Genomic DNA, 56846 nt, shown 5'->3' with positions numbered 1-56846 from the left:
CGAGGTGGTGGAAATCGCCTTGCTCTGCGACCTGCCGTGGTGGATCACAGACCAGCACCGGCCAGCCCAGGCCACGCAGCACCTCGGCCAGGCGCCCCCCGACCTGGCCGGCACCGACGATGCCGTAGGTACGCCGCGCCAGGTCGGCGCTCGCACCGTCGGCCAGGGCCAGCAAGGCGCCGAGCACCCAGTCCACCACGCCCTGGGCATTGCAACCGGGGGCGTTGCTCCAGCGGATGCCGCTGCGTTCGAGATAGTCGAGATCGAGGTGATCGGTGCCTATGGTGCAGGTGCCGACGAAGCGTACCGGCGAATCCTTCAGCAGAGCCTCGTCCACCGGCGTGATGGAGCGGACCAGCAGGGCATCGGCGCGGCTCACGGCGGCGTGATCGAAGGCCCTGCCCGGCAGGCGCTCCAGCGTTGCATGGGGAGCGAAGAAGGCGTCCAGCAATGGAATGTTTTCGTCGGCGAGGATGTGCATGCCTGGGCACTCGGGGTCGGGGGACCGGCACTTTAGCAGGCCAATCACGGCAGGCAACGATCGCCGCGAGGGTTGCCAGGATAGCCATGAGGACTAGACTAGCGGCCCCGAAGCTGACCGAACGATCAAGTGACTGCCTCCCTGCCCCGCATCAGACGTGAATTCGGCGCCCTGCTGTCCCTGGCGGCGCCCATCGTCATCGCCCAGCTCTCCCATTCGGCCATGGGCTTCGTCGACGCCGTCATGGCCGGTCGCGTCGGACCGCTGGACCTAGCCGCCGTCGCCCTGGGCAACTCGGTGTGGATTCCGGTGTTCCTGCTGATGACCGGTATCCTGCTGGCCACCACGCCCAAGGTCGCCGAACGCCATGGCGGCGGGCGCATCGGAGAGATCGGCCCGCTGGTCCGCCAGGCGCTGTGGCTGGCCCTGGGCTGCGGCCTCGCCGCCAGCCTGATGCTGCTCAACGCCCGCCCCCTGCTGGTGGCCATGCACGTCGATCCCCAGTTGATCGGCCCGACCCTGCTTTATCTCAAGGGCATTGCCATGGGCCTGCCCGCGACGGCCTTCTATTATGTGCTGCGCTGCTTCAGCGATGGCCTGGGACGCACCCGCCCGGCCATGCTGGTGGGCCTCGCGGGCCTGGCGCTCAACGTACCGCTGAACTGGATTTTCATCCACGGCCACCTGGGCGTGCCGGCCCTGGGCGGCGCCGGCTGTGGCTTCGCTTCCGGCACGGTGATGTGGGCGATGCTGCTGGCCATGCTGGCGATCGTCCGCACCGAGCGCTATCGCCCCTGCGCCCTCTTCGCCCGCTTCGAGCGTCCCCACGGGCCGACGCTGCGCGCCCTGCTCGCCATCGGCGTGCCCATCGGCATCGCGGTGTTCGCCGAATCCAGCATCTTTTCCGTGGTCGCCCTGCTGATCGGCGAGCTGGGCCCCACGGTCGTCGCCGGACACCAGGTAGCGCTCAACTTTTCCGGCCTGGTGTTCATGGTCCCCCTGGCACTGGGCATGGCGGTGACGGTACGGGTCAGCCAGGCGCTAGGGCGCGGCGAACCCCGGGAGGCACGCTTCGCCGCCGGGGTCGGCATGGCCGCGGGACTGCTCTGCGCCTGCGTTTCCTGCACCCTGATGCTGACCGCGCGCACCTTCATCGCCGGGCTCTATTCCCAGGACCTGGCGGTGATCCAGCTGGCGGCCTCGCTGCTGGTATTCGCCGGCATCTTCCAGTTCTCCGACGCCATCCAGGTCACCGCCGCCGGTGCCCTGCGTGGCTACCAGGATACCCGCGCGACCATGATCATCACCCTGCTGGCCTATTGGGGCGTGGGGCTGCCGGTGGGCTGGGCGCTGGGTTTGAGCGACTGGTTCGGTGCACCGCGCGGGCCGGCCGGCCTGTGGCAGGGACTGGTGCTGGGCCTGACCTGCGCCGCCATCCTGCTCGCGGTGCGCCTGGCGCGTAGTGCCCGTCGACGCATCCACCGCGCCTAGTACGCGGCCTTGTTACACTGCCCGCCTCGTCGGACGGCCCCGCGCCGTCCAAGACGAGCGTTTCCTCCTTTCGCGAGAGTGCGGCTGCGATGATCTTTCGCCTGCTACAGTTGTTCTGTCTTTGCTTCATCCTCATCGGTCCGGCACAGGCGGCCATACCGGGCCTGCCGACCACCCAGAAGGACCAGGTCGACCCCCAGTTCGGCCAGTCCCTGGACCAGGTCATCAAGACCCTGGAAAGCGACCAGCAGCGCAATCGCCTGCTGGGGGACCTGAAGAAGCTGCAGGCCGCCCAGGCCCAGGCGGAGCCGAGCGCCTCCCAGGGCGTGATCGGCCTGATCACCGACACCCTGACCGTGGTCGAGCAGCAGTTGCAACGCGACAACCTGCGCGAGCGCTGGCAGTTCCAGCTGGAGCAGGCCGGCGCCGAGCTGGCGGCGCTGGTACCGGCGCCCGAGCAACGCCTGAATCTGCTGTCGGGATTCATCATCACCCTGGCCTTCTGGGCCGGCTGCGCCCTGGGTCTCAAGAGCCTCAGCCATCGGCTGCGGGTGAGATTCGGACTGTCCGAGGAGCTGCCGCTCAGGCCCCGCCCCCTGGACCTGGTGCGTTTCGCCCTGCGCAAACTGGCGCCCTGGCTGGTGGCCTTCGTCCTCACCCTGCTGGTGTCGCTCTGGCTGCCGGACTCCCTGGGCAAGACGGTGGCCGTGACCCTTGCCTACGCCGCGGTGACGGGCCCGCTGTTCGCCGCCACGGTGGTGATCATCTGCTCGCTGCCCAGCGGCGCCCACCGCAACCGGGCCCTCTTGATCCTGCGGCGGCGCGCCTTCCGTCCGCTGTGGATCATCGGCAGCCTGGCTGCCCTGGGCGGCGTGGCCAGCGATCCGCACCTGGCCGAGACCCTCGGGCCACACCTGGCCGCGGTCATCGCCATCGCCGCCAACGTCTGCGCCGCGCTGCTCAGCGCCCAGTTCGTGCTGAGATTCCGCCGTCCCATCGCCCACCTGATCCGCAACCAGCCGCTGGCCAAGCGCCAGGCGCTGCATGGCCTGCAGGGCGTGCGCCACCTGATCGCCCGGCTCTGGCACCTGCCGCTGCTGATCCTGGTGGCGGTTTCGGTGGTGGCCACCTTCGTCTCCGCCGGCGATACCAGCGACGCCCTGCGCCGCGCCCTGCTCAGCGCGGTACTGCTGGGCGCCGCCCTGGGCCTGAATGCCCTGGTGCGGGCGCGGCTGCTGCGGCGCCGCCATCACGGCCGTATCCAGGAGGCCTATGCCGAGCGGCTGCGATCCTTCTTCGCGTTGGTACTAGGCATCGGCATCTGGCTGACGGGCATCGAGCTGGCGCTGCGTGCCTGGGACGTCTCACTGCTCAGATTCAGCCAGGGCGACGGGCATGAGATCGCCAGCAAGTTCTTCGGCCTGGGCGGTACCCTGCTGCTGGCCTGGCTGGTGTGGATCCTGGCCGACACCGCCATCCACCGCGGCCTCAACCTGCATCGCGTGAGTCCCAACAACGCCCGCGCCCAGACCATGTTGCCGCTGATCCGCAACGTGCTGTTCCTGACCATCTTCGTCATCGCCCTGATCGTCGCCCTGGCCAACATGGGGGTGAACGTCACCCCGCTGCTGGCCGGCGCCGGCGTCATCGGCCTGGCGGTGGGCTTCGGTGCGCAGAGCCTGGTGGCCGACCTCATCACCGGGCTGTTCATCATCATCGAGGACTCCCTGGCCATCGGCGACTACGTCGACGTGGGCAACCACCTGGGTACCGTCGAAGGCCTGACCATCCGCACCGTGCGCCTGAGGGACATCGACGGCATCGTCCACACCATTCCCTTCAGCGAGATCAAGAGCATCCAGAACTACTCGCGGCAGTTCGGCTACGCCATCTTCCGCCTGCCGATTCCCCAGGCGCTGTCGGTGGACAAGGCCATCGAGATGGTCCAGGAGGTGGGCCGTTCGCTGCGCCAGGACCCATTGATGGGCCGGGACATCTGGTCACCGCTGGAATTGCAGGGCGTGGAAAGCTTCGACTCCGGCATGGCCATCCTGCGTTTTCGCTTCAAGACCGCGCCGATCAAGCAATGGGAGGTCTCGCGCGCCTTCAATCTGCGCCTCAAGCGCCACCTGGACGACGCCGGCATCGAACTGGCCTCGCCGCGCATGAACGTACGCTACGAGGTAGGCGGCTCGCCGCTGGATCAGGCGATGCGGGGCGGCGAAACGCCGAGTGAAGGCTAGGCGCGCTTCGCCAGTGCGACTGCCGGTCATCGCGGCAGGCTGGAAAAGCTTCTAGGGTGAAAGACCTCCTGCCCTGACGAGGTCCCTTCATGCCCCCGCGTACCCTGCTCTGCTACGGCGACTCCAATACCCACGGCACCCGCCCCCTCACCCAGCCCGGCGTGCTGGAACGCTTCGGCTGGGACGAGCGCTGGACCGGCGTGCTGGCCCGCGGCCTGGGTCACCACTGGCGGGTGATCGAGGAAGGCCTGCCCGCCCGCACCACGGTGCATGACGACCCTATCGATGGTCATCATAAGAACGGCCTGAGCTACCTGCGGCCTTGCCTGGAGAGCCAGCTACCGGTGGATGTACTCATCCTGATGCTGGGCACCAACGACCTGAAGGCCCGTCTTTCGGTGACGCCAGCGGACATCGCCAGCGCGCTGCAGGTGCTGCTGGAAGAGATCGGGCGCTGCAACGCCGGCCCGGACGGCACCACGCCCAAGCTGATCGTCCTGGCGCCGGCACCCATCGAGGAAGTCGGCTTTCTCGGCGAGCTCTTCGCCGGCGGCGCCGTCAAGTCGCGCCGGCTGGCCGAGCGCTATCGCCAGGTAGCGGAAGCCCAGGGCGCGGTCTTCGTCGATGCTGGCGAGATCATCCAGGTGAGCCCGGTGGACGGCGTGCATTTCGAGGCTGACCAGCATCGGCGGTTGGGAGAGCATCTGGTAGGTATCGTAAGGCGCGTGGCGGGGTAGCGCAGACTTCCACGACTTCGGGGCCCGAGGGTGGAAAACGCTGCGCGGTTTTCCACGCTACGGGTGTACATCCAGCATCGCGGTACCAGGTTCCCGTAGGAGCGGCCCATGGCCGCGATAAGCGTGGATCATGTGCGTGCACTCAATGCCAAGGCTGATTCCTCATCGCGGCCATGGGCCGCTCCTACCAGGGCTGTGAGGTAGCTTGGTCCGGTAGCGTGGACAACGGCACAGCCTGGTCCGCGACAGCCGCGGGAGCCGGGCTCATTCCACCTTCTTGCGAATCCAGTACAGATAGTGCCCTTCCGCCTCGCTACGCTCCACCAGCTCATGGCCGAGGAAGACGCAGAACTTGGGGATGTCGCGCTGGGTGGAAGGATCGGTGGCGATGACCTTGAGCAGGGCGCCAGGGGCGATGTCGCGCACCTTGTTGTGCAGCATCATCACCGGCTCCGGGCAATTCAGCCCGCTGGCGTCGAGGGTGGCATCGGCTTCGAGGGTCATGGAGTCTCCAAGAGGTAAAACGGTTGCGGCTATCTGCATTGAGAGCCTGAAGGAGGATTAGGGTTTCCGATCCAGCCGGCGCAAATGACAGGTCACTTCTTCACGGTCGTGGTAGAGCTGCTTGCAGCCGATGGTGACGCGCTGGCCGCGACCTTCGAAATGGTCGTGCAAGCGTTCGAGGATACCGGCCACTTCGCGATAGCGCTGCTTCATCGGCAGCTTGAGATTGACCACCGCCTCGCGGCAATGACCCTCGCCGATCCAGCGTTCGATCAGCGCCGCAGTGCGGGCGGGCTTCTCGACGATGTCGCAGACCATCCAATCCACCGGTCGCTTGGGGACGAAGGCGTAGCCGTCGACCTGCAGGTGCTCGACGAGGCCGGTGTCCATCAGCGCCTCGTTCATGGGACCGTTGTCCACCGCCGTCACCAGCATCTCGCGGGCCACCAGTTGCCAGGTCCAGCCACCGGGGGCGGCGCCCAGGTCGACGGCGCGCATCTCGGACGACAGCCGGGTTTCCCACTCGGCGCGGGGGATGAAGTGGTGCCAGGCCTCTTCCAGCTTGAGCGTGGAGCGACTGGGTGCCTCGCGGGGAAACCTCAGCCGTGGAATGCCCATGGGCCAGAGCGCCGCGTTGTCCGGCTCGACCAGGCCGACGAAGACTTCGCGCCCGCTGAGGAAGGTCAGCTGCAGCCGCGGCGCCTGGGCATCATCCACCAGGCGACCGGCCTTGCGCAGGGCGAGGGTCAGGGGACGCTCGAATTTCTTGCAGAAGGTGGAGAGCGCCTTGCCGTCGTTGGTATCGGGCATCTCCAGGGCCAGGCTGCCGCAGACAGGATAGCTGGCCAGCAGCTCCAGCAGCGGGCCGATGCGATCCTGCTCGGGCAAGCCGAGAAAGGCGCCACGGGACCACTGGCGGGGAAAGATCAGCCTGGAGAACTCGATGTTTTGCATCAGCCGGGCCGCACCGGTCGCGTCGCCGCAGACGAATTCGGCATAGGCCGCGCCAGGCTTGCCCTTGGCGTAGCCAGCCACACCGAGCAATGCTGCCCGCTCGCCGAGCTCGGCGCAGACCTCGCCTTCGAATCCGGTACGGCACAGCAGCAACAGGGTGTTCACGACGGAGCTTCCTCAAGGGGTCACGCAGGGCGCGCACTATACCCCAGCGCGCCCGCTGGGGAACGCCAGCGCCGCCTATCGGTCCAGTACTACACCTAGAAAAATCAGTCCGCACAGTGCTGGTTCGGGTCTCCTGCCTTTTTCGAGCCCGAACGGCCAGCGGGCAACCGTCGATAAGGAGACCCCTGATGCCAGCCCTGGATAGCCTCAACAGCCTCAAGACCCTGCAGGTCGGCGAGCGCACCTATCACTACTACAGCCTGCCCGACGCCGCCAAGACCCTGGGCAACCTCGATCAGCTACCCAAGTCGCTCAAGGTGCTGCTGGAGAACCTGCTGCGCTGGGAAGACAACCAGACCGTCACCGGCGAGGACCTCCAGGCCCTGGCCGACTGGACCAAGACCCGCTCCGCCGACCGCGAAATCCAGTATCTCCCGGCGCGAGTGCTGATGCAGGACTTCACCGGCGTACCGGCGGTGGTCGACCTGGCCGCCATGCGCGAAGCCGTGGCCAAGGCCGGCGGCGATCCGCAGCGGATCAATCCGCTCTCTCCCGTCGACCTGGTCATCGACCACTCGGTGATGGTGGACCGCTACGCCAGCGAGAACGCCTACCACGAGAATGTCGAGATCGAAATGGAGCGCAACGGTGAGCGCTACGCCTTCCTGCGCTGGGGCCAGAACGCCTTCGACAACTTCCGTGTGGTCCCGCCGGGCACCGGCATCTGCCACCAGGTCAACCTGGAATACCTGGGCCGCAGCGTCTGGACCAAGGAAGAAGATGGCAAGACCTACGCCTTCCCCGACACCCTGGTGGGTACCGATTCCCACACCACCATGATCAACGGCCTGGGCGTGCTGGGCTGGGGCGTGGGCGGCATCGAGGCCGAAGCGGCCATGCTCGGCCAACCGGTGTCCATGCTGATCCCCGAGGTAGTGGGCTTCAAGCTCACCGGCAAGCTGCGCGAGGGCATTACCGCCACCGACCTGGTGCTGACCGTGACCCAGATGCTGCGCAAGAAGGGCGTGGTAGGCAAGTTCGTCGAATTCTTCGGCGACGGCCTGGCCACCCTGCCCCTGGCCGACCGCGCCACCATCGGCAACATGGCTCCCGAGTACGGCGCCACCTGCGGCTTCTTCCCGGTGGACCAGATCACCCTGGACTACCTGCGCCTGTCCGGCCGCCCCGAAGAAACCGTACAGCTGGTGGAGGCCTATACCCAGGCCCAAGGGCTGTGGCGCAATCCCGGTGACGAGCCGGTATTCACCGACGTGCTCGAACTGGACATGGGCGAAGTCCAGTCCAGCCTGGCCGGCCCCAAGCGGCCCCAGGATCGCGTGCTGCTCGGCGAAGTGGCCAAGGCCTTCGGCGATTTCACTGCCCTGGCGCCGAAGAAAGCCGATGCGGCCAAGGCCGGTAGCAGCGTCGAGGTGCAACTCGATGGCGAGACCTTCCAGCTGGAAGACGGCGCCGTGGTCATCGCCGCCATCACCTCCTGTACCAACACGTCCAACCCCAGCGTCATGATGGCGGCCGGCTTGCTGGCGAAGAAGGCCGCCGAGAAGGGCCTGATGCGCAAGCCCTGGGTCAAGTCGTCCCTGGCCCCCGGTTCCAAGGTGGTGACCGACTACTACAACGCCGCGGGCCTCACCCCCTATCTCAACGACCTGGGCTTCGACCTGGTGGGCTACGGCTGCACCACCTGCATCGGCAACTCCGGCCCGCTGCTCGACCCCATCGAGAAAGCCATCCAGGACGCCGACCTCACCGTGGCGTCGGTGCTCTCCGGCAATCGCAACTTCGAAGGTCGGGTGCATCCGCTAGTCAAGACCAACTGGCTGGCCTCGCCGCCGCTGGTGGTGGCCTATGCCCTGGCCGGCAGCGTGAAGGTCGATCTGACCAAGGAGCCGCTGGGCACCGGCAACGATGGCCAGCCGGTCTACCTGAAGGACGTCTGGCCCAGCCAGCAGGAAGTGGCCGAGGCCGTGCAGAAGCTCGACACCGCCATGTTCCACAAGCAATACGGCGCCGTGTTCGACGGTGACGAGAAGTGGCAGGCCATCCAGGTGCCGGACGCCGAAACCTATGTCTGGGATGCCGACTCCACCTACATCCAGAATCCGCCGTTCTTCGAAGGCATCGCCGGTGATCCACCGCGCATCGCCGACATCCACGACGCGCGCATCCTGGCGCTGCTGGGCGATTCGGTGACCACTGACCACATCTCCCCCGCCGGCAACATCAAGAAGGACAGCCCCGCCGGCCGCTACCTGGCCGAGCATGGCGTGGCCTATGCCGACTTCAACTCCTATGGTTCTCGCCGCGGCAATCACGAAGTCATGATGAGAGGCACTTTCGCCAATATCCGCATCAAGAACGAGATGCTCGGTGGCGAGGAAGGCGGCAACACCATCCACGTCCCCAGCGGCGAAAAGCTGTCGATCTATGACGCGGCCATGAAGTACGAGCTGGAAAACACCCCGCTGGTGATCATCGCCGGCAAGGAATACGGCACTGGCTCTTCCCGTGACTGGGCGGCCAAGGGCACCAACCTGCTAGGCGTCAAGGCCGTGGTCGCCGAGAGCTTCGAGCGCATTCACCGATCCAACCTGGTCGGCATGGGCGTGCTGCCGTTGCAGTTCAAGGATGGCGTGGACCGCAAGTCCCTGGGGCTGACCGGCCAGGAGAAGATCGCCGTGCTGGGGATCGACGGCGTCGAGTTGCGTCCGCGCATGCCGCTGACCCTGGAGATCACCCGCGAGGACGGCAGCCTGGAAAGCGTCGAGGTGCTCTGCCGCATCGATACGGTCAACGAAGTGAGCTACTTCAAGGCCGGCGGTATCCTGCACTACGTGCTGCGGGAGTTCCTGGCCAAGCCGGCGGCCTGACCAAGGGGGGCCATGGCAACGCCCGGCAGCCTGGCTGCCGGGCGTTTTGCCGTCAGGAGGTCGCCAACAACCGGCCTGCACCTCGCCCGAACCCCTCGACCACCTCCTGCAACGGCCCGAGAAAACGTGGGTGGATCAGCCACAGCTGGATCTCCGGCTTGAAGTCCTTCAGCGGTACCGCCGCCAGGCGCTCGCGATGGGCGCTGCGGGCCAGCAGCGGTGCCGGGACCAGGCCAAGGCCCTGGCCGTCGGCCACCAGGCCGAGCTGGAGTTCGGTACCGTAGGTCTCCAGGTTGATGCGCAGCGCCTGGCCCTGCTCCGCCAAGGTGCGCTGCAGACTGGCGCGAAAGCCGCAGCCGTCGGGATTGAGTACCCAACCCTGTTCCTGGATATCGGCCAACCTTTGTGGCTTGGTTGGGGCCTGGCCGCGGGCGCAGACCACCTGCAAGGGCATGGCGCCCAGGGGCTGGGCCTGGATGCCTTCGGGAAACACCTTGTTGGCCGGAAACAGCACCAGGGCGCCATCAAGCTCGCCATGTTCGATACGGCTGACCAGTACGCTGCCCCAACCGGTCGCCACCTGGGTGCGCAGCGCCGGGTAGCGGGTGCGGATATCCTTGACGGCCTCCAGCAACAGGGCATCGCCCAGGGTCTGGGGCACACCCAGGCGCAGCAGTCCGGACGGCGGGGCATCACCCGCCACCCGCTCGCACAGGGCATCCATCTCGCGCAGGATGGCACGGCAGTGAGCATAGACTTCCTGGCCCAGGCGCGTCGGCTTGAGCGGCTTGGTGTGGCGGTCGAGCAACTCGACGCCCAGGTCCTGCTCCAGACTCTGCAGGCGTCGGGTGATGGCCGGCTGGGTAAGCCCGAGGGACAGGGCGGCGGCATTGAGGGAGCCGCTGCGGATCACCGCGACGAAGGCTTCGATATCGTCGGTCTTCATGAAGAGGCGTCTGAGTTCCGGCTGATGGACATGCGCCCCAAGCATAACGCAACGGCTCCTCATCGGTGTTGGGCTCAGCGCTGCGCCGTCTGTGCTGGCGGCGCCAGACTGCTGCCGAAGCCGTCGTAGAACAGCCGGCTGGCGTCATAGCCCTTGACCAGCCCTTCGCTGGCGAAGAAGTCGACGGTGCGCTGCGCCTCGGCGATGGCCGCCGGGGTGACCGGCCCGACACGGGTGCGCGCCCGGGCGAACCAGGCCTGGGCGATGGCGGCGTCGGCGCGGGTGCGCTCGGCCCAGGTACTGGCGTAGCGGGCCGTGTGTTCGGGATCGGCGTTGGCCCAGGTGCGGGCTCTTTGCAGGCGCTGGAGGAAGTCGGCGATAGCCTGATGCTTGGCAGCATCGCCCAGCGCCCCTTGGCTGGCGACCACGAAGCTCTGCGCCGGGATCAGGCCTTCGGCGGTGGTGAGCACCCGGGCGCCATGGCGCTGGGCCTGGGTGACATAGGGTTCCCAGGTGGCGATGGCGTCCACCGAGCCGCCTTCCAGGGCGTGGGAGGCATCCAGGGCGTTGAGGTAGCGGAAGGTCACCTGGTCGCGCGGCACCCCGGCGCGATCGAGGGCGGACAGCACCAGTTGCTGGCTCCAGGAGCCCTTCCAGAGGGCTACCGTCTTGCCCGGCAGATCTGCCAGGCGCTGGATGCTCGAATCGCCCCGCACCAGCACCGCCACCCCATCCAGGCTCTGGCGGCTGATGGCGACCACCTTGATCGGCGCGCCCAGGGCGCCGAGGAACAATGCAGGCGAATCACCGAGCAGTCCGAGGTCGAGGCTGCCGACGTTGAGCGCCTCGGCCACCGGCGAGCCGGCGGTGAATTGCTTCCACTCCAGTTGGTACGGCAGGCCCTGCAGTACTCCTGCCGCGTCCATCACGGTGCGGGTGTTGTAACTTTGGTCGCCTACTACCAGGGTGGTGGCCACTGCCTGGGCGGCGGCCAGCAGGCTGAGGGTGAGACTCACGAGGGTTTTGCGCAGCATGGGAATTCCTTAGTGCTTATTCAAAGGCTCGCGAGCTAGAGACAACAAGGCCTAGGCGGCCCCACGAAAAGACCTGAGGAAGCGGACCGGGCTCGCGAACGAGTTTACGAAGGGTAAATGAGCACTCCGACCGGGCTGGCGACCCAGGGTCTTTTCAACGCCATTTGGCCGACGCGCAGCAGACTTTGAGTCAGGTATAGGCACGGATGCCGGGATACTGGCCATTCACCGCATAGCGGCCGACCTCCAGCACCTTGTAGGCCAGGGGATCGTGCAGGCTGTGGGTGCGCACATCGCGCCAGAAGCGATCCAGGCCCAGGCGGTTATGGGTGGCGCGGGCGCCCAGGGCATCGAACACTCGGGTGGTGACGTCCAGGGCGGTACGGGCCGCCAGCACCTTGGCACTGGCCACGCTGATGGCCGTCTCGCCGCGCAGCTCGGCGGTGAAGGCGTCATCGGCGTACAGCAAGGCGTCCACCTGCCGCGCGGCGACATCGGCCAGGGCCACGGCACCCTGCAGGGCGATCCAGAGTTCGCCCATCTGGCTCAACACCAGTTGATCCTCGCTGGCCGTGGCGGCCAGGGAATGCACCCAAGGCCGCGCCTCTTCCTGGAGATAGCGCCGCGCCTCGCGCAGAACCCCCTGGGCGGCGCCGAGGTAGTACTGGGTAAAGGCAGACTGGTTGACCGGCGTGCGAATCACCGCAGCGAAGTCACCGGCATCTTCCAGGTCGCAGACCTGGGCTTCCTCGGTGCTGACCCAGACGTCGGCAAGGGTGAAACTGCCGCTGTCGCTGCGCGCCACCCCGAAGTGATCCCAGTCGTCGGCGTAGGCCAGCCCGGGGCGGTCCGCTGGCAGGGTGACCATCAGGCGCGCCCCGCTCTCCCGGTCGCGGGCGCTGATGGCGAGGCGGTCGGCGAAGGCGGCGCCGCTGCAGAACCCCTTGCGCCCGGTCAGGCGATAGCCGCCGTCGACAGGGGTGGCGAGAATGTCGTCATCGCGTGGATTGACCACCCCGGCCAGCCATAGCCGGCCTTCGGCGATCTCTGCGAGCAAACGATCACGCCGCGGCTGGGGCTCGCGGCGCAGGTTGATGGTGTTGAGCAGGTGGTAGCCAAAGAGCAGGCCCACCGAGCCGTCACCGGCGGCGATCTCGCGCAACACCCGCGTGGCCAGCGACCAGGGCTGGCCGGCGCCGCCAAGCCGCGTGGGGATCAGCACCTTGGTCAGGCCGCTGTCCTTGAGTCTCTGCAACTGGGCATCGGGGCGGACCCGGTCGCGCTCGTCGGCCACTACCCGGGCGGCGAACTCCGCGCCTATTTCGCGGGCCAGGGCCAGCCAGCCCTCGGCATCCTTGATCGTGCTCATCTAGTCCTCCAGCGGGCCGAGGCCCAGGTGGTCTCTCAGGGTCTCGCCCTGGTAGTGGCGCCGGAACAGGCCGCGGCGCTGCAGGTGCGGCACCACGCTCTCGCTGAACTCGACGAAGGAACCCGGCAGATAGCCGGGGGAAATCACGAAGCCATCGCACCCGCCGGCTTCGAACAACTCGACCAGTTGCTCGGCGATCTGGGCGCCGGTGCCCACCAGCTGCGGCACCCGCACGCTGGCAGCGTAGCTGCGGCCGAGTTCGGCCAGGGTGGTCTGGAGTCCGAACGCCGAGAGCTTCTCGACCGCGGCCGGCGGCAGATCGCCTGCCTCGGCCACCGCGCCCAGCGGGGTATCCAGGGTGAAGCGGGACAGGTCGATGTTGAGCTGCGAGCAGAGGGTGATCAGCCCGACCTCGGGCTGCGCCAGGGCGTTGTGCCTTTCCTGCTTGGCGCGGGCCTCAGCCTCGCTGCCACCGATGAAGGGCATTACCGAGGTGAGGATCTTGCAGCCATCGGGAGAGCGCCCCTGCTCCAGCACCTGACGGCGCACGTCGTCGCGAAAGGCACACATGGCGGCGAGGTTCGGCTGGATGGTGAAGATGGCCTCCGCCCAGCGCGCGCCGAAGCGCCGTCCGCGGCCGCTGGAACCGGCCTGGATCAGCACGGGGCGGCCCTGGGGGCTGCGCGGGATATTGAGCGGGCCTTCCACGCGGAACCAGTCGCCCTGGTGATTCAGAGCGCGAACCTGCGCTGGATCGGCCAGCACCCCGGCTTCCCGATCCAGGTGCAGGGCCTGCGGACCCCAGCTGCGCCAGAGCTTTACCGCCACCTCGACGAATTCGTCGGCGCGGTCGTAGCGCAGGTCGTGCTCCAGATGGCGATCCTTGCCGAACAACCGGCCTTCGCTGTCGTTCATCGAGGTGACGATGTTCCAGGCGGCGCGCCCGCGGGACAGGTGATCGAGGGTGGCGAAGGCCCGGGCGACATGGGCCGGCTCGTAGTAGGTGGTGGAGCGAGTACAGCCCAGGCCGAGGTGGCGGGTATGGGCGACCAGATAGGACAGTAGCGGCAGCGGATCGAGGCGGGTGGCGTCCTGGGCGCCCAGGCGCAGGGCGGTTTCCCGCGAGCCGCCAAGCTGGTCGCCCACGGCCAGGCGGTCGGCGAAGAACAGGAAATCGAACAGCCCTTCCTCCAGGGCCTTGGCCGCACGCACGTAGTAGTCCGGGTCGAGGAAGTCGCCCTGGGTCTCGGGGTGGCGCCAGACGGCATGGCTATGGACGACGGGACCGGCCAGCAGGAAGCCGGCGAGGTGCAGTTGGCGACTCATCGGCTGGCCTCCCGGGGCGTCTGCAGATAACGATTGAAGCTCTGGTCATAGAGCGACTGGACGTCGTAGGGCTGTTGCAGCACCCCCGCCTTGACCAGGAAATCGGCGGTCTTCTGACCATCGCTGAGGGTCTGGGCGCTGATCGGCTCGACCCAGGTGGCATCGCGGCGGAACCAGCGTTCGGCGATGGCCGGATCGGAGTTGTTGCGCTTGGCCCAGGCCTGGGCGTAGGCATCGACGTGGTCGCGGGCCCAACTACGGGCGCGTTGCAGGCGGGCGACGAAATCGCCGATGGCGGCGCGGTTCTCGTCCAGGTGCTGGGTGTTGGCTACCACGTAGACCGGGGCCGGCATCAGGTCCTTGGCGGTGACCAGCACCCGTCCACCCTGGCGCTCCACCATGCTCACGTAGGGCTCCCAGGTGGCGGTGGCGTCGAGCGTGCCCTGGCTCAAGGCGGCTACCGCCTCGGTGGGCATCAGGTAGCTGTAGCGCGGCGCATCGCTGGGCAGCCCGGCCTGTTCCAGCGCCGAGTAGACCAGTTGCTGGCTCCAGGAGCCCTTCCAGATGGCCACGCGCTTGCCGGCCAGATCCGCCACCGTCTTGATGGGTGAATTCTTGCCGACCACGATGGCGGTGCCGTCCGGGCGATTGCGGGTCACCGCCACCACCTTGACCGGTCCACCGCGGGCGGCCAGGGCGATCACCGGCGTGTCGCCGACGATGCCCAGGTCAATAGAGCCGACGTTGAGCGCCTCCACCACCGGCCCGCCGGCATTGAATCTCTTCCACTGGATCTCGTACGGCAGGTCCTTCAACTCACCGGCCTGCTCCAGCAGGGTACTGCTGTAGTAGAACTGGTCACCGATGGTGAGGGTGACCGCCTGGGCCAGGCTGGCGGAGGTACCGGCCAGCAGGCCGGCGGCGAATAGCAATCCCTTGATCACGAAGGCGTCTCCTCGAAGGGCTCGGGAGCGCTCCGTGGGTACGGTCGCGCGGTAGGTTGGCCAGAAGGCTTCAGCCGGTGCGACGGGCGCCGGCCAGGCGCGCGGCGACCTTCTCACGCGTCAGGGGGATCAGCTCGCGACCGTATTCGATGGCGTCGTTGAGCGGATCGAAGCCGCGGATCAGGAAGCTGTCGACGCCCAGGTCGTAGTAATCCAGCAGGGCATCGGCGACCTGCTCGGCGGTGCCCACCAAAGCGGTGGAGTTGTGCCCGCCGCCCACCAGGGCGGCGATGCCGGTCCAGAGGCGACGATCCACGCGGTCGCCCAGGGCCACGGTGTCGCGCAGACGCTGGGCCCCGACCGCTTCCGGCTTGGCCGGATGCACGGCGCCGTCGGCCGCCAGGCGTGCCTTGGCCTGCTGGCGGATGGCTTCGGCCTTCGCCCAGGCGTCGTCCTCGGTGTCGCCGAGGATCACCCGGAAGGACACGTTGAACCTTGGCGTGCGACCGTGGCGGGCGGCTTCGGCGCGGACCGTGGCGATGGTCTCGCGGGTCTGGGCAAGGGATTCGCCCCACAGCGCGAAGACGTCGGCATGCTTGCCGGCCACCCGCAGCGCGGCGGGCGAGGAGCCCCCGAAGTAGACCGGCAGGCTCGGCTGCTGCAACGGCTTGATGGCGGAGAAGCCATTCGCCACTCGGTAGTGCTCGCCCTCGTGGTCGAAGGGCTGGGCAGCGGTCCACTCCTGTCGCACCACATCGAGGAATTCCTCGGTACGGGCATAGCGCTGGTCGTGGTCGAGCCAGTCACCATCCTTGCGCTGCTCTCCGTCGCTGCCGCCGCTGATGATGTGCACCGCCAGGCGGCCGTCGAGCAGATGGTCGAGGGTCGCGAGCTTGCGCGCCGCCAGGGTCGGAGCGACGAAGCCGGGACGGTGAGCCAGCAGGAACTTGAGGGTCCGGGTGGCCTGCCCGGCCAGGGCGGTCACCAGGAAGCCATCGGGCTGATCGGACCAGTAGCCGACCAGGATACGATCGAAACCGGCCTGCTCATGGGCCTGGGCGAAACGAGTGACGTAGCCCTTGTCGAAGATAGGGCCGGAGGGGGCGATGATCTCCGAGGTGAGGCGGTGGCCGATCATGCCGAGGAATTGAACGCTCATGGAATGGATCCCGTGCCGAGGTGAAGGGGCGCCTTGAGGAAAGGCGTTGGCTGGGGTCCACCTTAGGAAGGCGCGGCATAAGAAGGAAATTCCTTATACGAATATCCTAATTCTAGTTTTATTTAAATTTCGCATGTATCAGGATACCGTAACATTAATCGCGGCCATGGGCCGCTCCTACAGGAGCATTCTTACCCGTAGCGCCGTAGCGTGGAAAACGGCGCAGCCTTTTCCACCAGGTGTTCGCTACGAAGGGCGCCCTCAGCCCGCCCTTTGCCAAAGGGAGAGAGGGTTATTAGAGCGAACATCGGTCTCGGTCAGCCTGGAAAACCGCGGTCGAGCACAGCCACCGTGCCCGTAGGAGCGGCCCATGGCCGCGATTGGCCAGCCACTCCTACAGAGTACCTTCAAAGCCAGACCGTAGCGGCCAGCCCCAGAGCACCGAGGATGAAGCCCACCAAGGCACCCCGACCTGGCAACTCCTGGAACAACAGCCAGATCAGCACCGGCTCGCAGATCAGTAGGACCAGGATGGAGACGACCGCGACCAGCCAGATGTCGCCGGTAGCCCGATAGCCCAGGGCGTAGGCCAGCAACAGGCAAAGACCGGAAAAGCAGGCGAGGCCCGCCAACAACAGCGCATCGGGCCAATCGAAACCGACCGCAGTCGCCAAGCGTGCCGCGGCCAGTTCACCATAGATGATGCAGGCTTCGCCCATGATCATCAGGGCGATAGCGGAAACTCCTAGGAGCTCTCTGGACATGAATGACCTTCCTGTCGAAAAGAGCAGACCGACGCCGTGGCCGAATACGCCTAGCGCCTGAGGCAGGGTGCTGAGGACGAGGCGGTCAGTGGCGTTAGGGGCTCGGTGCGGAAGGCGTACATGAGCAAGAACTCTCCAGCGGGTCGACATGGCGATGCTAGACCCTGGAGCTGCGATAGGACAGCGGCTCCTACGAAAGTAGCGCTATGACTCAAGCATAGCTATTCCGTAGGAGCGGTCGCATCGGCGGACCGGCATGGCCGCGAGGTAAACCCGAGACGCCATCTCCACTATCGCGGCCATGGGCCGCTCCTACAGAAGCATTCTTACCCCGTAGGAGCGGCCCATGGCCGCGATGAAGATGTAAAGACCATGCGCTTTCGACCAAGCCAATGCTACCGGTCATCTGGCGCTATAGCGGCCATGGACCGCTCCTACGAAGGTAGCGCCTGGTAGAATGACCCTACCGCTGCATCCCCCACTTCTTCACCGTCATTCGCTCCAGGGTGGCGAACACCAGGCCTTCCACCAGCAGGCCGATGATGATCACCGCGGCGAGACCGGCGAAGACGCGGTCGGTGTAGAGTTCGTTGCGATTCTGGAAGATGTACCAGCCCAGGCCGCCCTTGCCGCTGGAAGCGCCGAACACCAGCTCGGCGGCGATGAGGGTGCGCCAGGCGAAGGCCCAGCCGATCTTCAGGCCGGAGACGATGGCCGGCAACGCCGCCGGGATGAGGATCAGGCCGACGTATCTCAGGCCCTTGAGACCGTAGTTGCGTCCGGCCATGCGCAGGGTGTCGGAAACGCCGAGAAAACCCGAGTAGGTGTTCAGCGCCATGGGCCAGAGCACCGAGTGCACCAGCACGAACACCAGGCTGTTCTCGCCCAGGCCGAACCAGAGCAGCGCCAGGGGCAGCAAGGCGATGGCCGGCAGCGGGTTGAACATGGAGGTCAGGGTACCGAGCAGGTCGCGGCCAAACTGGGTGGAGACCGCCAGGGCGCTGAGTGCCAGGGCCAGCACCACACCCAGCAGGTAGCCCTTGAGCAGGGTACCGAAGGAGATGGCGACCTTGGCCGGCAATTCCCCGGTGACCAGGCCATCCCAGAAGGCGGCGGCGGTCTGCAGGAAACTGGGCAGCAGCAGGTCGTTGCCCTGCCAGCGCGCTACCACCTCCCAGACCAGCATGAGGATCGCCAGGATCACCAGCTTGCGCAGCCAGGCCTGACTCCACAGGCGGGTGGCGAGCGGCAGTTCGACCGCCAAGGGCAGGTCGTTCAGGGGTGGAAGGTCCAGTTGGTATTCGGCCCGTACCGGGGGCTGTCGTGTCATGGGGTCTACCTCGAACTGCTAGTAGGAAATGCGGCCCTGGACGATGGCCTGCTGCAGGCGCAGGCGTTCGTCGGCCACCTCCGGTGGCAGCGTCTGGACATCGTCGGGGAACAGCAGGTTGTGGATGCGCAGCGCGGTGCTCTGGAATTCGGTGCCGCCGAAGTCTTCGAGGCCGAACTGGTGGCAGTTGAGTTCGGCCCGCACCCGCCCTGGATGGGGCGACAGCAGCAGGATGCGATTGCCCACCACCAGCGCCTCCTCGATGGAATGGGTGACGAACAACAGGGTGAAGCGCACCTCGTCCCAGAGGGCCAGCAGCTCTTCCTGCATCTTGCGCCGGGTCAGGGCATCCAGGGCGGCGAAGGGCTCGTCCATCAGCAGCACCTTGGGCTGCATGGCCAGGGCGCGGGCGATGGCCACCCGCTGCTTCATGCCGCCGGAGAGATGGTGCGGATAGGCGTCGATGAAACGCGCCAGGCCGACCTTGTCCAGGTAGTGCAGCGCCCGCTCCCGGGCCTCGCCACGACTGGCCTGGCGACTGGCGAGCAGCGGGAACATGGTGTTTTCCAGCACCGTCTTCCAGGGCGGCAGTTGATCGAACTCCTGGAACACCACGATCCGATCCGGTCCGGGTCCCTTGACCGGCTGGCCCTCCAGACGAATCTCACCGTTCAGCGGCGGCAGGAAACCCGCTACCGACTTGAGCAAGCTGGACTTGCCGCAGCCAGACGGACCGAGCAGTACGAAGCGATCGGCGCCATGCACCTCGAAGGACACCTGGTGGGTAGCCCGCACCCGGCGTTCGCGAGTGCGGTATTCGAGGTCGAGGTCCTGCACCTGCAACAGCGGTTGGGTCTGCGCCAGGGTCAGGTGCGGACGGGAAGCGAGAGGGGCGTTCATGGTCGTCTCCCACATTAGAAGGGCGCGTCGCCCTGGATGGTGGTGCGATACAGCTTGCGCCTCATATGGTTGGGGCAGCCGGCCGCCAGGTGCAGCAGCGAGCGGTTGTCCCAGAACACCAGGTCATGGGGTTGCCACTGGTGGCGATAGAGGTGCTCGGGCTTGACGCTGTGGGCGTACAGCTGGTCGAGCAGGTCGCGACTCTCGTCTTCCGGCAAGCCGACGATATGGGTGGTGAAGCCTTCGCTGACGAACAGCGCCTTGCGGCCGTTCTCCGGGTGGGTGCGCACCACCGGATGCACCACCGCCTTGACCTCGGCCAGTTGCGCAGCGGTCAGGGTCGGCCGCCAGTTGCCCTCGAACTTGGGCTTGGCGTAGGTGGCGGTATAGGAATGCTCGGCCTGCAGGCCCTCCAGCTGGCGCTTGAGCGCCTCTGGCAGGGTGTCGTAGGCCAGGTGCATGTTGGCGAACAGGGTATCGCCACCCTCCTCCGGTAACTCCTGGGCATGCAGCATCGAGCCCAGGCTCGGCAGTTCCTTGTAGGAAAGATCCGAGTGCCAGAACTTTCCGGCGTCGCCGAGACCGATGGGCTGACCGTCCTCGATGATGTTGGAGACGATGAGGATTTCCGGGTGACCGGCCAGGTGGAATTGCTTGAGCACGTGGATCTGCAGCTCACCAAAACGACGGCTGAAGGCGATCTGCTGCTCGGGGGTGATGCGCTGGTCGCGGAACACCACCACATGGTGCTCCAGATGGGCACGATGTACCCGGGCGAAGTCTTCGGCATTGAGTGGCTGGGCCAGATCGATACCGACGATCTCGGCCCCCAGGTTGCCGAAGGGGCGGATCTCGAAAGGCTGGCGGGCGGCCAGGGTTTGGGCGGCGAGAGTCATGGAGTTTTCTCCTTGGTGGTCCGGCTCAACTGCCGGGACGCTCGTGGGCTTCAGGGAAGAAATAGTCCTGCCAGGAGGCTGCCTGGTGTTTCAGCACGCCCAGCTCGTGCAGCTTCTGGGCGTAGACGAAGGTGCGCTGCGGCTCGACGGTGAAGTCGATCTCCGGGTCCTCGACGATGCGTTGCACCAGGGCCAGTGGCAGCTTGGAGTCTTCCACCCGGATGTACGCCTCGGCAGCGGCGGCCTTGTTGGCGCGGATGAAGGCGGCGGCCTCCACCAGGGCGTCGTAGAAGGCGCGGTAGGTCTTGGGGTTCTCGTCGTGGAATTTCTCGGTGGTGTAGAGCACGTTGAAGGTGCCCGGTCCGCCGAGCACGTCGTAGCTGCTGAGGATGCGGTGGACCCGGGGATTCTCCAGCGCCTGGTACTGGAATGGCGGGCTGGAGAAGTGGGTAGTGATCTCGGAGCCACCGGCGGCCAGGGCGGCATTGGCATCGGGATGCGGCAGGCTCACGCTGATCGAATCGAATTTCTTGAACTGGGCGTCGCCGAAGACCTTGGCCGTCTCGATCTGCAAGGTACGGGACTGGAAGCCCACGCCCGCGGCCGGCACGGCGATGCGGTCCTGGTCGGTCAGATCCTTGATCGACCTGACCTCGGCGCGATTGCTCAGCAGGTAGTTGGGCATGGAGCCCAGGGCGGCGATGGCCTTGACGTTCTGCCGCCCGCGGGTGCGATCCCAGACGGTCAGCATCGGTGGCACCCCGGCCGAGACCACGTCCAGGGCGCCGGCCAGCAGCGCTTCGTTCATGGCGGTGGCACCGGAGATGCTGTTCCAGTCCACCTGGATATCCAGGCCGGCCTGCTTGCCGTGCTTCTCGATCAATTTCTGATCGCGCACCACGTCGAGGATCAGGTAGCCGATGCCGAATTGCTGGGCGATGCTGATCTTGCCCTCGGCCGCGGCAGTGCCCGCGAAGCCCAGGACACCCACCATGGCAGCGATAACTGCCAAGCCCTTCCCTACCCTGCTCATCCTTACGCTCCGTGCCGACTGGCCACCCGAAAGCGTTATAGGCTAATGAGCTGTTATAACTTTTGGTAAAGACGGAATTTGACTAACCATATGCACGGAGATGCGGGACCGGGTGAATTCGACCGCTGGAAAGGTCCTAGCCTTCAAACAGCTGTCGCAGGCGCCGCACGGCGCTGGCCGGCGTGGTAAGCACCGAGCCGCCCCAGGCGGCTTCGCTGGCCGATTGCGCGGCGGTCATGGAAAACTGTGCGAAGCAGAGCACGTCATAGTCGCCGCGTAGCCGCTCTGCAGCCGCGGCGATAAGGGCGTCGTGGCGGGCCTGGTCTCCCGCATGCAGGGCTTCCAGCGCGCCTTCGCAAAGGATCGGTGAGATATCTACCGTCTGGCCGCGGCGGCTTGCCTCGACCTCGAAGTCGCTGACGATGGCCGCGCCCGCCGGGCCGAAGGTGGTCAGGGCGGCGATGCGACCGCCCCTGGCCAGGGCATCCTGCACCATGGCCTCGTTGGGCTTGAGGATCGGTCGCTGATGGCGGCGCTGGCAGGCTTCGATGGCGCTGGAAAAGGCCGAGCAGGTAAAGAGCACGGCGTCGGCCTGGGCGCGAAAGGCATGCTCGGCCAGGTCCTGAATGCGCTGGTCCAGCGCTGACGTACTGCCGCCAGCGGCGCTGGCGTCTTTCGACAGCGAATCGTCCCAGAGATCGAAGCGCAGCGCCTGGGGCCAATCCTGGGCGAAGGCCGCGCTGATGGGCTCGATGGCGATGCGGGTGGCGTGAATCAGAAAGATGCGCTTGGCGGCGGTCATGGTGATAGCGCTCCAGGAAGGGCGGCGGGTAGCTGGCGGAAGCGCCTAGCGGACGTCGAGGATGATCACGCCGTCGGCGTCGGCGTAGAGCTGATCGCCGCTGCGGATCGTCTGCCCGGCGAAGGTCACCGGCTCGCCGATCTGGCCTTCGTTACGCTTGACCGACTTGCGCGGCGAGACGCCCAGCGCCTTGATGGCCAGCGGCAACCCGGTCAGCACCGCCTTGTCGCGGACCTGGCCATAGATGAGCGCACCGGCCCAGCCGTTCTTCACCAGGTCCTCGGCAATGATATCGCCGAGCAGCGCGCAGCGGTAGCTGCCACCGCCATCGACCACCAGCACGCGCCCCCCGCCCGGCTGCTGGCTGAGCTCCTTGATGCGCGAGTTGTCCTCGAAGCACCTGACCGTCAGCGCCGGTCCGGCGAAATCGGTGCGGCCGCCCAGGTCCTGGAAGATAGGCTGCAGGACCCGCGCCTGGTCGCCATGTGCGTCGCAGAGGTCGGTGGTCTTGAAGGTCATGGTGGTGCTCCTTGGTGGTCGAAAGATCGGTCAGGCCGTTACCGTTCGCCGTGCCAGCAACTGGCCGGTCACGACCACGATGAAGACGCCGAGGACGCCGGCGGCATAGGGGACCCAGTGCATGTCGCCGGTACCGAGCCACCCCTGCAGCAGTTCATCGCTGGCAATCAGCTTGCCGGCGATCCAGCCGAGCAGTGCCGCGCCGGCCACTACCAGCCAGCGAAACCTTTCCATGAGCTTCAGGATGAGCTGGCTGCCGAAGATGATGATGGGGATGCTGATGAGCACCCCGGTGACGGCCAGGCCCAGATGGCCCTGAGCCGCGCCGGCCACGGCGATGACGTTATCCAGACTCATTACCACATCGGCCACCATGATGATCCAGATCGCCTGGCCCAGGGTGGTACCGGCCTTGACGTCGGCCTCGTCGTCCTCGGGCACCAGCAGCTTGATGCCGATCCACAGCAGCAGCACGCCGCCCACCACCTTGAGCAGCGGCCAGCCCAGCACGTAGCTGACGACGAACAGCAGCAGGATGCGCAGGATGACGGCCCCGGCCACGCCACCCAGGATGGCCTTGCGACGTTGCGCGTCCGGCAGGCGCCGACAGGCCAGGGCGATGACCACGGCGTTATCGCCGCCAAGCAGAATATCGATGATGACGATCTGGAGCAGACTGGTCAGGAAGACCGGATCGGACAGGGCGGTAAGCAAGGTGGACCTCGTCTATTTGGGGACTGACGTCCCTTGGGCAGCAGCGGCCCGCAATGATTTCAGGTCATTAATATTGTCTTTTATATCAATACAGAACAATATTTGCCAAGCCTGAAATCCAGCGTTCGCGGACCGAGAACGCTGCGTTGGCCAGATACCAATTTCCGGGTGATGCCGGCTCTCCTAGCATTCCCCTACCTCTCTACCCTCTCGCAACCGGACCGGATAGCCCATGAAGTTTGCCCTGGATTCCGCCTACACCGGCCAGCTCACCCTCGGTGACCGGCATTACGCCTATGCCGATCTCAAGCGCCTGTTCGACGCCGACACCCTGGCCCGCCTGCCCTATTCCCTGCGCCTGCTGGTGGAAAACGTCGCCCGCTGCTTTCCCGAGGCGCTACCGCCGGTGCTGGCCCGGGCCCGCGGTGAAGGCCCGCCATGCGAGGCGCCGTTCCTGCCCAACCGCCTGATGTTCCATGACACCACCTGCCTGCCCGCCCTGGCCGACTTCGCCGGCATGCGCGACATGGTGGCCGAACTGGGCGGCGATCCGAGCCGGATGAATCCGCGCATCCCGGCGGTGCTGACCATCGATCACTCGGTGATCGTCGAGCGCTTCGCCGAGCCGGGCGCGGTGGAAGCCAATCTGGACATCGACTATCGCCGCAACACCGAGCGCTACCAGTTCATCAAGTGGGCGCAGAAGAGCCTGGACAACTTCAAGGTGGTGCCACCGGGCACCGGCATCATCCACCAGGTCAACATGGAGTCGCTGGGCACCGTAGTCTGGGAAAGCGAGACCAGCGACGGCCAGCCGCTGCTGCACCCGGACGACATGGTCGCCACCGACAGCCATACGCCGATGATCAATGCCATCGGCATCCTGGGTTGGGGCGTCGGCGGTCTGGAAGGCCAGGCGGCCATGCTGGGCGAACCGGTACCGATCAGCTTTCCCGAGGTCATCGGTATCCGCCTCACCAACACGCTGCGTCCGGGGGTGACCGCCACCGACCTTTCCTTGAAAGTCACCCAGTTGCTGCGGCAGCGCGGCGTGGTGGGCAAGTTCGTCGAATTCTGCGGACCGGGCCTGTCGGGCCTGAGTTGGGCCGCCCGCGGCACCCTGTCCAACATGGCACCGGAATACGGCGCGACCGTGGTGTTCTTTCCCTTCGATACGGTGACCATGGAGTACCTCGAGCTCACCGGCCGCAGCCCCGAGCTGCGCGAGCGGGTCGCCGCTTACCTGGAGGTGCAAACCCTGTGGCGCCACGACGAAGATCCCGAGCCCACCTTCACCGAGGTCATCACGCTGGATCTCGCCAGCATCGAGCCAAGCGTGGCCGGTCCGCACCAGCCGCATCAGTGGCAGCCACTGGCTGAAGCCGCCAACTCCTTTCGTGCCCAGGTCCGTGCCGAACCGGATACGGCGTTGATCGCCCGCTCCACCCCTGCCCCGGCGGATTATTTCGAGCCGAGTTTTGGCCAGCCGCTGACCCACGGCGCCATCTCCATCGCCGCCATCACCAGTTGCACCAATACCGCCAATCCGAGCCAGATGATCCAGGCGGGGCTGCTGGCGCGACGGGCGCGGGCGCGTGGCCTCACGCGCAAGCCCTGGGTGAAGACCTCCCTATCGCCTGGCTCCCGGGTAGTGGCCGACTACCTGCAGGACGCCGACCTGCTGAGCGACTTCGCCGCCCTTGGTTTCGAGCTGGCGGGTTTCGGCTGCATGACCTGCATCGGCAACTCGGGCAAGTTCGAACCTCATGTGGAAGCCTTCGCCGATCAGGGCCTGAAAACGGTGGTAGTGCTCTCGGGCAATCGCAACTTCGAAGGCCGGGTCAATCCCAAGGCGCAATTCGGCTACCTGGCTTCGCCGGCCCTCGTAGTCGCCTATGCCCTCGCCGGCAGTATCGACGTCGATCTCGAACAGGCCGTGCTGGGCCTGGATCAAGCCGGTCAGCCGGTCTACCTGCGCGACCTGATGCCGGACGATGACGACGTCCAGGCCCTGGTCCGCGCAACGGTGCGGCCCGAACTGTTCCGCCAGCGCAACGCCACCCTCTGGGACGGCACCCACCACTGGCAGGCGTTGTCGGCAGAGGGCAGCGTGCGCTTTCCCTGGTCACCGAGCTCGACCTATCTGCGCCGTCCGATCTATCTGCAGGGCATCACGCCGGAGCCGCCCGCGTCGCTGACCGTGCGCGACGCCCGGGCGCTGATGGTGCTGGGTGACAACATCACCACCGACCACATCTCGCCGGCCAGTGCCATTCCCCTGGACAGCCCGGCCGGCCGCTGGCTGGTGGCCCATGGCGAGGCGCCGGAAGACCTCAATCAGTACTCGACGCGCCGTAGCAATCACGAGGTGATGATGCGCGGCGCCTTCGTCAACCGCGCGGTAAAGAATCGCCTGCTGCCGGAGCATCCTGGCCAGGGTGGCTGGGCGCGGGCAGCCGACGGCGAGGTCTTTCCGGTGTATGACGCGGCCCTCAGCTGGGTCCGCCAGGGTACTCCTCTGGTGGTCTTCGCCGGCATCAACTACGGCGCCGGCTCCAGTCGCGACTGGGCTGCGAAAGCTCAGGCGACCCTCGGCGTGCGGCTGGTGGTGGCGCAAAGCTTCGAACGCATCCACCGCAGCAACCTTATCGGGATGGGCATCTTCCCGGTACGTTTTCCGGCGGGACAAGGCGCCGACACCCTGGCCCTGACCGGCGATGAACGCCTGGACTTCTATGGCTTGGACGAGCTGCGCGTCGGATTGAATCCTATCACCCTACAGATCACCCGCTCGGACGGTCGCCAGGCCAGCGTCACGCTGGAGCTGCCGCTGGATTCCAGCCAGGAGATCCTCTACCTGCGCCAGGGCGGCATCCTGCCGTATGTGATCCGCAAGACCCTGGGTGACAGCGACGCCTAGACGCCGCGCCCTGTTGTAGTGGCGGACCCCAAGGGTCCGCCTGCCCACCCTGTCACATCCTCTTCATTGCCCACGCACAGTGCTCTGGAGCGAGCGTCTGCCAGCATTGCCGGACGTCCCGACTTGATCTAGATTGTATTTTGATTTATTGAAGAACAATAAATACTACCCCGATAGCTCCTCATGAGTGGAGCTCGACAATAACAACACCGTAGTCAAGGAGCTCGACCATGGCGTCAGCTATCTCCCGTCGTATGCCCCCGCTCTATGTCCAAGTCCTCATCGGGGTCGTCTTGGGCGCTCTGTTCGCCCTGGTCGACGCCCAGGCCGCCGTCCAGCTCAAGGTTTTGGGCGATGCCTTCATCAAGCTGATCAAAATGCTGGTGGCACCGGTAGTCTTCGCCACCGTCGTGGTCGGCATTGCCCGGATGGGCGACGTCAAGGCGGTCGGTCGCGTGGGCGCCAAGGCGCTGCTCTACTTCGAGGTGGTCACCACCCTGGCCCTGCTGATCGGCATCCTGGTGGCCCATCTGATGCAGCCGGGTGCCGGCATGCACGTCGATCCCCGCTCGCTGGACCTGAACGCGGTCGCCGGCTATGCCAAGGTGGCCGCCGAACAGTCGCTGAAGGAATTTTTCCTGCACATCATCCCCGAGACGCTGGTCGGCGCCTTCGTGCACGGCGAGATCCTGCCGGTGGTGTTTCTGGCCGTGCTGTTTGGCATGGCGCTGGCCCAAGGCGGAGACAGGGTGCGCGGACTGGTGGACGTTATCGATCAGTGCCTGACCACTCTGTTCTCGATCATCGGCTATCTGATGAAATTCGCTCCCTTGGGAGCCTTCGGCGCGATCGCCTTCACCGTCGGGAAGTACGGTATCGGCAGCCTTGCCTCGCTCGGTTACTTGATGCTGACCTTCTATGTCACCTGCATTCTCTTCATCGGCCTGGTGCTGGGCGGCATCCTGCAGGCATGCGGCATCAACCTGTTCAAGTTCCTGGCCTACCTGAAGACCGAATTGCTGATCACCCTGGGTACCGCCAGCGCCGAACCAGCCCTGCCTGGTCTTCTACAGAAACTGGAAAAGGCTGGCTGCAAGAAAGAGGTGGTCGGCCTGGTGATCCCCACTGGCTACGCTTTCAATCTGGACGGCGTCTGCATCTACCTCACCATGTCGGTGCTATTCATCGCCCAGGCGACCGATACCCCGCTGACCCTGATGCAGCAGCTCACCATCCTTGGGATCGGCCTGTTTACGTCCAAGGGCATGAGCGGCGTTCCGGGCGGTGGCTTCGTAGCGCTCGCGGCTACCTTGAGCGCGGTGCAGGTGCTACCTCTTAGTGCAATCGCCTTGCTGGTGGGTATCGATCGGTTCATGGGCGAGGCGCGGGCTTTAACGTCCATCATCGGCAATGCCGTCGCCGGTGTGGTGATCGCCAAATGGGAGGGTTCGCTGGACCTGGAGCGGATGCACGCCGCGTTGGAGCGGCGGCCAGAACCTGAACTGAAGGCGGACGCTACTCCATCCACGAGCGCCCCCCTGTCGGCGCCGACAACCTCGCGGTTGGACCCGGACGCCTTGCCGCGTAGCTGAGCGAACAGCCGTCTGGCCCCTTAGGCGGGAAGTACGTCCAGCCAGAACAGGCTGGCGTACGCTGCCAGCTGGTGTTGGCCGTGGTAATCCAGCCGACCTTCCTCACCGATGCGAAAGACAGCCAAGTTGGCCGGCTGATAACGCGCGGCCGCTGGCAGCCAGGCGGGCAGTTGATTTCCGACGATAAGCCAGCGACCCGAACCGTCGATCGCGAGGCAACGTGGCTCTATTCCGCCGCTGTCTAATTGCTGGACTAGACGCGGCGCGCCAGTGAGCTGATCGAGCGCGAAGACGGCAATCGTATTTTCACCAGCACTGAGCTCGGGGCGACCACCTCGCATTTCAATGATGTCTGAGCGATTGCTGACGTAAAGATGGCGGCCGTTGGGATGGCAGACCAGACAGCCTCCTTTCTGCCGGTCCAGCCGCCCGTGCTCTGCATCTCGCAGAGTGGGCACGTGGTCGACGGCCGGAAAGACCGGTTCGCCTTGCTCATCGAGGTGGTGGTGACGCAGCGCATTTCCTCGCTCCATGGCCATGTATAGCCAAGGCCTCATGGGATGGAAGGCCAGGTGACGGGGGCCAAGCTGTGGCTCACAGGGGTGATAGCCAGTTTCTAGCAGCGCCCCCGCCCGGTACCGGTAGAGATGAACACTACCCCGCTCTTCTTCCCGTCCTGCCGTGGCCGCATTGCCACGACTCAAGGCGATCACATACTGGCCGTTGGGAGCTGGAAGAACCTGATGGGTGAATATGCCGGCGGGCAAGGTAGTCACCGGCTCGTTGCGTGGACAGCCCAGGGTATCCAATGCCACTCGGGCGATGCTCCCGGACCGGTTGAAGGCGATCAGCAAGGCAGCGCCCTGGGTATCCAAGGCTACGTGGATCGGTCGTTCCGGCAACGTCAGTGGCTCGCAGATGATGCGTGGCGCTGCCGGTAAGGTATCCAGGCCGAGTGTGTGTAACTGGTGGAGGTGCCCCGGGGCGCCGGTTACGCCCGCGCCAGCATCACTCACGGCCACATAGACCAGCCGTCGCTGCGGATCGAAGGTGGCGTACTGGATCTTGGCGGGTAGCGCCCTTTCGATGATCCATTCCAGCTCACCCGCTTCCGGCTGGAAGCGATAGCAGCCCAGGACCGCTCCGGAGCCCGTGAATACCCACGAAGCCCCTGAGTCGGATGCCTGCGAGAGGGGCCCGCTCACCAACTAGCTCCGAAGACGGCGCTCAGTTCGGCCACGGCAACATCATCTAGAGGCGCGGGGCGAGGCGTGGTCTGCAGCCACAGACGCGCCGTCTCCTCCAATTCTTCAAGGGCATAGCTGGCCCGGCTCACCGAGCTTTCCCAGAGGACCGGGCCCAGTCGCTCCAGCATCACGCCGCGGACCTCCGCCGCCAACTGGGCGACCTCGTCGGCCACCTCGGAGGCACCGGGCCGGCGATAGCGAATCAACGGAATGCGCCCGACCTTCATGACCTGGTAGGGCGTGATAGGCGGCAGGATGGCATCGCTGCGCCAGCATTCCAGCAACGTGAGCGCGACGAGGGAGGTGGAATGAGTATGGACCACCGCATTCGCGCTAGTGGCCCGCTCATAGATCCGCCGATGCAGCGTCAAGGTCTTCGAAGGTTTGTCCCCCGATAGCCATTCGCCCCTGCTGCTGACCTTGGCAATCGCCACCGGATCGAGGCGGCCCAGGCAGGCATCGGTAGGGGTGATCAGCCAGCCATCCTCGAGGCGCGCACTGATGTTGCCAGCGCTGCCGACGCAGTAGCCGCGTCGATAGAAGTTTTCGCCGATTCGTACAAATTTCTTCACGCAAGCGACTTTCCGGGGTCATGTAAGCCTCTCTGGTTACTCGTTCTAGTTCTCAGTCCCGACAGAACTGCCCGTTGCCGTGGAAGACTTCGACGGCCGACAGGAAACGCGCAGAACGTCGACAAATTGTATTTTAGATGTTTACAGAACAATATGACGCACCGTACCTTGCTCGTACAAGGGCTCGCAACTGACAAAAACGACAACAGGAGAGCAACACATGAGCAAGCGTATCGCCTTCGTCACCGCCGGCATGGGCGGCTTGGGTACTGCCGTCTGCCAACGCCTGGCCCGGGACGGCTTCACCGTCATCGCTGGCTGCGGACCGGATTCACCACTCAAGACCGACTGGCTCGCGCAGCAGCGCAAGCTGGGCTTCGAGTTCATCGCCGCCGAAGGCAACGTCGCCGATTGGGAATCCACGCGCGCCGCCTTCGCCAAGATCCGCGACGAGGTCGGACCGATCGATGTGCTGGTCAACAACGCCGGCACCGCCTGCAACGTGGTGTTCCGCGACATGCAGCCGGGCGACTGGCAGACCGTCATCGATACCAACCTCAACTCGCTGTTCAATGTCACCCGCCAGGTGATCGATGGCATGACCTCCCGCGGCTGGGGCCGGATCATCAATATCTCTTCAGTCAACGCCCAACTCGGTCATGTCGGTCAGGTCAACTACTCCACCGCCAAGTCGGCAATACGGGGCTTCACCCGCGCGCTGGCCCGCGAACTGGCGGCGCGCGGGGTGACGGTCAATACCGTCTCGCCCGGCTACATCGCCACGCCTCGGCTCAAGGCCTTGACCCGCACCGATCTCATGGACCGTATCGTCCACGAGATTCCTATGCGGCGCCTGGGCACTCCGGAAGAGATTGCTTCTATCTGCTCCTGGCTCGCCTCGGACGAATCGGCCTTCGCCACCGGTGCGGACTTCTCCCTCAATGGTGGCCTGCACATGAGCTAATTACGCTCCTCCACCGGATCACAACGACAACCACAACAAAAGTTGTATTTTGGAACCAGGAGATACAGATGCTCTCTCTGCTCGGCTATGGAATGATCGTGACCTTCATGGCACTGATCATGACCAAGCGGCTGCCGCCCTTGGTGGCCCTGACCATCATCCCCATCATCTTCGCCATCATTGGCGGCTTTGCTCCGGAGATGGGGCCAATGATGATCGATGGCCTGCGCAAGGTCGCGCCGACCGCCATCATGGTGATGTTCGCCATCCTCTACTTCGGCCTGATGTTCGATACCGGGCTGTTCGACCCTATCATTCGCACCTTCATCAAGCTGATCAAAGGCGATCCCGCCAAGGCCGTGCTCTTCGCCACCTTGCTGGCCGGCATGGTTTCCCTGGATGGCGACGGCTCCACCACCTACATGATCACCCTGACCGCCATGCTGCCGCTGTTCCGCCGCTTGCGGCTGAATCCGCTGATACTGCCCTGCGTGGTGATCCTCGCCGCCAGCGTCACCAACCTGCTGCCCTGGAGTGGCCCCATGGCCCGGGTCGCTGCCGCGCTGCAGGTGGAAACCAGCCAGCTGTTCATCCCGCTGATCCCGCCGATGATCGTCAGCTTCATCGGAGTCCTGGCGCTGGCGTTCTGGCTGGGGCTGCAGGAGCGTCGCCGGCTGGGCCTGCTAACGGCGCCAGGGGGGAATCCGCTGCGCGCGACCGGCATGGACGAAGACATGGGTGATCTGCTCACGCTGAGCGATGAAAACGCCGAACTGCGGCGGCCCAAGCTGTTCTGGTTCAACGCCATCCTGACGCTGGCGCTGATGACCTGCCTAGTGATCGAACTGCTGCCGCTGCCGATCCTGTTCATGGTGGCGTTCTGCATCGCCCTGACCATTAACTACCGGCAGATGGACGATCAGCGCCGGCGTATCTCGGCCCACGCACCCGCGGCCCTGACGCAGATCTCGATCTTCATCGCCGCCGGCATCTTCGCCGGCATCCTGTCCGGGACCGGCATGGTCAAGGCGATGTCCGGCTCGCTGCTCTGGGCCCTGCCGGAGAGCTGGGGCAACTACCTGGCGCCCATCACCGCGCTGCTGAGCATCCCCGGCACCTTCTTCATGTCCAACGATGCCTTCTACTATGGCGTACTGCCGGTGCTGGCCCACGCGGCCGAGGCCTATGGTATCGGCGCGGCGGAGATCGGCCGGGCTTCGCTGATCGGGCAACCCGTGCACCTGCTCAGCCCGCTGGTGGCTTCCACCTATCTGCTGGTGGGCCTGGCCGGGGTAGAATTCAGCGACCACCAGAAATACACCATGAAATGGGCGTTCGCCCTGAGCTTCCTGCTCATGGCGGTCTCCATGGCCATGGGCCTGTTCCCGCTGTACTCGGCTCGCTGACGACCCTGGCGACGGCGCGTCCGGCGCCGTCGCCCGCTCTGGTTGGCCGTGGTTATGGTAACGTCAGGGCGATCCGCCAGACCCGGCTGGCCAGCCTCTGCAGTACCTGCCCTCCGGTACCCGACGTCCAGAAGACTCCCGATGAAAAAAGACCTCGCCGAACAGCTCGCCCCGCGTATCATCGATCTTGCCCGTGCCCGCTCGATGAAGGCCGGCGATCCGTTGCGCGAAGAGGCCTTCGCCAAGGAGCTGGGGGTTTCCCGTTCACCGGTACGACGCGGTTTTGCCCTTCTCGAAGAACTGGGACTGGCGCGCAAGGAGCCTAATCGCGGCTTCTTCCTGACCCGTAATGCCAGCACCATCGAGCAGACGGCCCTGCCCAGCGAGGACGATCCCTTCGAAGAACTCTACCTACGGGTGGTGGACGACATGCTGCGCGGTGACATTCGCAGCAGCTTCTTCGAGGCCGAGTTGCTGCGCCGTTACCAGATTCCCCGCGGCCAGTTGCTCAAGGTGCTCAACCGCCTGGCCAGCGAAGCCATGATCGAACGCCGCCCTGGCCAGGGGTGGGAGATCAATACCTTCCTGCATGACAGCGAAGCCCATATCCAGAGCTATCGTTTCCGCATGGCCATCGAACCCTTCGCCCTACGCGAGCCGGGCTATCGCATCGACAAGCGCGCCTTCGCCCAGGCCCGCCAGCGGCAGCAACGGCTGCTGGATGGCGAACTCTTCACCCTGTCCCGTGCCCAGTTGTTCGAGATCGGCTCCAGCTTCCACGAATTGCTGGTGCGCTGCTCGGGCAACGTCTTCCTCCTCGAAGCCATTCGCCGACAGAACCAACTGCGCCGCTTCATGGCCTATCGCTCCAACGTCGAACGCGCGCGGCAGATCGGCCAGAGCCAGGAACACCTGCACATCCTCGACCTGCTCGAAGGCGGCAGTCGTGAAGAGGCAGCGCTGTTCCTTCATCAGCACCTCGACGTGGTCAGCCGGCTCAAGGCCGCCCAGGACCGCCAACTCGAAGCCGCCGAAGAAGACGCGGCAAAGCAGCCAGCCTGATCTGCCCACCCGCCTGAACCTTCCACCTCTCCTACCCGGCCGTCCTCCGTACAGGCGTTGCGCGCGCGTTCGCAAGCCACGAATAGGCACCGCTTTTTTTGTTTGACGATGACTCCAGCCCGGTATTTCGCTGGACTTCGCCCAAGCCCGCTACAGCAGGTTTATCAAGGACTTAGGCGCGTCCATCATATGCCGGTGCTTTCCGAAACTTGACCCGGCTTCCGGTCGCGTGGCTCCCATGTGGCTCTTGGAAACCGGTGTTTCCGAGGAGTCATCATGGCAAGAATCAAACTCACCAAGTCCGCCGTCGATGCCGCCAAGCCCCAGGCGCAGGCCATCGAACTCCGGGATACCGTGGTGCCCGGCTTCCTGTGCAAGATCACCCCGGCAGGCCGCAAGGTGTTCATGCTCCAGTACCGCACGAACGCCGGCGAGCGCCGCAAGCCTGCCCTGGGGCAGTACGGGGAGCTGACCGTCGAGCAGGCCCGCGTCATGGCGCAGGAGTGGCTGGCCGAGGTTCGCCGGGGCGGCGACCCCAGCGCGGCCAAGAATGCCGCCCGCAAGGCGCCGACCATGAAGGAGTATTGCCACACCTTCATGGAGGACTACTCCAAGCAGCGTAACAAGCCCAGCACGCAGCGCGGCTATCAGGGCGTCATCGACCGCTGCATCATTCCCATCATGGGGCGGACGAAGGTGCAGGACGTGAAGCGCCCGGACGTGGCCGCGCTGATGAAGAAACTGGCCCACAAGCCGGCCGAGGCGAACCGTGCCTTCGGCGTGCTGCGCAAGATGTTCAACCTGGCCGAAGTGTGGGGGCTGCGTCCGGACGGCACCAATCCGTGCCGCCACGTCCCGATGTTCCCGCCCGGCAAGGAAACCCGGCTCATCGTGGACGACGAGCTGGTGAGGATCTTCCGGCATCTGGAACACCTGGAGGCGGAAGGATTGGAGAACTACGTCATCCCGCTGGCGATCCGCCTGCAATTCGAGTTTGCCGCCCGCCGCTCCGAAATCTGCCCGCTGGAGTGGGACTGGATTGATCTGGAGAAGCGCCGCGTGGTCTGGCCCGACAGCAAGACCGGCGGCATTTCCAAGCCCATGAGCGAAGAAGCCTATCGGCTGCTTTCGACGGCGCCGCGCCGGGAGAGCTGCCCCTACGTCCTGCCGTCGCCCAACGACCCGGCCCGGCATCTGACGCATGGCGAACACTATGGCGGCTGGAAGCGCGTGCTCAAGGCCGCCGGCGTGCCACATGTCGGCACGCACGGCATCCGCCACCGGGCCACGACCGACATTGCCAATTCGGGGGTGCCGACCAAGGTCGGCATGAAGCTGACGGGCCACAAGACCGTGGCGATGTTCATGCACTACGTCCACACCGAGGACAAGCCGGTGCGGGATGCGGCCGAGCTGGTGGCGAGCCGGCGGCAGGCCATCACGGGTGCGCGGCGCCTTGCGGAGGCGATGGCATGAGCAAGCGCAAGGCATCCATCGCGTCACCCTCAGTGCCGACGGCGCTGCTGGGCGATATCCGGGCACTGATCGAAGCGGCGCGCAAGCGCGCTGCTTCGGCGGTGAATAGCGAACTGACGATGCTCTACTGGCACATCGGTCAGCGCATCCATACGCAGGTCTTGGAGGGCCGTCGGGCCAACTACGGCGAGGAAGTCGTACTGACCTTGGCGGCGCAACTGGTGAAGGAATACGGCAGCAGCTTTTCGGTCAAGAATCTGCGCCGGATGGTGCAGTTCGCCGCTGCCTACCCGGACGAGCGAATTGTCGTATCACTGATACGACAATTGAGCTGGACACACTTCATCGCCCTGATCCCGCTGAAAGACCCGCTCCAGCGGGACTACTACGCGCAGATGGCCAGTGCTGAACACTGGAGCGTGCGGACGCTGCGCGAGCGCATCGACTCGATGCTATACGAACGCACCGCGCTGTCCAAGAAGCCGGGCGAGACGATCGCGCAGGAACTGGCCACCCTGCGCGATGCACAGCGCATGTCGCCCGCGCTGGTCATGCGCGACCCGTACATCCTCGACTTCCTGGGGCTGCGGGACACCTGGCAGGAAGGCGACTTGGAGGCGGCCATCATCCGTGAGATGGAATCCTTCCTGCTGGAGTTGGGCGCGGGCTTTTCTTTCCTTGCCCGGCAGAAGCGCATTCAGATCGACGAAGAGGATTTCCACCTCGACCTGCTGTTCTACAACCGCAAGCTGCGGCGGCTGGTGGCAGTGGAATTGAAGATCGGCGAGTTCAAGGCCGCCTATAAAGGGCAGATGGAGCTTTACTTGCGCTGGCTGGACAAGAACGAACGGGAGCCGGGGGAAGCCTCGCCGCTGGGAATCATCCTCTGCACCGGCAAGAAGCGCGAGCAGATCGAGCTGCTGGAACTGGACAAGTCGGGCATCCACGTTGCCGAGTACCTGACCGCGTTGCCGTCGCGTGCAGTGCTGGTGGAGCGATTGCAGCGAGCAACACAGAGGGCTCAACTACAGATCGAGCAACGGCAATCGAGCGGAACGGACCCCTGAACCTAGCACTCTCCATCCCTTGCCCATTCCTCGCATCGATCTACGGAGGTATAACTAGGAACGATGTCGCCATTGATGCCAGTACCCTCCAGTGCCGTTAGCCGCCGAATGGCTCGCACACGCGGAAAGGACAATCCGCGCGAGCGCGAATTGCGCTCGACGTTGCATCGCCAAGGTCTAAGGTTTCGCATCCACTATGCAGTTCCTGGCACCAAGAGAAGCATCGATATCGCATTCACCAAATGGCGCTTGGCGGTTTTCTGCGATGGATGCTTCTGGCACGGATGTCCCATCCACGCCACGACGCCCAAGACCAATCAGGAATGGTGGAAGGACAAGATCGCCACCAACAAAGCCCGCGACCTCGACACAGATTCAAGATTGACGAGCGCCGGATGGACGGTGCTTCGCATTTGGGAGCATGTCACCGTGGACGATGCTATCGCGCTGATACGCTCCCAATTGCAGCAGATCAGTGCACGTGCGCCTGTACGTGCCCCACGAGCGAACGAGCGATGACTTCCCCTAGCCGAACGGGCACGGCATTGCCGATCAGGCGCCCCATCTTGTTGAACTTGATCGGAGCGCCAGGCGGGGCGAATGCGTAGGACTCCGGGAAGGTTTGGAGCATCGCTGCCTCTCGGAGTGAAATGGCGCGATCCTGCTCTGGATGCCCGAACCTTCCGTTGCCGTACCCAAAACATTGCGTGGTGATGGTCGGCGCGGGCTGATCCCATTCCATTCGTCCGTAGACGCTCGGATAGGTGGCGCCCGTATCCTTGCGGTGGCACGATGCTTGTAATTCTTCGGGCCAATCTCGCCACGTCCCTCCAGGGCGTGACACGCGAATCCTCGACAGGTTCAAAGGACTCAAGGACGAGGCGGTGTGCAATTCGTCTTGGGGATCGCGCTCGCCAGCCTCGATCGGGGGAAGTGAGCCGATCGTCTCGCGCACGGTTACCTTCCGAACTTGATCTTGCGAAAGCTCCAGACCATCGCTGCCGAGTCTCGATGCGAGCAGTACCAGGCGCTTTCTAGTCTGCGGAATACCGATCGACGAGCACTCCACGACTTGCCACCATTTCTTGTAGCCGGAAAGGCTCTTGAGGAATTGCTGGAAGACCGGGTGATCCGCTAGTTGCGGGACATTCTCCATGGTCACGAGGTCGGGCTTGATCTTCTTGACCAAGCGGCCAAAGGAGGACACTAGCGGCCATTGCGACTCATATTCGCTGTTCCGTCCGCTGCGGCTGTAGGTGGAGAACGGCTGGCACGGGGCGCAACCCGCGAGCAGCGTGAAGTCGGCACCCTCATAGAAGGGCATGATGTCCTCGGCTTTCAGCTTCCCGACATCGCACTCAAGGAACGAGGCGGAATTATTCGCCTCGAAGGGGAACTTGCAGCTCGAATCGATATCGATTCCTGCGGCCACTTGGATGCCACCACGAACGAGGCCATGCGTGAGGCCGCCCACACCGCAGAAGAGATCGACCCCCACGATTCGAGGCATGTTCTTTGTATTGCGGCTCATGCAGGTCGCCTCTCCGGGAGGAGATATTCGAAGCTATCGATGTATCTGGTGAAGCAATCCACGACTTCTCTCAGGTAATTAACGGTTCTATCCTTCAATTCGACGAGCCGTCCGACAGTCACATCTTCAGCGCACTGCGCGAACGAGATGGACCCGTGCGCGAGACGATTCCTCAGTTGCTTCACCAAGGCGAGCGGCCCCAGGTCGTCCCGGAAAGGCTGTTTGATGGCGCTGTAAACAGGCTGACTCACGACCAACTGGAAGCCCAGCCGTCTACTGAACGCTTCGATCTCGAAGTCGTCCCAATTGCCACCGCCCCCTTTCTCGATATCGAAGGCGCTGATCGGCAACGACGCCACCAGGTGCTCGCAAAGGCGTAGTGCGCTCTCCAGCCGGTTCTCCGGTGCCAATTCGATGTGTGTGCGAGCGGTCACACGCACCCACTCGCGCCTCATCGAGTCGCTCAGATCGCCAGGCTTCCATTGAGCATTCTCTTTGGCGGCTTCCGAAACTGCTTCGATGCAACGGGACATCGTTGCTTCGACAAGGTTGTACAACTGCAAATACACGCTCGAATAAAGGATTCGTTGTTGTTGGGTGGTAATGGGATGTTCTGCGCCTTCGATCCGTGGCGGTCCTTGTTGGGCCTGGGCTTCCATGGTCGAAAGGAATTCCAGATATGCCTCGACTTCCGCCAGTCGCTCTTGGAATCCGATGGCTAGGTTGCTGCTCATTCACTCACCCAGCAGTCGATTTCGCACGAAGCCAGTACGTTCCCGCAGGCGTGCGATGGCATTGGCGCCATCCGAACCAGTGACCGTCGTGAAGTCGTCACTGGTCAGCCATGGCGTCACGTCCTCAATGTCGTCGTTGGCGAGGCTGGGGCGGTCGTCCAGTGCGAGGCGCGATCCCACGGCAATGGCTTCGAACCTGGCCCTGGGGGTAGCCTTCCCTTTTGGAGCCCTGCGGAACCCATACGGGAACACCCGTTCGATGAAGTCGATGGCCTCCTGGAACCGCGCGCGGTACCGATCGGCCAATGCCGGATCATTGGCTGCTTCGACGTTCATCTTCTTGACGTAGTTGAAAATGAACTCGGATGGACGATCCTTGTAGCCCTCCAATCCATCGCTGTAGGCGAAGAAGCGGGCAACGAGTTCTTCATGCTCGCGCTCGCTCAAGTCCTTCTTGGATACAGGTGCTAGAGCAACGAACTTCGGAAGCACCGAGAGTTCGATGATGAGGTCCATGAAGGGACCAGCAAGAGCACCACGGCGGACTTCGGCCATGTTGGCGATCTTGCTGCCCGTGTTGATCCGCTCGAACATGTCGAAGCGTGCCTGCTCATCGGCATGTTCGTTGAGCACGATGCCACGTATCGAGCGATTGTTGATCTTCCTCTGGCGGGAATCGGGGAGGTCGGAGAACTTGAAGCCAGACAATGCCGTCAGGCTTTGCAACTCACCGAGTCGAAGATCACCCAGTACGAATTCCTCGATCGACCGCAGTCGCTGCGAGCCATCAACGATTTCCAGCTTCCCGTCCGGCATTTCCCAGAAGAAAAGGAATGGAATGGGAAGACCCAAGATCAGAGATTCGATGAATCGGGACTTGCGATCATGCTCCCACGTGTATTCGCGTTGATATGCAGGAACGACGAACTCGCCCTTGCTCATCTTGCTGGCCAACAGTTCGACGGAATACTCCGTCAGATAGAACTCGATCCTCTTGGAAAGCTCGACGATTTGATCTTCGGCTTGTGCGATCTCGTCCTCGGACTTGATGAGCGCCAGTTCTTTCTGCTTTTTCATGTCTTCTCGTCCGAGTTCTGCTTGGCGCGCCGCCCCGATACCTCGGCGGAGGGGGCCGTGTCATGCGTCATCCCCAATTCGACCAGCCGCCTCACAGCTTCCGGCCTCGTCGGCAGATCGTCCTGCTCCTTGCGCCAACTGTCGATGGCTTCGAGCAGAGCCGCCTGAAAGCGAGTTCCGACGAGGGTGCCCGTGGTTGTGGCGCGTCGTCTTGGCCTTGCAATCATGGGTGATTCGACAGCCATGGATGTTTTCATGTTAACACGATACCACAGGGTCTAGCGTTCCGCGAGCGTTATCCAGCTCCTCTTCCTCGGTCGAGTTCTCTGGTGACACATGCTGACAGTTGGCAGTAGCCCCACGGTGTCGATGCCCCGTCTGCAAGTCCTCGTAGACAGAAGATGTTGGCTCGACAACGCCTGATCTTTGGCGGACAGGATGGACCGACACCGCATCTGCACCCTGAATGTGCGTCCCCCGGCATGGCCGGGTCGCGCTGTCGTGCTTCGCATTGAGCCTCGCGGTGCGAGTCTCGCCCCTGACGGGCTTCCATCGCTGACGCCTACGGCCCGGCTTCCAGCTTCGGGCCTGCGCGCTTCGCTTGCGTGCGGTTCAGCACACGAGGACGGCCATTGCCTGTCCAGCCATCTTTCCTGACCTCATCACCTTGTCCGCGACTGTAGCCCACGGCCGGAGGCCGTCAAGGCGCGCAGGGCCGTGTCCTCGCCTTCGGCTGCGGGCCGCACCAACCCTGCGCTCGTTTCCTTGACGGCCCCCGGCCGCGCGCTCCCGACCGTCGCGGGCGATGAACTCAGGAAAGACGGTGGCAACGAGGCCAACCGGGTTCTTCGTGCCCACCGCACAGAAGGCCGAAAGGCTGGGCTCCGAATCTAGGAATCCGGTGTGCGGTGAACAGCAAACCCTTCTTCGTCAGGAGTCAAGACCATGCAACTCGCTTCCCGTTTCGCTTCCCGCTCCCCATCGCTGCGCAGCGATTACCCGCTGTCCGACGACCAAATCCAGCGCGTGGCCCCGTCCATCTTCGCGGACGCCCCGCATGAGAGCCGTTCCGAGCGGTACAGCTATATCCCCACCGCCGCTGTGCTGACCGAACTGCGCAAGGAAGGTTTCCAGCCCTTCATGGTGGCCCAGACCCGCGTGCGCAACGAGGACCGCCGCGACTACACCAAGCACATGATCCGGCTTCGCCACGCCAGCCAGATCAACGATGCAGAAGCCAATGAAATCGTCCTCTTGAACTCGCATGACGGCACCAGCAGCTATCAACTGCTGGCGGGATTGCTTCGTTTCGTCTGCCAGAACGGATTGGTGTTCGGCGACACCGTGGCCGACGTGCGCGTGCCCCACAAGGGCGACGTGGCCGGACAGGTGATCGAAGGCGCTTACGAGGTCTTGAGCGGCTTCGACAGGGTGAAGGAATCTCGCGACGCCATGCGCGCAATCACCTTGAACGATGGCGAATCCGATGTGTTCGCCCGCGCCGCACTGGCCCTCAAGTACGACGACCCCGACAAGCCCGCACCCATCACGGAATCGCAAATCCTGATGCCGCGCCGCTTCGAGGACCGCCGCCCCGACTTGTGGAGCGTGTTCAATCGCACGCAAGAGAACCTGACCCAAGGTGGCCTGCGCGGCCGTAGCACCAACGGACGGCGCCAGCAGACCCGCCCTGTGCAGGGCATCGACCAGAACATCCGCCTCAACCGCGCGCTCTGGCTGCTGGCTGATGGCATGCGCCAGTTGAAAGCCTGATCCCAAGCGCCCACCACCACCGCGCCCCGCCCATTGCGGCGGGGCGCGATGCTGCTGGCGCAGCACGTCACGCACGCGCCTACGGCCCGTCGCGTTCCTTCAATACGGCCTCAAGCTCCTGGCGCACCTGCGCCAGAAGCTGATCGGTCTTGCGCGTGCTGTCGCCGGCATAGGCCAGCGTCAGCAGCGTGAGCGGATGGACTTCCATCACCTCGCACAGCTCGGCCAACTTGCTGATGGTCGGGCTTTTCAGATCGCGCTCCAGCGTACTCATATAGGTACGGCTCGACACGTCGGAGAACGCTTCCTGGCTCAAGCCACGCGCTTTCCTGACCGTCTTCAATGCCTTCGCCAACGAGTACGCTGCCGCCACCTATGGTTTCCTCGCAAAAACCAAGATGACAGCCCATTGCGCCCTATAGGACTACAATCTATAGTGTTCATTTGGTGTTGTTCTACGCTTTCGTGCCTTTACGGAAATCCGCATCTGCGGATGGCTCCAAATCCAGGGAACCGCATTCGTGCCTCTACTGACTTGCGCCCTTGCACGTTCGTGCCTTTGTGCTTCTGCGGATTCGCGGGCTTGCGTCTTTGTGTTTGTCTGCGGTGGCACAGATACGTTTCGGCGGTTTCGAGCATGCGGGGGAGAACCGCGCTCATGAACCCGCTCATCACTGACGCAGACCGCGCGCACCTGCTCGCCCAGGGCGATACGCGCGCCACCGACCCGCTGCCGGTTGTGCGACTTTTCACCCCGGACGCGCATGCCACCTGGCTGCTGGTGTCGCTCGATCCTGCGGACGGCGATACGGCCTACGGGCTGATCGACCTAGGCATCGGCCTGCCGGCGCTGGGGACGGTGAAGCTGTCCGATCTGGCGTCCATCGTCGGGCCGAACAAGCAGCCCGTGATGCGCGATCGCTACTTCCAGCCGACGCGGCCGCTGTCGGACTATGTCCGGCTGGCGCAGGAAAGCGGCTCGATTACCGACTGATGCAGGCCCGCACCGCGAGGCCGAGCGGGGCTCATTGTGACTATTTCAGTCTTACCCAAGACCGGCTCGGTCTGAAACCGCACTCTTGCGTCGAAGCAGCGTCACCCTGCTGCAAACAGTCATGGTCTTCGGCGCGGACTGCGGCACGGTGTCCGATGCAGCCCGTCAATTCCTGGCGGTGCAGCCGTCGCATTCAGACGATTTTCGCAATGCACTGGAGCCAATCGGTCTTGACACCAACTGCTACAGCCTAACCCGATAACGATGACGCTTTGATGTTGAACCGATAGCCCCCGCACCACGAAAACCGTGGCGACGTTCCTGCTGACCGTCAGGAGGCATCGTCATGGCCGACCCGAGCGTTGAACACTGGTATCCGACCGCCGCGTATCTCTACGTCCTGCACCTCGATGGCCCGGCGCTGGCCTGGGAATACCTGCGCCGCCACCCCGACTACCGCCGCGACTGGCTGCGCCGTCGCCGCCGGCCGGACGCGGCGCACGCCTGGGGCCTGCGCCTGCTGGAAGACCCGGCCCTGGATGCGCGCGACGCGCATCCGGCCTGGTTCCCTGACCACGACGCCGTGGTGCAGCTTTATCCCGATACCGACCCGCCGCCCGAAGCCTACGCCTTCGAGTTCTGGCGCGTCCCCGGCCGCAAGCACCTGATCCACGACGGCAAGCGCCTGGTGCTGGTGTCGCGCTGGCCCGGCTGCTGCATGCGGCTCGCGCTGGCGCCGGGCCTGGAAGACGGCATGGCCTACCTCTACGCCACCCGCGCCTGCGCCACGCCCTGCGCGCGCTATCGCACGCTCGCGGCCGAGCTGGACGCCCTGGCCGCCGCCACGGTCGCCGAACCTGCGGCGTCGGCCCGTTCCAGGCCGACACCCGCCGCACTGTTGGAACTGCACAGCTTGCAGGCGCTCGACGCGACCCTCGCGGGCGCGTCCTTGCGCGAAATGGCCGAAGGGTTGTTCGGTGCGGATGCAGTCTCTGCCGATTGGCATGCGGACAGCGCCTTGCGCGCCCGCGTGCGTCGGCTGGTGCGTCGTGGCGATGCGCTGATGCGCGGCGGCTATCGCCGCCTGGCGCAGCTTCCGCCCTCGCCGTTGCAATAGGGGGGACGTTTCACGCCCCCTGCAAAACGTCCCTGAACGGGAAGCCCCGCTTTCTTGAGACTGACTCCATCCGGTCGCGCTGCGTGACCGGCCTTTGCCGACCGATGGAGGTTCACACGATGCGACCCGCTCCCTTGCGGCCTGCCGCCGCTGCCGTCGCTGCGCCCGCGCAGCCCCAACGCTACCTGACCAACGACGAGGCCGCCGAGTATCTGCGGCTGTCGCCGCGCACGCTGGAGAAACAGCGCGTGATCGGCGGCGGGCCGAAGTTCCGCAAGTTCGGCCGGCGCGTCATGTACGCGGTGGCCGACCTCGACGCCTGGGCCGATGCGCGCAGTTTCGATGCCACGTCCGACCCGGAGTACGCCGAGCGCCATGCGGGTGACTACCGTGATCGCCGCTGATCGTCGGTTCGCGGGTGGCCGTCGTCATGTCCAGTCCCGCGCTGCCGCCCAGGCAGCGGCCGGTGCAGGAGCGCGAACAGCTCGACCTGTTCCGCGCCTTGCCCGGCGACATGGCGCCGCGCGACAGTCAGGACTTGATGGCCTATCCGTTCTTCTCGCTGGCGAAGTCGCGGCGCACGGCGCCGATCGACTTTCGCGCGGGCAACGTGATGATCCGCGTAGAGGGCACGCAGGAGCACGGCATCGCCACGATTTGGGACGCGGACGTGCTGATCTGGGCGGCTTCGCAGATCGTGGAGGCGAAGGACGCGGGCCTGCGGCCCTCGCGGCTGATGCACGCCACGCCCTACGAGATCCTGCGCTTCATCGGGCGCGGCAAGTCGCTGCGCGACTACCAGCGCCTGAAAGCCGCCCTCGACCGCCTGCAATCGACCACGGTGGCCACGTCCATCCGCGAGACGACCGGGAGGCGATTGCACCGCTTCTCGTGGATCAACGAGTGGAAGGAGTTGGCCGATGCCAGCGGCACGCCGCTGGGCATCGAGCTGATCCTGCCGGATTGGTTCTATGCCGGCGTGCTCGACGCCGCCCTGGTGTTGACCATCGACCCGGCGTATTTCCGGCTCACCGGCGGCATCGAACGCTGGCTATACCGCCTGGTGCGCAAGCATGGCGGGCGGCAGAAACACGGCTGGCAGTTCGACTTTCGCTATCTGCACCAGAAATCCGGCAGCAGCGCCAAGCCCTACGACTTCGCCTGCGACTTGCGCGCGCTGGTCGCGCGGCAGTCGCTGCCCGGTTACGTCCTGGGCATCGAGCGGATGCCGGACAACGGCATGGAACTACTGACGTTCCGACCCGTGCCGCATACGGCACGGGGATAACTCCGGGACAACCTGTGAATGGTGTCGTGCTATCAAGCGTGTGGGGTATCGTGCTATCAGGCGTGGCCCTATCGTGCTATCAGGCGTGCCAATCGGCCGCAAACCCGCGCCAGCACTGGGTTTTCTCGCCCTCTAACTTCCCTAACTTAATTTCTCTAACTTTTGGTAGAGAAGCGCCGCTGCGGTGGACAACCGCCACGCGGCCACAAACGCGGCAGCAACAGCCCGGCTTTCCAGCATGGAGGGCCAGGCCATGATCTTCGCGTTTCTCAACCAGAAAGGCGGCGTCGGGAAGACCACGCTCGCCACGCACATCGCAGGCGAACTGGCGATGCGTGGTCTGCACGTCATCCTGCTGGATGCCGACCCGCAGGGTTCATCGCTGGACTGGACACAGCGCAGAAGCCAGCAAGGCTTGCCACGGCTGTTCAGCGCCGTGGGCCTCGCCCGCGAAACGCTGCATCAGGAAGCGCCGGAGCTGGCCCGCCGCGCCGATCACGTCATCATCGACGGCCCGCCGCGCATCGCCGCCTTGGCGCGTTCCGCACTTCTGGCGGCCGAGCGCGTGCTGATTCCCGTGCAGCCCAGCCCGTATGACCTGTGGGCCAGCGCCGAGATGGTGGCGCTGATCCGCGAGGCACAGGTGTTCCGGCCTGCGCTGCGCGCGGCCTTCGTCATCAACCGGCGCGTCAGTACCACCATCATCGGCAGGGAAGCACGGCAATCGCTGGCCGAACAGCCGCTGCCGGCGCTGCGCAGCGAAGTACGCCAGCGCATCGTCTTCGCCGACAGCGTGGCCGCTGGCCGGCTCGCCCGCGAGACGGCGCCCGACAGCGCCGCCGCGCGCGAGATCGCCGCGCTCACCGATGAACTGCTGCGGTGGCCGACATGAGCAGCCCGCGCAGCAAGCGCGTCGGCATCGGCGCACGTCCGCCCGCGAATCCGCACGCCGAGGCGTGGATTCGCCAGGGCGATGCCGATGCGCTCAACAAGGGCGACCTCTACACCGCACGCCTCACGCTCGACGTGACGCCCGCGATGCGTGCTCGCATCAAGGTTTCGGCCTTCACGCGAGGCGTGACCGTGGCCGAACTGCTGCGTGACCTGCTGGAGCGGGAGTTTCCTGACAACCGCACGGAGAACCTGCCATGAACCCATCCATCGCGCACGCCGCGAACGCGGCCACGGCGGCTGCATCGACCACGCCAGCGCCTTCGCTTTCAGCACTCGCGGGCCAAGCCGGCAACGTGCTGCTGACCCGTGTATCGCTCGCCTACATCGAACCGCGCTTCAAGCTCTACCTGCGCTTCGGCGAACCAGCGCGCACGCTGCGGCTCGACCGCTGGCGGCGCTGCGCGGTGTTCCTGCCGGGCGCGATGTTCTGCCGCATCCGCTGGCAGGCCAACGACTACGGCACCGTGCGCTGGCAGCTCATGGTGATGCAGGCCGGTACACCGCTGGACGACGTGCAGCGCATCCCCGGCGTGCAGCCGGGCGCGCGCTTGCTGCTGCACGCTGAAGGCGAGAACGCGGTGCGTGCCGTGCTGGAACGCATCGACGGCATCGAGGCGCTGGGCATTGCGCCCGCCGCTGCATCGCCCGCGTACTGGCGCACGCTGGGCAACCGTCTGGCGGCCCGCCTGGCGCTGCCCGAATACACCGCCGAGCGGCATGCCGCCTGGCTGGCCGGGAGGGCGTTCTCATGAGCACGATTTCCATGACCGGCCCTGCGCCGCATCCTCGCTCGCGCCTGCGCGCTCGCATCGTGCTGGCGGGCTTCGCCGCCGTCGGCCTCGCTGCGCTGGCCTGGGCGGCGTTCGTGCAACCGCTGCCGCGCCTGATCTACAACCCGTCCGACAGCGTGCCGGTCGGCTGGTATCGCGTGCAGCCGCTCGACCGTCGAGCCGCCTCGCTGCCACGTCCCTTGTCCGTGGGCAGCATCGTCCTGACCCGATTGCCTGCCGACGCTGCCGCGCTCGCTGCGCAGCGCGGCTACCTGCCGGCTCACATTCCGCTGCTCAAGCGCGTGGGTGCGGTCGCGCCGCAACACGTCTGCATCGTCGCCGGGCAGGTTCGCATCGACGGCGTGCCGGTGGCCGCCGCGCTGCCTGCTGACCGGCTGGGCCGCCCGCTGCCATCCTGGCAGCATTGCCGCCCGCTGGCCGAGGGCGAGCTGTTCCTGTTGGGCGTGACCAACCCGGCGTCGTTCGACAGCCGCTATTTCGGGCCGGTGAGCGCGTCCGCCGTGATCGGCGTGACGCATCCGGTCTGGCTGGAGACACGCCCATGAAGGCCGCCGATTCGCTGCACGTTGCCGTGCATCTCATCGTGCCATCGGGCATGTCGTTCCGGCTGCTGCTGCCGTGTCGTCGCGCGTGCAGTGCGAGCGCATCCACGCCGCACTTCGCGCTGCCTTCGGCGCAGCCGTCCAACGTGCAGGCGTCTTGCCTCGAACGCTCCCGGCCTGCGGCCATTGGCGCGTTTGCCGGCGGGCTGGCTGCTGGTGCAGCAGTACCGCCGGGCCGACGATGCCCGGAGCGACAGCGAAGGGCAAAGGCGGAAGGCAAGACAAAAGGACGCGGCACCGGGCCGCGTCGAAAGCCTGTCTGCACATGGGGGTGGCGCGGCACGGAGCGGCTTCGCCGCCGTGCCGCGTGGGGCGCGAGGCCCGCGCCGATGCAGGCATGTCCGCGTGCTTCGCACGACAGGACACGCCGTAGCTTGGAGGAAGCGCGGCCATGAGCGACCGACGCGACGACGATTTCCGCGTGCGCCCCAGCGCCCCGAAGAACCGGGGCAAGGGCCAGGGCCAGAGCTTCGTTTCCAAGGTGCTCAAGCAGGCGGGCAAGGCCAGCGGCGGCAAGTCCTCGATGCGCCATTCCGTAGCCGGCGGCGGCGCACGCGCAGGCCAGCGGCCTGGCTCACGGCTTGGGCGCGGCCACACGGCGGCGCGCTTCGCCGGGGCGAAGCTGACGCCCATGTCGCGGCGCGTGACCATCAAGACCCTGCTGGTCAATCAGCGCAATGCCAGCCCGCAGTCGCTTGCCAAGCACCTGCGCTACATCGAGCGCGACGGCGCGGGCCGCGATGGCGAACCTGGGCGGGCCTACGGGCCGCAGACCGACGAAGCCGACCTTGATGCCTTCAAGGAGCGGGCCGCCGACGACCGGCACCATTTCCGCTTCATCGTCTCACCGGAAGACGGCGCCGAGCTGGACGATCTGCGCACGTACACCCGGCATTTGGTGAACCGGATGGAAGCCGACCTGGGGACGCGGCTGGATTGGGTGGCGGTCGATCACTGGAACACCGACAACCCGCACACCCACCTGATCGTGCGCGGACGCGACGACACCGGCAAAGACCTCATCATCGCGGGCGACTACATCGCCCACGGCTTCCGCCATCGCGCCGCCGAGCTGGCGACGGAATGGCTGGGGCCGCGCACCGAGCTGGAGATCCAGCAGACCTTGCAGCGCGAGGTGGAACAGGAGCGGTGGACAAGCCTCGACCGCACATTGCAGCGCGAGGCCGGCGAGGCCGGCCGGGTGCAGATCGAGCGTTTCAACGAACCCCGGCTGCAACGCCAGCGCCTGCTGCTGATCGGCCGCCTGCAACGCTTGCAGCGCCTGGGCCTGGCCGACGAGACGCAGCCCGGCGCCTGGGCCGTCCATGCGGACGCGGAGAAGACCTTGCGCGCATTGGGCGAGCGTGGCGACATCATCCGCACCATGCAGCGGGCCATGAGCGGCCAGCCGCGCGAGCTGGCGGTGTTCGAGCCGGGTGACGATAGCCGTACCGTCATCGGCCGCGTGGCCGCGAAGGGACTGGCCGACGAGCTGCACGACCGCGGCTATTTGGTCATCGACGGCGTGGACGGCAAGGCCCACTACGTCGCCTTGAACGCCCGCGACGAACTGGCGAACTATCCCACCGGAGCCGTGGTGGAGGTACGCCGTTCCGCCGAGGTGCGGGCGGCCGACAAGAACATCGCCGCGCTGGCGAGCGATGGCCTGTATCGCGCCGACCATCACCTTGCCATCGAGCAAGGCCGAGCCAAGGCCGGACGCGACCCGCAGGAAGTCGTCGCGGCTCACGTTCGCCGGCTGGAAGCCCTGCGCCGGGCTGGGATCGTGGAGCGCGTGGCCGATGGCTTATGGAGGGTGCCGGACGACCTGGCCGAGCGTGGCCGCCAGTACGACTCGCAACGGCTGGGCGGTGTCGCCGTGGAGCTGAAATCGCACCTGCCCATCGAGCGGCAGGCGCGCGTCATCGGCGCCACCTGGCTCGACCAGCAACTGATCGGTGGCGGCCAGGGATTGGGCGAACTGGGCTTTGGCGGCGATACCAAGCATGCCATGCAGCAGCGCGCCGACTTCCTCGCCGAACAAGGTCTGGCCGAGCGGCGCGGCCAGCGCGTGATCCTCGCGCGGAATCTGTTGGCGACGCTGCGCAATCGGGAACTGGCGCAGGCTGCCAAGGACATTGCCGCTGACACCGGCCTGGAGCATCGACCTGTCACTGACGGGCAGCGCGTGGCCGGCATCTACCGGCGCTCCGTCATGCTCGCCAGCGGACGCTATGCGATGCTCGATGACGGCATGGGATTCAGCTTGGTACCGTGGCGGCCGGTGATTGAACAGCGGCTGAGGCAGCAACTCGCCGCCACGGTGCGAGGTGGCGGGGTGTCGTGGGAGGTAGGGCGATCCAGAGGGCCGTTAATTGGCTAACCCCGGATTCAGCGACGGCGCAGCACCAAGCTCCCCGCGATCCAGTTTGCGAATCGGGAATGGTAGCAGGGAGTCAGCGCTCAAAGACTTCTTTCAAGGCCTCGCGCATCGGGCCTGGATCGACCTGTACACCGGTCCATAGTTTGATGCTCAACACACCCTGATTGACCAGCATGCCCAATCCGTCCAGCGTGACGCAGCCGCGTGCTTCGGCATCGCGGATCAGGTGGGTGCGCGGTGGATTAGGGATGACATCGGCTACCACCAGTCCCGGCCGCAGGCTGTCGGTGTTCAGGTCCAGGTGTGCCGCGGTGTCCGGGAACAACCCGATGGGTGTGGCATTGACGATGATGTCTGTGTCTGCCGGTATCGGGAATGCGCGGTCCCAACGTGCGTAGGTCGCTGCAGCGCGGGTTCGGGTGGCGATCAAGGTGGCAAGCTCCTCGCCCGCGGCCGGATCGCGATTCACCACCGTGATGGATCGCGCGCCCGCCAGAGCTGTCTCCACCGCGATCGCGCGGGCGGCACCGCCGGCACCGAACAGCACCAGGCGCTGGCCCGCCGGCCTGATGACGGTGCGCAGCGAGGCCAGGAAACCCTGTCCATCGGTGTTCTCTCCGATCAAGCGGCCGTCGCGGATGACCACGCAGTTGACGGCCCCGATGATGGCGGCCGAAGGAGCGATGTCATCGAGGTGTTCGAGCACCGCGATCTTGTGCGGAATGGAGCAGTTGAAGCCCGCCCAGCCCATCGCCCGCGCACCTCGCACAGCCTCACCCAGCCGTTGCGAGGACACGTCGCAGTTGAGGTAGCGCGCGTCGATGCCGTGATGGCGATAGGCGCGCTCGATCATTGCCACCGTGGGATTCTCCGCCGCAGGCGTGGCGAACGAGCCGGTCAGCGCGCTAAGGAAACTGGTCGGTGTAGGCATGGTGGTCTCTCCTTTGGTAGGGTACAGCCGCCACCCGAATCATCCGTGGGTGCATGCCCTGCGTCGCGGACTATCGTGGAATGCACTGTCCAGCTTAGCCCTGTAGCGCACCACCTGAACTACGGCAAAGCCTTGACCGCGGAAAGTCCGGCAATGTCGTATTTCTGGTCAACGCAAGCATCGCCCCGGAGTGGAATTAGGGGTGGGCCGGCAACATGGTCCTTCGATCAGCTAAACGAATCCGATCTCAAGAACATTCCATGTGCCTTACTTCCTAGAGTCCACCCCAGGAAGATCCTTGCTTATTATTGATAAAATGTTAAAAGACATTGCTGAAATTATGGCTTTATCGGCAAGGATTGAAACGCCACTCTGACGCTCCGGCAGACCCCATCCGAGGCGCAGCGCACGTGAACATCCATCAACGACTCAAGCCCACCATTCCGATAGCCGCGCTGTCTGCGCTACCCCTTATCACCCTGTTACTTCTGTCCGGATGCAAGCCGGAAACAAACGCGACGCCCGTGCAGCAGACAGTCATCGTGGACAAGCCGCAGCAACGGTCGGTCAAGGACATGGATACCTACACGGGACGCTTCGAGGCCACCGATACGGTGGAAATCCGCTCCCGGGTCAGCGGCTATCTCGATCGGGTCGCTTTCAAGGAAGGGAGCCTGGTTGAGAAAGGCGAACTGCTGTTCCAGATCGACCCGCGTCCGTTTCAGGCGACCGTAGCCGAGGCCGAGGGTGCGTTGGCCAGGGCACGCTCGCAACTGGACTTGAACCAGCAGGAATTCGAGCGCGCCAGCCTACTCATCAAGACCGAAACCATTTCCAAGAGTCTGTTCGACCAGCGCCGGCAGGCCGTGCAGAGCGCACGAGCCGAGGTCGCCAGCGCCGAGGCGGCCTTGGCCCGTGCCCGCCTGGACTTATCGTTCACCCGCATCACCGCACCAATGTCGGGCCGGATCGGCCGCAACTTGGTCAGTGCCGGCAACCTGATCAATGGTGGCGACAGCACCGCCACGGTGTTGACGTCCATCGTTTCGCAGAATCCCATCGACATCTTTTTCGACATCGATGAATCCAGTTACCTGCGCTATGCAAATCAACGTGGCCGCCCCGATGCCGGGGCATCCGAACTGGCGGTGGAGATATCGCTGCCTGGCGATGAGTTGCCCTCGCTCGGCGGTACGCTGAATTTCATCGACAACCGGCTCGACCGTTCCACCGGAACGCTACGACTGCGGGCGCGTGTGCCCAATCCCGACATGCGCCTGAGCCCTGGCCAGTTCGGACGCGTGCACCTGTCCGGCAAGGTCGAACGAAGCACGCTGTTGGTACCCGATTCGGCCGTCGCCACCGACGCTACCCGGCGCGTGCTGTATGTCGTGGACGGCAAGGGTCTCGTCGCCGTCCGGCCGGTCGTCACGGGCCGACTGTTCGGCCATCTGCGCGAGATCACCGAAGGCCTGGGTGAAGCCGATACGGTCATCGTCGAGGGCTTCCAGCGGGTCCGTGCCGGCGATGCGGTCAAGGCCCAGCCCGCGGCAACGCCGGTGGCTGCTGCCAGCACCGCGTCGGCTCAGTCCGGTTCCCAGGGAGGCCGGCCATGAACATCGGTCGCCTGTCCGTCGAGCAGCCGGTGCTGGCCATCGTGCTGTCGATCGTCTTGACCATCGTCGGTGGTCTGGCGTACTTCAGGCTGGCCGTGTCCGAGTATCCGGAGATCGCCCCGCCCACGGTAGTGATCCAGGCCAACTATCCCGGCGCTTCGGCCGAAACTGTGTCGCAGACCGTTTCCACGCCGATCGAACTGGAAGTCAACGGCGTGGAAGACATGCTCTACATGTACAGCCAGGCCACATCCGACGGTGGTCTCAACATCACCGTCACCTTCCGGCCAGGCACCGACGTGGACAAGGCCCAGGTACTGGTGCAGAACCGCGTGGCACTAGCCTCGCCGCGTCTTCCCGAGCCCGTGCAGCGCGGTGGCGTGTCGGTGCGCAAATCCTCGCCGACCCAGTTGGCGACGATATTTCTCTACTCCCCGGACAAGAGCTACGACCAACTCTACGTCTCCAACTACGCCATCCGCAATGTGGCCGACGTGCTCAAGCGCATCGACGGCGTGGGCGACATCAACCCGCTCGGTGCCCGCGAATACTCGATGCGCATCTGGCTCGATCCCGAACGGGTGGCTTCGTTCAACCTCAGCCCGGCCGACGTGATCGCCGCAGTGCGCGCGCAGAACACCCAACTCGCCGGTGGCGTGATCGCGCAGGCGCCGATCACCGACCAGGCGTTCCAGCCGAACCTGATCTTCGAAGGCCGGCTCAAGGAACCTGCCGATTTCAGCCGGATCGTCATAAAGCAGGGCGACGGCGGCCGTGTCGTGCGCTTGCAGGATCTGGCGCGCGTCGAAGTCGGCGCCCTGGCATACGCCACCGACAGCTACATGCTGCGCAATCCGACCATCGCCCTCCAGGTGCTGCAACGCCCCGGTGCGAACGCCGTGGCGACGATGGCGGCGGTGGAAAAACGGATGGAGGAACTCGGTCGCGAGTTCCCCAAGGGCATCGTCTACAACATCGGCTATAACCCGACCGAATTCATCAGCGACAGCATCCACGAGCTGGTCAAGACCATCTACGAGGCCGTGGTGCTGGTGGTGCTGGTGGTGCTGGTGTTCCTGCAGGGCTGGCGGCCCTCGATCGTGCCAATCCTGTCGATCCCGGTCTCGCTGATCGGCACCTTTGCCGTCATGGCGATGCTGGGCTACTCGATCAACAACCTCACTTTGTTCGGCATGGTGCTTGCGGTCGGCATCGTGGTGGACAACGCCATCGTGGTGGTGGAGAACGTGGAACGGCACATGGCCGATGGTGCGAGTCCGCGAGAAGCCACCCTGAGAACGATGAGGGAAGTCGGCGGCGCGCTGTTCGCGATCACGCTGGTGCTGTGCGCGGTGTTCGTGCCGACCGCGTTCATTCCAGGCATATCCGGCCAGTTTTTCCAGCAGTTCGCGATCACCATCGCCGTGTCCACCGCGATCTCGCTCTTCACCTCGCTCACGCTGGCGCCGGCGCTCACCGCGATGATCCTCAAGGCGCATGATCGGCATGCCGTACCGGAGAGCCGGCATGCCGCCTTGCGCGTGCTGCAGCGCCTTGCGGCGGGCTTCAACCGAGACTTCGAGCGCCTGTCCGCGCGCTACGGCGAACTGGTCCGCCGCCTGGTGCGAATCACTCCAGCCATGCTCGGGCTGTATGTGCTGTTGATCGCCGGCACGGTCTATCTGCTGATGTCCACGCCGAAGGGCTTCATCCCGGCGCAGGATCGTGGCTACGTCGTGGTGTTGATCACCATGCCCGACGGTTCTACCCTTGAACGCACCAGTGCGGTTGCGCGCAGGGTCGAGGACATCGCCCTGGGCGTCCCCGGCATTGCCCGCGTCCCGGTGTTCTCCGGTACGTCTGCGGCAACCGGCACCAACTCGCCCAACAGCGCGGGCCTGTTCCCGGTGTTCAAGCCCTGGGCCGAACGCAAGCCCGATGGCCTCACCATCGACAAGATCGCCGCCGAGTTGCGTGCGCGGCTGGCCGTCATCACCGAGGCCTCGATCGTCGTGGCGATGCCGCCTCCAGTGCAGGGCCTGGGCGGCACCGGCGGTTTCGCGATGCGCCTGGAGGACCGCAACGGCCTGGGCACCGAGGCGCTGGCCAAGGCGACCGGGGATCTGGTCGCGGCGGCCAACCGCACGCCCGGCCTGGTCGGGGTGTACTCGCCGTTCTCGGCCGTCAGCCCACAGGTCTTCGTCGAACTGGATCGCGAGAAGGCCGAGATGCTGGGTGTGCCGAACGAGGAGATCAACCAAGCCATCGAAACCTACTTCGGCTCCACCTACATCAACGACTTCAACATCATCGGCCGCACCTATCGGGTCACCGCGCAGGCCGACCTTCCATTCCGCATCAGCGCCAACGACCTGGCCCGGATCAAGGTACGCAACATCGACGGCAACATGGTGCCGATCGGCAGCGTGACCCGCATTGCCGATGTGCTGGGCGTGGATCGTGCGCCGCGCTACAACCTGTATCCGGCCACCGAGATCAACGGCGACACCGAACCCGGCCTGGGATCTGCCTTCGCCATCGAGACGATGGAGTCGCTCGCCCGGCAGGTATTGCCAGCCGGCATCGCCTTCGAGTGGACCGACCTGTCCTACCAGCAGACCACGGCCGGGAATACCGGCATGCTGGTGTTCCCGCTCTGCGTACTGCTGGCCTATCTGGTGCTGGCCGCACAGTACGGCAGTTGGAGCCTGCCGGTCTCGATCCTGTTGATCGTCCCGATGTGCCTGCTGGCGGCTTCGCTGGGAGTCAGGGCGATGGGCCAGGACATCAACATCCTCACCCAGATCGGCTTCATCGTCCTGGTGGGCCTAGCGGCCAAGAACGCGATCCTGATCGTGGAGGTCGCTCGGCAACTGGAGGCGCAAGGCATGGCCGTCGTCGATGCCGCGGTGGAGTCTTGCAAGCAACGGTTGCGAGCCATCGTCATGACCTCGCTGGCCTTCATCCTCGGCGTGCTCCCGTTGATCCTGTCCGAAGGTGCAGGCGCGGAAATGCGCCAGGCAGTGGGGGCGGCAGTGTTCTTCGGCATGATCGGCGTGACGCTGTTCGGCCTGCTGTTCACCCCAATCTTCTACGTCGGCGTACGCAGGCTGGCCACACGCGCAGGCGCAAGGCCGCACTCACGGCCGGCCGTTACGGCGGAGGTGGCTCCATGATTCGGGTTCGCGCGTTGCGCATGGCGCTCCTATCCGTGGTGTCCGGGGGTGTTCTGTCGTTCGGCATACAGGCACAGGCCGGAACCTCGCTGGCGACACCGCCGCCAATCGCCGACGGCTATGTCAATGCCGTTCCCGGCCCGGCCGGTGTCATTCCGGAACTGGATCAATGGTGGCACCGCTTCGACGATCCGGTGCTGGATCGGCTGGTGCAGATTGCAGTGGCCGACAACCTGGACCTGAAGTCCGCCGTTTCGCGCATCGAGGCAGCACGCGCGCTAAGCACCGCGGCGGCCTCCGGACGCAAGCCCCGGATTGACCTGGGCGCCGGCGTGGGCCGCGAGCGCGTGCCAAGCCTGCAATCGTGGACGTCAGAGCCTACCACCGCCTGGAACAACAGCCTCGACCTCGGCATTTCCTGGGAGCTGGATGTCTTCGGCCGCATCCGCCAGGGCGTGACGGCCGCGCAGGCTGATGTGGTCTCGGCCAGCGAGGACGCGCACGCGGTGCAGGTGGCGGTCATCGGCGAGGTGGTCCGGAACTATCTGGAAGTCCGCGGACTGGAACAACGCCTGGACGTGACCCACCGCAACGTCCGCAACCAAGAGGATACCGAACGTTTCATGCAGCAGATGTTCGAGGTCGGCGAAGTTCCCGGGGCCGACCTCGATCGTGCCCGGACGCAACGGGAAATCACCGCGGCCGAATTACCTGCGTTGGAACTGCAGCGGCAACAGGCGCTGCACCGGCTATCGGTCCTGCTGGCCGGCACGGCGCAGCAGGCTTATGAACTGCTGGTGCCGGCGCCAATACCGATGCACCCAGCTCTTCCCGCGGATGCCGGTATCCCGGCCGATCTGCTGCGCCTGCGGCCGGACATCAGGGCGGCCGAGGCCCGTGTGATCGCCGCCTATGCGCGGGTGGGTGTCGCGGAAGCCGATCTCAGGCCGCAATTGCGTCTGGCCGGCATGCTCGGCGCGGTGCTCGACGGATTCTCGGGCGCCACGTTCGCGCGCTCCGTCGCCTGGATGGCCGGTGCCAATGCATCGGCCCCCTTGTTCGACGGCAAGAGGCGGCGCAGCGTCGTTGCGCTGCGCCGTGCCGAGGCCGAACAGGCACTCAATGCCTATCGCCAGGCGGTGCTCGAAGCGGTCAGCGAGGTCGAGACTGCGCTGGCCGCAGCCACCCGCCATCGCGTCCGTGTCGAAGGGCTGGAGCGCGCCACGGCCAGTGCGCGCTCGGCTTATGTGCAGATCGACCGCTCGTGGCGCAGCGGCGAATCAGCCTTCATCGACACGCTGGAAGTCCAGCGGACCCTGCTCGCCGCCGAGGACGCGCTGGCCCAGTCCAGAACCATGCAGTTGCAGAGCCAGGCCGACCTGATGGTCGCGCTGGGCCGGGGCAGCGTGCCATGAGATGGGCGTCTAGGGCACTGCGGCTGGCTCGGAGGCTCCGCAGCCGCCGGTATTGGCGTCCCAATGTTCGGCCAGGTAGTTCACGAACGAGGCGATGCGCGCCGTCAATGCCGTGTTGCGGTAATACACGGCATTGATCGGCTGGCGCACGTCCAGGGTGCGGCTCGGGAACAATTGCACCAGGCGGCCCTCGGCGCGGTCACGATGGGTCATGAAGTCCGCCAGGCAGACGATGCCGACGCCTTCGAGCGCCAGTTGCCGGAGGGTCTCGCCGCTGGATGCGGCCAGGCTGGGGGCAATATGCAATGGCAGGTCATCGCTATCGGGCAGCGGCCATTCGTTGAGCGATACCGGCTGGGTGAAGCCGAGCAGGTTGTGTTGGGCCAGGTCGGCGATCTGTCGGGGCCGTCCATGCCGTTCCAGGTAGGCAGGTGCCGCCAGTACCCGCAGGCGACAACTGCCGATGGAACGCGCGTGCAGCGTGGAGTCCTTGAGCCGACCAATGCGGATGGCTACGTCGGTGCGGTGTTCGAGCAGGTCGATCAGGCCGTCGTTGCTGTTGAGTTCGAGCTGCACCTGCGGATAGCGGGCGCGGTAGCCGGCGACCAATGGCACCACCGCATGCAGCATGAACGGCGAGGCGGCGTCCACGCGCAGGCGCCCGGCCGGGGATTCGCGGCGCGTGGCCATCTGCTCCTCGGCGTCGTCCACCGCCGCGATGATCTGGCGCGCTCGTTCGAGAAAGGCATTGCCTTCCTCGGTAAGTTCCAGGCGCCGCGTGGTCCGGCGCAACAGCGTGGTTTGCAGCTTGTCCTCCAGCCGGCCCAGGGTTCGGCTGACGGCCGAGACCGTTAGTCCAAGTTGCTCGGCCGCGCGCGAAAGAGCACCGGTATCGACCACCGCCACCAGCACCTGCAATTCGTCCAGCGTGACGTTCATTGTTTACCTGAAAGCAAAAT

Annotated in this window: 50 protein-coding genes and 1 pseudogene (1 of these 51 cut by a window edge); 25 read left to right on the top strand and 26 right to left on the bottom strand. The window is 65.3% G+C overall.

Annotated elements, in window-relative coordinates:
- A protein-coding gene (pdxB, locus tag RND78_RS14545; RefSeq protein ID WP_312729709.1) for a 4-phosphoerythronate dehydrogenase PdxB crosses the window boundary here: on the bottom strand, positions 1 to 481 show its beginning. Its footprint begins 683 nt before the window's first position; 481 of the gene's 1164 nt are visible here — the first part of the coding sequence; its start codon is at positions 479 to 481; its stop codon lies off the left edge, out of view.
- Positions 482 to 610: 129 nt separating this feature from the next.
- Here pdxB and RND78_RS14540 point away from each other — a divergent pair, with 129 nt between their 5' ends.
- The 3 genes from RND78_RS14540 (at position 611) to RND78_RS14530 (ending at position 4952) form a co-directional block, all read left to right on the top strand.
- Positions 611 to 1972 (top strand): MATE family efflux transporter, encoded by a 1362-nt coding sequence (locus RND78_RS14540; RefSeq protein ID WP_312729707.1) that lies wholly within the window; start codon positions 611 to 613, stop codon positions 1970 to 1972.
- 89 nt (positions 1973 to 2061) lie between these two features.
- On the top strand, positions 2062 to 4215 hold the full coding sequence (locus RND78_RS14535; RefSeq protein WP_312729705.1) for a mechanosensitive ion channel family protein: 2154 nt from the start codon (positions 2062 to 2064) through the stop codon (positions 4213 to 4215).
- Between the two features lie 89 nt (positions 4216 to 4304).
- A complete protein-coding gene (locus RND78_RS14530; protein ID WP_312729704.1) occupies positions 4305 to 4952 on the top strand; it encodes an SGNH/GDSL hydrolase family protein in 648 nt (215 codons plus the stop codon).
- A gap of 264 nt (positions 4953 to 5216) precedes the next feature.
- Here the strand turns inward: RND78_RS14530 and tusA are convergent, their stop codons facing one another.
- Both tusA and rlmM read right to left on the bottom strand, forming a co-directional pair.
- Positions 5217 to 5456 carry a sulfurtransferase TusA gene (tusA, locus tag RND78_RS14525; RefSeq protein WP_312729703.1) on the bottom strand — a complete coding sequence of 80 codons (240 nt, stop codon included), beginning with the start codon at positions 5454 to 5456 and terminating at the stop codon, positions 5217 to 5219.
- A 57-nt stretch (positions 5457 to 5513) separates the two neighbouring features.
- Entirely contained in the window at positions 5514 to 6575 is a 1062-nt protein-coding gene (gene rlmM / locus RND78_RS14520; protein ID WP_312729702.1) for a 23S rRNA (cytidine(2498)-2'-O)-methyltransferase RlmM, read from the bottom strand.
- Between the two features lie 188 nt (positions 6576 to 6763).
- Between rlmM and acnA (RND78_RS14515) the strand changes: the two genes are divergently transcribed.
- On the top strand, positions 6764 to 9463 hold the full coding sequence (gene acnA / locus RND78_RS14515) for an aconitate hydratase AcnA (protein WP_312729701.1): 2700 nt from the start codon (positions 6764 to 6766) through the stop codon (positions 9461 to 9463).
- A 52-nt stretch (positions 9464 to 9515) separates the two neighbouring features.
- Here acnA (RND78_RS14515) and RND78_RS14510 read toward each other — a convergent pair whose 3' ends face one another.
- The 14 genes from RND78_RS14510 to RND78_RS14445 all read right to left on the bottom strand — a co-directional run bounded on the left by RND78_RS14510 (position 9516) and on the right by RND78_RS14445 (position 23199).
- Positions 9516 to 10409 carry a LysR family transcriptional regulator gene (locus RND78_RS14510; RefSeq protein ID WP_312729700.1) on the bottom strand — a complete coding sequence of 298 codons (894 nt, stop codon included), beginning with the start codon at positions 10407 to 10409 and terminating at the stop codon, positions 9516 to 9518.
- Between the two features lie 74 nt (positions 10410 to 10483).
- A complete protein-coding gene (locus RND78_RS14505) occupies positions 10484 to 11443 on the bottom strand; it encodes an ABC transporter substrate-binding protein (RefSeq protein ID WP_312729699.1) in 960 nt (319 codons plus the stop codon).
- Between the two features lie 190 nt (positions 11444 to 11633).
- Positions 11634 to 12812 carry an acyl-CoA dehydrogenase family protein gene (locus tag RND78_RS14500; protein ID WP_312729698.1) on the bottom strand — a complete coding sequence of 393 codons (1179 nt, stop codon included), beginning with the start codon at positions 12810 to 12812 and terminating at the stop codon, positions 11634 to 11636.
- Positions 12813 to 14138: an LLM class flavin-dependent oxidoreductase gene (locus RND78_RS14495; RefSeq protein ID WP_312729696.1), complete on the bottom strand. Its 1326-nt coding sequence runs from the start codon at positions 14136 to 14138 to the stop codon at positions 12813 to 12815. It abuts the gene before it with no gap.
- Positions 14135 to 15082: an ABC transporter substrate-binding protein gene (locus tag RND78_RS14490; RefSeq protein ID WP_312729694.1), complete on the bottom strand. Its 948-nt coding sequence runs from the start codon at positions 15080 to 15082 to the stop codon at positions 14135 to 14137. Before RND78_RS14490 ends, RND78_RS14495 begins: the two co-directional genes overlap by 4 nt.
- 70 nt (positions 15083 to 15152) lie before the next feature.
- On the bottom strand, positions 15153 to 16241 hold the full coding sequence (locus tag RND78_RS14485) for an LLM class flavin-dependent oxidoreductase (protein ID WP_312729693.1): 1089 nt from the start codon (positions 16239 to 16241) through the stop codon (positions 15153 to 15155).
- A gap of 407 nt (positions 16242 to 16648) precedes the next feature.
- On the bottom strand, positions 16649 to 17005 hold the full coding sequence (locus RND78_RS14480) for a hypothetical protein (RefSeq protein ID WP_312729692.1): 357 nt from the start codon (positions 17003 to 17005) through the stop codon (positions 16649 to 16651).
- Between the two features lie 463 nt (positions 17006 to 17468).
- Complete coding sequence (locus tag RND78_RS14475) at positions 17469 to 18335, bottom strand: ABC transporter permease (protein WP_312729691.1); 867 nt, start codon at positions 18333 to 18335, stop codon at positions 17469 to 17471.
- Between the two features lie 18 nt (positions 18336 to 18353).
- A complete protein-coding gene (locus RND78_RS14470; RefSeq protein WP_312729690.1) occupies positions 18354 to 19235 on the bottom strand; it encodes an ABC transporter ATP-binding protein in 882 nt (293 codons plus the stop codon).
- 14 nt (positions 19236 to 19249) lie between these two features.
- Complete coding sequence (locus RND78_RS14465; protein WP_312729688.1) at positions 19250 to 20131, bottom strand: TauD/TfdA family dioxygenase; 882 nt, start codon at positions 20129 to 20131, stop codon at positions 19250 to 19252.
- 25 nt (positions 20132 to 20156) lie between these two features.
- The gene (locus tag RND78_RS14460) at positions 20157 to 21164 is read right to left on the bottom strand and encodes an ABC transporter substrate-binding protein (protein ID WP_312729687.1); all 1008 of its coding nucleotides are present in this window, start codon (positions 21162 to 21164) and stop codon (positions 20157 to 20159) included.
- 136 nt (positions 21165 to 21300) lie between these two features.
- Positions 21301 to 21966, bottom strand: a complete 666-nt coding sequence (locus RND78_RS14455) for an aspartate/glutamate racemase family protein (protein ID WP_312729685.1) — start codon at positions 21964 to 21966, stop codon at positions 21301 to 21303.
- A 45-nt stretch (positions 21967 to 22011) separates the two neighbouring features.
- Positions 22012 to 22485: a ribonuclease E activity regulator RraA gene (gene rraA / locus RND78_RS14450; RefSeq protein ID WP_312729683.1), complete on the bottom strand. Its 474-nt coding sequence runs from the start codon at positions 22483 to 22485 to the stop codon at positions 22012 to 22014.
- Between the two features lie 30 nt (positions 22486 to 22515).
- Positions 22516 to 23199: a TerC family protein gene (locus RND78_RS14445; RefSeq protein ID WP_312729682.1), complete on the bottom strand. Its 684-nt coding sequence runs from the start codon at positions 23197 to 23199 to the stop codon at positions 22516 to 22518.
- A gap of 232 nt (positions 23200 to 23431) precedes the next feature.
- On the opposite strand from RND78_RS14445, the gene acnA (RND78_RS14440) reads away from it, so the two are divergent.
- Both acnA (RND78_RS14440) and dctA read left to right on the top strand, forming a co-directional pair.
- Entirely contained in the window at positions 23432 to 26119 is a 2688-nt protein-coding gene (acnA, locus tag RND78_RS14440; RefSeq protein WP_312729681.1) for an aconitate hydratase AcnA, read from the top strand.
- A 230-nt stretch (positions 26120 to 26349) separates the two neighbouring features.
- Entirely contained in the window at positions 26350 to 27711 is a 1362-nt protein-coding gene (gene dctA / locus RND78_RS14435) for a C4-dicarboxylate transporter DctA (protein WP_059232455.1), read from the top strand.
- A gap of 20 nt (positions 27712 to 27731) precedes the next feature.
- Here the strand turns inward: dctA and RND78_RS14430 are convergent, their stop codons facing one another.
- Both RND78_RS14430 and RND78_RS14425 read right to left on the bottom strand, forming a co-directional pair.
- Positions 27732 to 28916, bottom strand: a complete 1185-nt coding sequence (locus tag RND78_RS14430; RefSeq protein ID WP_312729679.1) for a beta-propeller fold lactonase family protein — start codon at positions 28914 to 28916, stop codon at positions 27732 to 27734.
- Positions 28913 to 29552, bottom strand: a pseudogene (locus tag RND78_RS14425) (aldolase). The gene RND78_RS14430 and the pseudogene RND78_RS14425 overlap by 4 nt, the downstream one beginning before the upstream one ends.
- 198 nt (positions 29553 to 29750) lie before the next feature.
- On the opposite strand from RND78_RS14425, the gene phbB reads away from it, so the two are divergent.
- From phbB to RND78_RS14395, 6 genes are all read left to right on the top strand, one after another.
- Positions 29751 to 30494, top strand: coding sequence for an acetoacetyl-CoA reductase (gene phbB, locus RND78_RS14420; protein WP_059232452.1), 744 nt, complete (start codon positions 29751 to 29753; stop codon positions 30492 to 30494).
- 68 nt (positions 30495 to 30562) lie between these two features.
- Complete coding sequence (locus RND78_RS14415) at positions 30563 to 31900, top strand: citrate:proton symporter (RefSeq protein ID WP_312729676.1); 1338 nt, start codon at positions 30563 to 30565, stop codon at positions 31898 to 31900.
- Between the two features lie 141 nt (positions 31901 to 32041).
- Positions 32042 to 32962 carry a GntR family transcriptional regulator gene (locus RND78_RS14410; protein WP_312729674.1) on the top strand — a complete coding sequence of 307 codons (921 nt, stop codon included), beginning with the start codon at positions 32042 to 32044 and terminating at the stop codon, positions 32960 to 32962.
- A 276-nt stretch (positions 32963 to 33238) separates the two neighbouring features.
- The gene (locus RND78_RS14405; protein WP_312729673.1) at positions 33239 to 34438 is read left to right on the top strand and encodes a tyrosine-type recombinase/integrase; all 1200 of its coding nucleotides are present in this window, start codon (positions 33239 to 33241) and stop codon (positions 34436 to 34438) included.
- On the top strand, positions 34435 to 35505 hold the full coding sequence (locus RND78_RS14400; RefSeq protein ID WP_312729671.1) for a PDDEXK nuclease domain-containing protein: 1071 nt from the start codon (positions 34435 to 34437) through the stop codon (positions 35503 to 35505). The genes RND78_RS14405 and RND78_RS14400 overlap by 4 nt, the downstream gene beginning before the upstream one ends.
- Positions 35506 to 35568: 63 nt before the next feature.
- Entirely contained in the window at positions 35569 to 36024 is a 456-nt protein-coding gene (locus tag RND78_RS14395) for a very short patch repair endonuclease (protein ID WP_312729670.1), read from the top strand.
- On the opposite strand, the gene RND78_RS14390 is transcribed toward RND78_RS14395, so the two are convergent.
- From RND78_RS14390 to RND78_RS14375, 4 genes are read right to left on the bottom strand one after another with little or no spacing between them, the layout of a single operon-like run.
- The gene (locus RND78_RS14390; protein ID WP_130562426.1) at positions 35978 to 37036 is read right to left on the bottom strand and encodes a DNA cytosine methyltransferase; all 1059 of its coding nucleotides are present in this window, start codon (positions 37034 to 37036) and stop codon (positions 35978 to 35980) included. The two genes, RND78_RS14395 and RND78_RS14390, sit on opposite strands and share 47 nt — an antisense overlap.
- Positions 37033 to 37770 (bottom strand): MAE_28990/MAE_18760 family HEPN-like nuclease, encoded by a 738-nt coding sequence (locus tag RND78_RS14385; protein WP_033485018.1) that lies wholly within the window; start codon positions 37768 to 37770, stop codon positions 37033 to 37035. The genes RND78_RS14390 and RND78_RS14385 overlap by 4 nt, the downstream gene beginning before the upstream one ends.
- Positions 37771 to 38847, bottom strand: a complete 1077-nt coding sequence (locus RND78_RS14380; RefSeq protein WP_312729665.1) for a DUF262 domain-containing protein — start codon at positions 38845 to 38847, stop codon at positions 37771 to 37773.
- Entirely contained in the window at positions 38844 to 39092 is a 249-nt protein-coding gene (locus tag RND78_RS14375) for a hypothetical protein (protein WP_312729663.1), read from the bottom strand. Before RND78_RS14375 ends, RND78_RS14380 begins: the two co-directional genes overlap by 4 nt.
- A 700-nt stretch (positions 39093 to 39792) precedes the next feature.
- On the opposite strand from RND78_RS14375, the gene RND78_RS14370 reads away from it, so the two are divergent.
- A complete protein-coding gene (locus RND78_RS14370; protein ID WP_312729661.1) occupies positions 39793 to 40620 on the top strand; it encodes a DUF932 domain-containing protein in 828 nt (275 codons plus the stop codon).
- A 79-nt stretch (positions 40621 to 40699) separates the two neighbouring features.
- On the opposite strand, the gene RND78_RS14365 is transcribed toward RND78_RS14370, so the two are convergent.
- Entirely contained in the window at positions 40700 to 40993 is a 294-nt protein-coding gene (locus tag RND78_RS14365; protein WP_114435891.1) for a helix-turn-helix domain-containing protein, read from the bottom strand.
- Positions 40994 to 41278: 285 nt separating this feature from the next.
- Here RND78_RS14365 and RND78_RS14360 point away from each other — a divergent pair, with 285 nt between their 5' ends.
- From RND78_RS14360 to RND78_RS14320, 9 genes are all read left to right on the top strand, one after another.
- Positions 41279 to 41614 carry a DUF2958 domain-containing protein gene (locus tag RND78_RS14360; RefSeq protein ID WP_312729658.1) on the top strand — a complete coding sequence of 112 codons (336 nt, stop codon included), beginning with the start codon at positions 41279 to 41281 and terminating at the stop codon, positions 41612 to 41614.
- A 346-nt stretch (positions 41615 to 41960) separates the two neighbouring features.
- Positions 41961 to 42731, top strand: coding sequence for a DUF2285 domain-containing protein (locus RND78_RS14355; protein ID WP_312729656.1), 771 nt, complete (start codon positions 41961 to 41963; stop codon positions 42729 to 42731).
- Positions 42732 to 42850: 119 nt separating this feature from the next.
- Positions 42851 to 43135, top strand: a complete 285-nt coding sequence (locus tag RND78_RS14350) for a helix-turn-helix transcriptional regulator (RefSeq protein ID WP_084304870.1) — start codon at positions 42851 to 42853, stop codon at positions 43133 to 43135.
- Positions 43136 to 43161: 26 nt separating this feature from the next.
- A complete protein-coding gene (locus RND78_RS14345; RefSeq protein ID WP_312729653.1) occupies positions 43162 to 44019 on the top strand; it encodes a replication initiator protein A in 858 nt (285 codons plus the stop codon).
- Positions 44020 to 44272: 253 nt separating this feature from the next.
- Positions 44273 to 44911: a ParA family partition ATPase gene (gene parA, locus RND78_RS14340; protein ID WP_230444943.1), complete on the top strand. Its 639-nt coding sequence runs from the start codon at positions 44273 to 44275 to the stop codon at positions 44909 to 44911.
- Positions 44908 to 45171, top strand: coding sequence for a chromosome partitioning protein ParB (locus RND78_RS14335; RefSeq protein WP_312729643.1), 264 nt, complete (start codon positions 44908 to 44910; stop codon positions 45169 to 45171). Before parA ends, RND78_RS14335 begins: the two co-directional genes overlap by 4 nt.
- Entirely contained in the window at positions 45168 to 45725 is a 558-nt protein-coding gene (locus tag RND78_RS14330; RefSeq protein WP_312729641.1) for a DUF2840 domain-containing protein, read from the top strand. The genes RND78_RS14335 and RND78_RS14330 overlap by 4 nt, the downstream gene beginning before the upstream one ends.
- Positions 45722 to 46309, top strand: a complete 588-nt coding sequence (locus tag RND78_RS14325; protein ID WP_312729639.1) for a S26 family signal peptidase — start codon at positions 45722 to 45724, stop codon at positions 46307 to 46309. The genes RND78_RS14330 and RND78_RS14325 overlap by 4 nt, the downstream gene beginning before the upstream one ends.
- Positions 46310 to 46757: 448 nt before the next feature.
- Positions 46758 to 48749 carry a relaxase/mobilization nuclease and DUF3363 domain-containing protein gene (locus RND78_RS14320; RefSeq protein ID WP_312729638.1) on the top strand — a complete coding sequence of 664 codons (1992 nt, stop codon included), beginning with the start codon at positions 46758 to 46760 and terminating at the stop codon, positions 48747 to 48749.
- A gap of 73 nt (positions 48750 to 48822) precedes the next feature.
- Here the strand turns inward: RND78_RS14320 and aroE are convergent, their stop codons facing one another.
- Positions 48823 to 49680: a shikimate dehydrogenase gene (gene aroE, locus RND78_RS14315; RefSeq protein ID WP_312729636.1), complete on the bottom strand. Its 858-nt coding sequence runs from the start codon at positions 49678 to 49680 to the stop codon at positions 48823 to 48825.
- Between the two features lie 410 nt (positions 49681 to 50090).
- Between aroE and RND78_RS14310 the strand changes: the two genes are divergently transcribed.
- Genes RND78_RS14310 through RND78_RS14300 form a run of 3 tightly spaced genes read left to right on the top strand, consistent with a single transcriptional unit; the run spans position 50091 to position 55887 of the window.
- A complete protein-coding gene (locus tag RND78_RS14310) occupies positions 50091 to 51296 on the top strand; it encodes an efflux RND transporter periplasmic adaptor subunit (RefSeq protein ID WP_312729634.1) in 1206 nt (401 codons plus the stop codon).
- Positions 51293 to 54472: a multidrug efflux RND transporter permease subunit gene (locus tag RND78_RS14305; protein WP_312729633.1), complete on the top strand. Its 3180-nt coding sequence runs from the start codon at positions 51293 to 51295 to the stop codon at positions 54470 to 54472. Before RND78_RS14310 ends, RND78_RS14305 begins: the two co-directional genes overlap by 4 nt.
- A complete protein-coding gene (locus tag RND78_RS14300; protein WP_312729631.1) occupies positions 54469 to 55887 on the top strand; it encodes an efflux transporter outer membrane subunit in 1419 nt (472 codons plus the stop codon). The genes RND78_RS14305 and RND78_RS14300 overlap by 4 nt, the downstream gene beginning before the upstream one ends.
- 9 nt (positions 55888 to 55896) lie before the next feature.
- Here RND78_RS14300 and RND78_RS14295 read toward each other — a convergent pair whose 3' ends face one another.
- Positions 55897 to 56826, bottom strand: a complete 930-nt coding sequence (locus RND78_RS14295; protein WP_312729629.1) for a LysR substrate-binding domain-containing protein — start codon at positions 56824 to 56826, stop codon at positions 55897 to 55899.
- Positions 56827 to 56846 lie beyond the last annotated feature (20 nt).

Source organism: Pseudomonas oryzihabitans, from assembly GCF_032027545.1.
GTDB classification, from domain to species: Bacteria; Pseudomonadota; Gammaproteobacteria; order Pseudomonadales; family Pseudomonadaceae; genus Chryseomonas; species Chryseomonas oryzihabitans_F.
The sequence above is the reverse complement of the archived record's forward strand: the minus strand, read 5'-3'. Positions and strand labels throughout refer to the sequence as shown.

What these genes read in the sequence shown, in the direction of transcription:
- RND78_RS14360 (WP_312729658.1), top strand. Translation starts at nt 41,279, where the DNA reads ATGAACCCGCTCATCACTGACGCAGACCGCGCGCACCTGCTCGCCCAG.
- acnA (WP_312729701.1), top strand. Translation starts at nt 6,764, where the DNA reads ATGCCAGCCCTGGATAGCCTCAACAGCCTCAAGACCCTGCAGGTCGGC.
- RND78_RS14410 (WP_312729674.1), top strand. Translation starts at nt 32,042, where the DNA reads ATGAAAAAAGACCTCGCCGAACAGCTCGCCCCGCGTATCATCGATCTT.
- RND78_RS14330 (WP_312729641.1), top strand. Translation starts at nt 45,168, where the DNA reads ATGAACCCATCCATCGCGCACGCCGCGAACGCGGCCACGGCGGCTGCA.
- RND78_RS14345 (WP_312729653.1), top strand. Translation starts at nt 43,162, where the DNA reads ATGTCCAGTCCCGCGCTGCCGCCCAGGCAGCGGCCGGTGCAGGAGCGC.
- RND78_RS14500 (WP_312729698.1), bottom strand. Translation starts at nt 12,812, where the DNA reads ATGAGCACGATCAAGGATGCCGAGGGCTGGCTGGCCCTGGCCCGCGAA.
- tusA (WP_312729703.1), bottom strand. Translation starts at nt 5,456, where the DNA reads ATGACCCTCGAAGCCGATGCCACCCTCGACGCCAGCGGGCTGAATTGC.
- RND78_RS14470 (WP_312729690.1), bottom strand. Translation starts at nt 19,235, where the DNA reads ATGAACGCCCCTCTCGCTTCCCGTCCGCACCTGACCCTGGCGCAGACC.
- acnA (WP_312729681.1), top strand. Translation starts at nt 23,432, where the DNA reads ATGAAGTTTGCCCTGGATTCCGCCTACACCGGCCAGCTCACCCTCGGT.
- RND78_RS14370 (WP_312729661.1), top strand. Translation starts at nt 39,793, where the DNA reads ATGCAACTCGCTTCCCGTTTCGCTTCCCGCTCCCCATCGCTGCGCAGC.
- RND78_RS14390 (WP_130562426.1), bottom strand. Translation starts at nt 37,036, where the DNA reads ATGAGCCGCAATACAAAGAACATGCCTCGAATCGTGGGGGTCGATCTC.
- RND78_RS14485 (WP_312729693.1), bottom strand. Translation starts at nt 16,241, where the DNA reads ATGAGCGTTCAATTCCTCGGCATGATCGGCCACCGCCTCACCTCGGAG.
- RND78_RS14495 (WP_312729696.1), bottom strand. Translation starts at nt 14,138, where the DNA reads ATGAGTCGCCAACTGCACCTCGCCGGCTTCCTGCTGGCCGGTCCCGTC.
- RND78_RS14480 (WP_312729692.1), bottom strand. Translation starts at nt 17,005, where the DNA reads ATGTCCAGAGAGCTCCTAGGAGTTTCCGCTATCGCCCTGATGATCATG.
- phbB (WP_059232452.1), top strand. Translation starts at nt 29,751, where the DNA reads ATGAGCAAGCGTATCGCCTTCGTCACCGCCGGCATGGGCGGCTTGGGT.
- RND78_RS14335 (WP_312729643.1), top strand. Translation starts at nt 44,908, where the DNA reads ATGAGCAGCCCGCGCAGCAAGCGCGTCGGCATCGGCGCACGTCCGCCC.
- RND78_RS14325 (WP_312729639.1), top strand. Translation starts at nt 45,722, where the DNA reads ATGAGCACGATTTCCATGACCGGCCCTGCGCCGCATCCTCGCTCGCGC.
- aroE (WP_312729636.1), bottom strand. Translation starts at nt 49,680, where the DNA reads ATGCCTACACCGACCAGTTTCCTTAGCGCGCTGACCGGCTCGTTCGCC.
- RND78_RS14395 (WP_312729670.1), top strand. Translation starts at nt 35,569, where the DNA reads ATGTCGCCATTGATGCCAGTACCCTCCAGTGCCGTTAGCCGCCGAATG.
- rraA (WP_312729683.1), bottom strand. Translation starts at nt 22,485, where the DNA reads ATGACCTTCAAGACCACCGACCTCTGCGACGCACATGGCGACCAGGCG.
- RND78_RS14385 (WP_033485018.1), bottom strand. Translation starts at nt 37,770, where the DNA reads ATGAGCAGCAACCTAGCCATCGGATTCCAAGAGCGACTGGCGGAAGTC.
- RND78_RS14380 (WP_312729665.1), bottom strand. Translation starts at nt 38,847, where the DNA reads ATGAAAAAGCAGAAAGAACTGGCGCTCATCAAGTCCGAGGACGAGATC.
- RND78_RS14530 (WP_312729704.1), top strand. Translation starts at nt 4,305, where the DNA reads ATGCCCCCGCGTACCCTGCTCTGCTACGGCGACTCCAATACCCACGGC.
- RND78_RS14505 (WP_312729699.1), bottom strand. Translation starts at nt 11,443, where the DNA reads ATGCTGCGCAAAACCCTCGTGAGTCTCACCCTCAGCCTGCTGGCCGCC.
- RND78_RS14535 (WP_312729705.1), top strand. Translation starts at nt 2,062, where the DNA reads ATGATCTTTCGCCTGCTACAGTTGTTCTGTCTTTGCTTCATCCTCATC.
- RND78_RS14510 (WP_312729700.1), bottom strand. Translation starts at nt 10,409, where the DNA reads ATGAAGACCGACGATATCGAAGCCTTCGTCGCGGTGATCCGCAGCGGC.
- RND78_RS14415 (WP_312729676.1), top strand. Translation starts at nt 30,563, where the DNA reads ATGCTCTCTCTGCTCGGCTATGGAATGATCGTGACCTTCATGGCACTG.
- RND78_RS14295 (WP_312729629.1), bottom strand. Translation starts at nt 56,826, where the DNA reads ATGAACGTCACGCTGGACGAATTGCAGGTGCTGGTGGCGGTGGTCGAT.
- RND78_RS14375 (WP_312729663.1), bottom strand. Translation starts at nt 39,092, where the DNA reads ATGGCTGTCGAATCACCCATGATTGCAAGGCCAAGACGACGCGCCACA.
- RND78_RS14405 (WP_312729673.1), top strand. Translation starts at nt 33,239, where the DNA reads ATGGCAAGAATCAAACTCACCAAGTCCGCCGTCGATGCCGCCAAGCCC.
- RND78_RS14305 (WP_312729633.1), top strand. Translation starts at nt 51,293, where the DNA reads ATGAACATCGGTCGCCTGTCCGTCGAGCAGCCGGTGCTGGCCATCGTG.
- RND78_RS14320 (WP_312729638.1), top strand. Translation starts at nt 46,758, where the DNA reads ATGAGCGACCGACGCGACGACGATTTCCGCGTGCGCCCCAGCGCCCCG.
- RND78_RS14350 (WP_084304870.1), top strand. Translation starts at nt 42,851, where the DNA reads ATGCGACCCGCTCCCTTGCGGCCTGCCGCCGCTGCCGTCGCTGCGCCC.
- RND78_RS14465 (WP_312729688.1), bottom strand. Translation starts at nt 20,131, where the DNA reads ATGACTCTCGCCGCCCAAACCCTGGCCGCCCGCCAGCCTTTCGAGATC.
- parA (WP_230444943.1), top strand. Translation starts at nt 44,273, where the DNA reads ATGATCTTCGCGTTTCTCAACCAGAAAGGCGGCGTCGGGAAGACCACG.
- RND78_RS14300 (WP_312729631.1), top strand. Translation starts at nt 54,469, where the DNA reads ATGATTCGGGTTCGCGCGTTGCGCATGGCGCTCCTATCCGTGGTGTCC.
- RND78_RS14460 (WP_312729687.1), bottom strand. Translation starts at nt 21,164, where the DNA reads ATGAGCAGGGTAGGGAAGGGCTTGGCAGTTATCGCTGCCATGGTGGGT.
- RND78_RS14475 (WP_312729691.1), bottom strand. Translation starts at nt 18,335, where the DNA reads ATGACACGACAGCCCCCGGTACGGGCCGAATACCAACTGGACCTTCCA.
- RND78_RS14400 (WP_312729671.1), top strand. Translation starts at nt 34,435, where the DNA reads ATGAGCAAGCGCAAGGCATCCATCGCGTCACCCTCAGTGCCGACGGCG.
- RND78_RS14455 (WP_312729685.1), bottom strand. Translation starts at nt 21,966, where the DNA reads ATGACCGCCGCCAAGCGCATCTTTCTGATTCACGCCACCCGCATCGCC.
- dctA (WP_059232455.1), top strand. Translation starts at nt 26,350, where the DNA reads ATGGCGTCAGCTATCTCCCGTCGTATGCCCCCGCTCTATGTCCAAGTC.
- RND78_RS14355 (WP_312729656.1), top strand. Translation starts at nt 41,961, where the DNA reads ATGGCCGACCCGAGCGTTGAACACTGGTATCCGACCGCCGCGTATCTC.